Here is a 56,569-nt window from a genome sequence, read left to right as displayed (position 1 = left end):
ATGTGCTGGAACGCTTCAGGGTACTTGACGAAAATGAACTGTTCGAGGCGATCGGCAAAGGGCAGATCAACGAGCGTCAATTGGCCGCTGCGATTCAGGATCGCATCAAACCGCAACAAAAGAGTTTTGCCTCCAAGCCGCCTGTAATCCAGCCTCCCAAACAAGAAGCGGTTGCGGGCGATAAACCGGTGTATGTGGTCGGCGCATCGCAGTTGAGGACGCATTTGGCGCCCTGCTGCCAGCCGCAAAAAGGCGATGATATTGTCGGGTTCGTCACCCGCGGTCGCGGGATTACAGTGCATCGCAGCGATTGTCCGAATATTCTCAACTTGTCGCACGAAGATCTGCGTCGTTTGATTGAGGTTTCCTGGAGCTATGTCGAGCAGGAGCCGCAAGGCTTTACCGCGGAATTGTCTATCAGCGCCTTTGACCGCAAAGGTTTGCTGCGCGATGTGATGGGCGCTTTGACCGATATGGATATCAACCTGATCGATTCGCAAACCCATACCGATAGCCAGGAACGCACGGTCACGATGAAGCTGACGCTTGAAATCGAGTCGGGCACCCAACTGGGGGATGTATTGGATAATATCGAACGCATTCAGAATGTGGAGTCGGCGAGCATCACCAAAATCTAAGTTGAAAAACTCAACAGGCCACCCCTTTTGTCTTGATTTGCCGCGATGGCAGCATGTTATTCCGGCAGGCTCTCCTGGCTCAGAAGCACTGAGGTTTGTGCACCGTTGATCTCGCTGATCGGCAGGGTTTCGCCTGCCAGCCATTTTGTCACGGCCTGCCGTTTGCCCTTGCCGGTAATCAGTTTTAACAGGTGTCGGCAGTTGGAGAGACTTTCTGCAGAGAGGGTCACTCGTTCAGCCGGCGGTTTGGGCGAATTAAATTCACACTGCACCCAGCGTCCGGTAATCGCGTCTTTGGCTTCCTGACTGTGATCGTGACCGGGAAAGAGGCTGGCGGTATGGCCGTCCTCACCCATGCCGAGCAGGACCATGTCAAATTGCCTGTTTCTAACAAGCGGAGCATATTCCTTGGCCGCTTGCAGCGCCCCTTTCTCGGCCGCCATATAATGTATTTGTGGGTTCGGAATGGGGCTCTGATTAAGCCACGCCTCGGCAATCGCCAAACTGTTGCGCTCGGCATGCTCCGCAGGCAGGCAGCGTTCATCGCCCATATAAATGTGCCATTTATGCCAGTCGGTGGCGTGCTGCAGTGCGGCTAATTTTGTGTAGATGCTCATCGGTGTGGTACCGCCGGCTGTCACCAGATGAAAGGCATTGCGTTTTTGAATCGCCTCATTTGCGCAAGCGATCATTCGGGAAACAGCAAACTCCGCCACTTCGTCTGCGGTGGCGAAAAGCCGCCAATTCGCGGGTAAGGCAGCCGACTTACTCACAAGTGCCCTTCTTGACCGGTTCAATATGGTAGCGCCACCCTTGGCCGGGCTGGTCAAACAGCTTGTCGGAATCCTTGGGTCCCCAGGTGCCGGCAGCATAGGTTTCGATAAAACCGGTATTGGACGCCCAGGTTTGGATGACCGGATCCACCACATTCCACGCCGCTTTGACCTCGTCATAGCGCAAAAACAGCGAACGGTCGCCTTTGATGACGTCCAGCAACAGTTCTTCGTAGGCATCGTTGTGGAAACCGCCGCCGCTGTGACACAGGCTGGCGTCCAGACTGATCTGGCGGGTATTGATTTCGAGACCGGGCTGTTTGGCGGTCATTTCTACCTTGATGTGTTCTTCGGGCTGAATGCTGAAAACAATCCAGTTTGGCTCGATCTTCTTGACCTGAGTGGCTTTGAAAAACTGCTGCGGCGGATGTTTGAAACAAATGGAGATCAGGGTTTGCGTTTTCGGCATGTTTTTGCCGGTTTGCAGGTAAAACGGCACCCCTTCCCAACGCCAGTTGTCGATATAGAGTTTCAAGGCCGCATAGGTTTCGGTGACGCTGTCGGGCGCGACGCCGGGTTCGTCCAAATAGGCCTTAACCGTTTTGCCGTTGATTTCGCCTTCCGCATATTGGGCGCGGAAAGATTGAGCGCTGGCGTTCTTGCGGTTGATCGGGCGGATGGATTTTAGCAATTTGACCTTTTCGTCACGCAGTGCTTCGGCATCCATCGACGCCGGCGGCTCCATGGCGATCAGGGCCAAGAGCTGTAACAGATGGCTTTGAATCATGTCGCGCATCGCGCCGCTGTGGTCATAATAGCCGGCGCGGGTTCCCACCGCGCGGTCTTCGGCGTGGGTGATCTGGATGTGGTCAATGTAATTACGGTTCCACAGCGGTTCCATCAGAATATTCGCAAAACGGAACACCATCAGGTTCTGCACCATGCCTTTGCCCAGGTAGTGGTCGATGCGATAGGTCTGCTCTTCCTGCAGGTAACGGTTCAGCTGATGTTGCAAGGCCTTGGCGGACTCCATGTCGTAGCCGAAAGGTTTTTCCAGCACCACCCTTTTCCAGCCGTTGGATTCGTCCAAAAGCCGGGTGTCGCCGAGATTTTTGATGACCACGCCGAAATCAGAGGGGCTCATCGACAGATAAAAGGCGATGTTGTTTGAGAAGCCGTTGGTTTTAATGAAGTCATTTAAGGCTTCATAACTTTGGCTTTCTCCCGTGTCCATTTTGAAGTAGCGCATGCGTTCCGAAAAGCGAGCAAACGCACCGCCTTCCAGCCCGCCTCTGGCAGCTTTGCTGACCGATTCTTCGACCGTTTCCAGCCATTGCGCGTCGTCCCACTCACGGCGCCCGATCGCGATGATTTTCATCCCGGGAGCCAGGCGCCCTTCGGTTTCGAGGTGGTAAAAGGCCGGCATGAGTTTGGTGAGTGACAGGTTGCCCGTCGCGCCGAAAATCACATAGGTGCAAGCGGTAGTTTCGCTCATGACTTACACCTCGTAACTGGTGGAGCTGACGTTGCCGCCGGATTGAATCCAGTCGGTATGGAAACGATGGCCTCGGGGGGCGTCAATGCGTTCATAAGTGTGGGCACCAAAATAGTCGCGCTGTGCCTGAAGCATATTCGCTGAGCCGTTGGCACAGCGATAACCGTCGAAAAAGGCCAGTGCGGAACTGAGAGCCGGTGTCGGAATGCCTTGTTCGATGGCAAAAATAAGGGCTTTGCGCCAATTGGCTTCCGCCTGCTTGATGGCGTGTTCGAAGAAACTGTCCTGCAATAAATTGAGCAGGCCGGGTTGTTCGTCAAAGGCGCGTTTGATCTCTCCCAGAAAGGTGCTGCGGATAATACAGCCGCCGCGCCACATCAGCGCGATACCGCCGAAATTCAGCTGCCAGCCAAAGTTTTTAGCGGCTTCGCGCATCAGCATATAGCCTTGGGTGTAGGAGATGATCTTCGAGGCATATAAAGCGTCATGAATCGCCTGGAGCATCACGGCTTTGTTTGCGGTCATGGTATTGGGTTTGTGGGGGTAGATTTTCGCGGCCGCAATGCGCTCGTCTTTGAGTGCGGAAAGGCAGCGTGCATAGACCGATTCGGTAATCAGGGTCAGTGGAATACCCATTTCCAGAGAGCTGATCCCCGTCCATTTGCCCGTTCCCTTTTGACCGGCGGCATCGAGGATTTTGTCGATCAGCGGCTCGCCATCTTCATCTTTGAAAGTGAGGATGTCGGCCGTGATCTCGATCAGATAGGAGTCCAGTACGCCTTTGTTCCATTCTGCAAAGACCGCATGGCACTCATCGGCACTCAGGCCGAGGCCTTCACGCATCAGCTGATAGGCCTCGGAAATCAGTTGCATATCGCCGTATTCGATGCCATTGTGTACCATCTTGACATAATGACCGGCGCCTGCATCACCTACCCAGTCGCAACAAGGATCATTGCCGGCCTTGGCGGCAATCGACTGAAAGATCGGTTTAACGGCATGCCACGCCTCAGGATTACCGCCAGGCATAATCGACGGACCGTGGCGCGCGCCCTCCTCGCCACCGGAAACACCGGTGCCGATGAAGAGGAGGCCTTTTTCCTTGAGTTCTGCGGTTCTGCGGGTCGAGTCGGTATAAAGCGAGTTGCCCCCATCGATAATAATGTCGCCTGGCGACAGTAGCGGCACAAGCTGCTCGATAAAGGCGTCGACCACCTCTCCCGCCTTGACCATCAGCATTACTTTACGGGGTGTTTGCAGGCTGTTAACCAGTTCTTCCAACGAGTAGGTGGCGATAATGCTCTTGTTTGCGGCTTCGCCAGCGAGGAATTCGTCTGTTTTGTCGCGGCTGCGGTTGTAGACCGCTACGCTAAAACCGTGATCCGCCATATTGAGAACCAGGTTCTGCCCCATTACGGCCAGGCCGATCAAACCAATGTCTGCTTGTGCCATCTACATACTCCATTTTGAAGGGTTTTAAACCCACATTGTATCCAAGCAACTGCAAGTGGATGTTGCAATTGTGAGAAAGTTGCATGATATGGGTTAATTTTTTGAATGGAAAACTACGACGTTGTAGGTAGGGAAACGCGTTGCGTTGGGATTTAGTGTAGCAGTGAGCAAATTGAAAGGCTAGAAATAAAAAAGCCCACAATAAAGTGGGCTTTTAAGTATGGCGTCCCGTAGGGGAGTCGAACCCCTGTTACAGCCGTGAAAGGGCCGTGTCCTAGGCCTCTAGACGAACGGGACAAATTTTGAACGCATTTCGAATGCTTTTTCTTAATCTCTGCGTTGTCGTTCGGTCGTGTATAACCTATACACTTCCTCTCTCCGCCTTGACCTTAAGAAAAATCAAATCGAAACCGGTTTTAAATTTGGTGTTGGTGCCAAATTTAAAAAATTAAACGACAGAATTTGCATATAAGCGTTCTTGTCATTCAATAGGAATTTGGAGCGGGAAACGAGACTCGAACTCGCGACCCCAACCTTGGCAAGGTTGTGCTCTACCAACTGAGCTATTCCCGCAATGGCGTCCCGTAGGGGAGTCGAACCCCTGTTACAGCCGTGAAAGGGCCGTGTCCTAGGCCTCTAGACGAACGGGACAAATTTAAACCGGATTTTTTCCTAACCTTTGCGTTGTCACTCAGTCGTGTATTATTTATACACTCCATCGTTCCGCCTTAACCTTAGGAAAAATCCGATTAAATTTCGGATTGTAAAGTTAGCTGTTCACTAACTTGATTGAATGATTTAGAAGACTCAGATCATTCAATAGGAATTTGGAGCGGGAAACGAGACTCGAACTCGCGACCCCAACCTTGGCAAGGTTGTGCTCTACCAACTGAGCTATTCCCGCAATGGCGTCCCGTAGGGGAGTCGAACCCCTGTTACAGCCGTGAAAGGGCCGTGTCCTAGGCCTCTAGACGAACGGGACAAATTGTTGATTGATTTTCTCAATCCAAGCACGTTTTGTTGACTTTAAAACGGTACTTTTCAACTTTGGTGGAGCTAGGCGGGATCGAACCGCCGGCCTCTACAATGCCATTGTAGCGCTCTCCCAGCTGAGCTATAGCCCCCTCGAGTTGATGTGGCGTATTATATAGATAAAGCGGCTTTGGTCAAGCGTTTACAAGAAAAAATATGCGAGTTTTTTGATATTTTTTTGAGGGTTTGATGACGCCTTGCTTAACTTCTTGATTTGCCGTGCCTAAAAAAGTCAAAAGGCCGTTTAAAACGGCCTTTGTGTAACTTAATTGTCTATCGGAGAAAGGGCTTACTCCCCTTCTCCACGCGCCGCAATATAAGTCAAAGCCATTTGCAGGCGAGCGATACAACGCGGTTTGCCGATCAGTTCCGCCGTTGCGTCAATGGCCGGTGACTGTCCGCCTCCGGTAATGGCAACGCGTAAAGGCATTCCGACTTTGCCCATGCCGACGCCTAGCTCTTCTGCAGCGGCGTTGATGGCTGCGTGAATCGGTTCCGCCTGCCATTCCTGCACTGCTTCCAGTTTATTCAATAAGAGTTGCAGCGGTTCGGCCGCCACCAGACGCAAATGTTTTTTGGCGGCGCCTTCTTCAAAGCTCTCAAAGTCCTGATAGAAATAGACCGCCGCCTGGGCCATCTCCATAAAGGTTTTGGCACGGTCGCGCAACAGGTGGGCAACGTTCGCCAGATCCGGCCCTTGTGACAGATCGCAACCCAACTCTGCCATAAAGGGAGCCAGATGGCGTGACAGGTGTTCTTTTTTAGCCACTTTAAAATGCTGCTCGTTGATCCATAGCAGTTTGCCAGCGTTAAAAGTGGATGGCGCGCTGTTGACGTTGTTCAAGTCAAAATGCTCGATCATTTCGTCAATGCTGAAAATCTCCTGATCGCCATGCGACCAGCCCAAACGCACCAGATAGTTCAGCAAAGCTTCGGGCAAGAAGCCCTGCTCTTTATACTGCAGCACGCTGACCGCGCCGTGGCGCTTAGACAGACGGCTGCCGTCTTCGCCCAATACCATCGGAATATGGGCGAACTTAGGCAGCGGCGCGCCCATCGCTTTGTAAAGATTGATCTGGCGTGGCGTGTTGTTAAGGTGGTCATCCCCGCGGATAACGTGGGTCACGCCCATATCCCAATCGTCGACCACCACGGTCAGATTGTAGGTCGGAGTGCCGTCGGAACGCGCGATGACGAGGTCATCCAGCTCCTTGTTGGCAATCACCACACGGCCTTTGACCATGTCTTCAATCACGACTTCGCCGTCAGTCGGGTTTTTAAAGCGGATAACCGGTTGAACGCCTGCGGGTGGAGTGCCGTCAAAATTACGGAAACGCCCGTCGTAGCGCGGTTTTTCGCCTGCCGCTTTTTGCGCTTCGCGCATTTCGTCCAGCTCTTCCGGAGTGGCATAGCAATAATAGGCGTGGCCGTTGGCAAGAAGTTGATCAATCACCTCTTTATAACGCTCAAAACGGTGGGTTTGGTAAAAAGGACCCTGGTCGTAATCCAGCTCCAGCCAGCTCATGCCTTCCAGAATGGCATTTACCGACTCTTCGGTTGAGCGTTCCAGATCGGTGTCTTCGATTCTGAGAATGAATTCACCGCCAAGTTTTTTGGCGTACAACCATGAAAACAGTGCGGTTCTCACCCCTCCGATGTGGAGGTAACCTGTCGGGCTGGGGGCAAATCGAGTGCGGATCACAAGGCGTTCCTTTTTACGTAAAAATAGATAAAGGCGTATTATAAACGCTTGAGGGTTAAATCTCACACTTTCCGCAACGTTGCATGGCCTCTTTTTCAAATCCGATTTTTCACCGAAAATAAAACTCAACAGGCCGGGTAGCGGTTTTTTTAGCGCGCTTGCGTCATTCCTTTTTACTATAATGAATGGCTGTTTTTTCAATGTTCAAAAGACCCACGTATCAACCTAAAAAGGAAATCACATGAAGCGCGCAGAACTCCATTACACACTCGTTCCGCAGGATCCGGCGGGTCATTTGTATGAAGTGAGCCTGCGTATTGAAAAGCCTCAAACGCCTTGTGAGGTGGTGTATTTGCCCAACTGGATTCCGGGAAGTTATCTGATTCGGGATTTTTCGAAACATCTGATTGCGCCTCGTGCCGCCACGCTTAAGGGCGAGCCGGTTGAATTGCAGGCGTTGGACAAGTCGCGCTGGCAGTTCGCCTCCAGCGGCGAGGCGGTTGAAATCCGTTATCAGGTTTATGCGTGGGATTTGTCGGTACGCGGCGCGCACTTTGATGCGTCGCACGCCTTTTTCAACGGCACGTCGGTTTTTCTGGCGGTTCAGAGCCAACGTGATGCCGCCTGCACCTTTGATTTGCAGCACAGCGCACATAGTCTTAAGCAGCAGTGGCGCGTGGCCACCGGTATGCCGGCGTTGGCAGTGGATAAGGACGGTTTTGGCCGTTACGGTGCGCAAAGCTACGACGAGTTGATTGATTATCCCTTTGAGCTTGGCAATTTTCACGAGATTCGTTTCGAGGCGTGTGGCATCCCCCACAAGATGGTGTTGACCGGCCTGTTCGAATGCGATTTCGAGCGTCTGAAACAAGATCTGATCAAAATCTGCGAAACCGAAATTCGTCTGTTCGGCGAGCCGGCGGTGATTGAGCAATATGTTTTTCAGGTGATGGTGACCGGCAACGATTATGGCGGATTGGAGCATCGCAATTCCACGGCGTTGATGTGCAGTCGTGACGACCTCCCCTATCCCGGCATGCAGGAAGCGACCGACGCCTATCTGCAGTTTCTGGAACTCTGCAGCCACGAATATTTCCATCTCTGGAACGTCAAGCGCATTCAGCCAGCGGTGATTCAGCAATCCGACTTGTTGGAACCGGCCTTTACCAATCAGTTATGGTGGTTTGAAGGAGTGACCTCTTATTACGATGCCTTGATTCTGCTGCGCGCCGGTTTGATTGATCAAAACCGCTACCTCAAGTTGTTAGCCGAGCAGATGACACGCGTGTATCGCATGCCGGGGCGTTTCAAACAGTCGGTGGCGCAATCAAGCTGGCACAGTTGGACCAAGTTCTATCAGCAGGATGAAAACGCCCCGAATGCGATTATCAGCTATTACACCAAAGGCAGTCTGATTGCAGTGGCACTTGATTTGAAAATCCGCCAACAGACATTGGGCGCCAAGTCGCTGGATGATGTGCTGTTGCATCTATGGCAGCATTACGGTCAGACAGGGCGCGGATTGCAGGAGTTTGAGATTGAAAAGCTGTGTGCCCGGATCAGCGGCTTGAATTTAGACGATTTCTTTAATCGCTACCTCTACGGCACGGAAGATTTGCCGTTCGAGAGTTGGTTTGCGGAGGAAAATATCGATTTCAATTTAAGAGCGCCGGTATCGCTTGGCGATAAAGGCGGTTGTTCTGAAGCGGCCGCCTTAAGCCGCCATCTTGGCGTGAATGTGGTCGATACCGAGCATCAAACCGTAAAAATCACGCACGTCTGGCATGATCAGGCCGCCTATCTGGCGGGGCTTTCTGCCGGGGACGAGATTGTGGCCATTAACGGTTTGAAAATCGCCAGTGTCGCGTCGCTTGAAAACCGTCTGAAACGCAGCGGATTGCTGCAGCAGGAAGCGGTTTGGCGCTGCCACTATTTCCGTCGCGATGAGTTGCGTGAAACCTGCATCACGCTGTTGCCGCCGGTGGCGGATCGCGTGCAGCTGAGCCTGGCGGGCGAGTCGGCCTGGTTACAGGCACAGATGCCGCTTTAAAATTCATTCAACCAAAGAACGCATCCAATGAATACCGATATACAAGAACGTTTACAGCAGATTGAAATTGTCCAAGCCTTTCAGGACGACACCTTGGAGGCGCTACAGAAAACCGTGGCGCAGCAGCATCAGGAGATTCAAACCCTGCAGCGGCAGTTGAAATTGTTGTCCGAATATTTGAAAACCCTGCGCGAAGAATCGGTGCGTGATCCCAGTCAAGAGAGTCCGCCGCCGCATTATTAAAGTGCGACATGCTCTTTTAATCTGGCTTGGCGTGCCAGTTGGTCGGCCTGAAGGTTGCCGGCATGACGCGCATGGCCTTTAATCCAATGCACGTTAATCCGCATCTGTTGCGTCAGCAGCTCGAGTTTTTCCCATAGCAGACGCGACGCGACCGGCCTGCCGGAAAGATGAAGCCAGTTCTGTCGGCGATAGCGCGCAATCTTGCCGCCAAGGCCTTCGATCAGAATTTTGGAGTCGGTAAACAGATCGATCTGTTGCGGATAGGGAGTTTGTGCCAGCCATTCCAACGCTTTAACGGCGGCGGTCAGTTCCATCTCCAGGCTGGAAGTCTGGCTGGCATGCCCGTGCAGTGTGATTTGCTCAGCCGTCTGGTTGGTAAACACCACGCCCCACCCGCCTTTATCCTGCCGTGCTTCGTAGCCGCCGTCAGTGTAGATTTTCAAATAATCGCTTTGGGCGATGAAGTCTTGGTGATTCATTGTGGCGCATGACTGGCAAGATGGTGGGCAGTGTGGTAATTTTACTATGGTCTTGGTAAAAGTGAGTGTTGAAACACTCGTAAGTGATTTGGATATTGTATGAAAAAGCTGATTGTATTGTTAGTTGCAGCCTATTTTGCGTGGGATTTTTATTTAAAACCGGCGGATGTGGTTAAGCTTGAACCGGGCGTGGAAGCGGATGCTGTTCCGACGTTATCTCCAATCACTTACAGTGATGCCTTTACTTATAAAGAGCATGAATTGATCCCCAAAGCCGATTTAGACATGAGAGGTAAGGTACTTTCGCAGGAGCCTTATTATTTTGATCGTGGTTCCGACGTTTCGCCGGTGGATTTAGCAATGGGCTGGAAAATGATGTCGGATCAGGCGATTGTTGACAAATTCACGTTCAGACAGAATATGCGCTGGTTCTCGTGGCATAGTGAAGGTATGCCGGTTAAAAAACTCGAGGCTAGATTTAATATGGCCAATATCCATATTATTCCATCAACCGAAGAAATTACCATGCAGCTTAAATCGGTGCGCACCGGAGATATTATTCAGATCAATGGTCTTCTGGTCGATGTTAAAAGTAAAAAGGATGCTTGGTATTGGAAGACCTCTACCACCTTTATGGATAATGGCGATCACGCCGATGAAATTCTTTGGCTGGAAAATCTGGAAATTCTCAAAACCGAAGAAGCGTCTGTTGATGGGCAAAAGAATTAAGTGATTGCAAGCGCATTCTGAAAGACCCGGCCTGTTGGGTTTTTCAGAATGCCTTTTCTCTGATTTTGAAGGCGTTACTTGCCTTTAAAGTCGTTCAAATCGTGGATCGTACGCTTTTGCTTGCCGCTAATGGCGCGTTGTGCGTTGCGCGAGTTTTTCACCGGCCTCGTTTTTTCAGTGGTATGCGGACGCAGATCGGGACGCGCTTCCTCCGGTAAATCGACACGCTTAAGCAGCTGGTTGATCTGCTTCCACGTCAAAGATTCAGTCTTACCTTTACGCAGGTTGCGCGGCAACTGAAATTCGCCATAACGGATGCGCTGCAGACGGTTGACCTGCACGCCCTGCGATTCCCACATGCGACGCACCTCGCGGTTGCGCCCCTCTTTAATGACCACGCGGAACCAGCTGTTCATCGTTCCCTCTTCACCGGGCAGGCGGCTGATTTTATCGAATTTGGCCGGACCGTCTTCGAGCATAATGCCCTCTTTGAGTTGTTTGATGATGCTGTCGGGCACTTCGCCGAAAACACGCACCAGATATTCGCGCTCCACCTCGTAAGACGGGTGCATCAAACGGTTGGCGAGCTCGCCGTTATTGGTCAAAATCAACAGACCGCTGGTGTTGATGTCCAGGCGGCCGATGCTGACCCAGCGGCTGTTGATAATGCGCGGCAGCTGATCAAAAATGGTTTCACGGCCTTTTTCATCCTTGCGGGAACAGACCAAACCTTCGGGTTTGTTGTAAAGAATGACCTGTGTCGGCTGCTTGGCCAGACGCGTGGCTTTGACCGGCTGGTCGTTGACCTTGATCAGATCGTTCTCTGTGGCACGCTCGCCCAGCTGCGCCACGCGACCGTTGACCTTGACCTTGCCTTCGCTGATCAGGGTTTCAACCGCGCGGCGTGAACCGAAGCCGGCACGGGCCAGAATTTTTTGGAGTTTTTCTCCGGGAATGGTTTCCATCGTCTATCTCGTTTCTGTGTTGAGGCTTTAGAGCCCGATAAAATCGTAAATGAATTGTTGGAAGAAGCTGTACGGGCCGCTCAGAATGGGGCCGAGCAAGCCCAGCAGCAATAAGCCTAGAATAATAAAAAAGCCGAACGGGGCGATGCGGTTGTATTGCCACGCCAGTGCCGGCGGCAAAATGGCTGAAACCACATGGCTGCCGTCAAGCGGCGGGATCGGCAGTAAATTCAGCACCAGCAATATCAGGTTGATACTGATGCCGGCCAGACCGCTGTATATTAAAAATACGCCGATCTCCGGTTGGGATAGTTGCAACAGCATGCCGATTTTGGCAACCGCCGCCCAGAGAATCGCCATAATGAGATTGGAGCCGGGGCCGGCCATGGCCACCCATGCCATATCGCGGCGCGGATGTTTGAAATTGCGGGCGTCAACCGGTACCGCCTTGGCCCAGCCAAACACAAAACCGCCCAAAACCAACAGGACGACCGGAACAACAATGGTGCCCAACGGATCAATGTGTTTAATCGGATTGAGCGTCAAACGGCCGAGCATGCGTGCGGTTTGGTCGCCCAGTTTGGAGGCTGCCCAGCCGTGCGCCACTTCGTGGACGGTAATGGCAAAAATCACCGGCAAGGCCCATACTGCGATTTTCTGAATGAGCGTCAGTTCATTCATTCGCTAAAGACCCCCTGCCCTTGGCGAACCAGTATCGGTTCATCCTCGGTAAAGTCGATAATGGTCGTTGGTTCATGGCCGCTGTAGCCGCCATCCAACACCGCATCCAAGGCGTGATCCAGCTCTTCGCGAATGCTCCAGCCATCGGTCATCGGCAGCTCCTCTCCCGGCAAAATCAGGCTGGCGGTCAGCAGCGGTTTGTCCAGATAGGCCAATAGAGCGTTGGTGACCGTGTTGGGGGTGACGCGCAAGCCGATGGTTTTGCGTTTTGGGCTCTGCAGGCGTCTGGGGACTTCCCGGCTGGCCGGCAGTATAAAGGTGTAGGCGCCGGGCAGATGGCTTTTCAGGTAGCGGAACTGCGAGTTGCCGACCTTGGCGTATTCCGACAGATTGCTCAAATCGCGGCACATTAGCGTCAGCTCGTGGTTTTCATCCAAGCGGCGGATGGTGCGGATACGTTTGGCTCCCTCGGCATTGTCCAGCAGGCAGCCCAGGGCGTAACCCGATTCCGTCGGATAGGCGATAACGCCGTCCTGCTGCAGAATATCGACGACCTGTTGCAGTAAACGCGGTTGCGGGTTGTCGGGGTGTACGGAAATGTATTGACACTCTTTGCTCACGGTAAGGCCTTGGCTGAATTGTGAATAGAGGAAAAGCGTTGATTTGCCGGATATTATAACACTTGCCTGTTGCCGGTGTTGTATTGGCTTACAGGCAGAAACTGCGATTAGCCGTCAAGTGACGGATGACGGCAGACTCGGTTGCAGCGGCGTTTTGAATGCCTGCCAGACGGGTTCGCAGTGCGCCGGCAAGGGAGCCAGCCAACCCAGGCCGCGCCAGTGCTGTTCCGGTCTGTGGAAGTCGGAACCCAGCGAAGCCAGCAAACCGTAACGTTTGGCGCGTTCGGCCATGCCGGTAATATCGGCACTGTGGCGTGACTGATTGACAACCTCAATCCCCTGTCCGCCGGCTTCAATAAAACTTTCGATGAGGCGGTTGAGTTTACGGCTGGTAAAACCGTAAATGCCCGGGTGCGCGATCACCGCGACGCCGCCTGCTCCGGTAATCCATTCCACCACCTGTTGGAGTGCCGGCCATTGGCTTTTAACGTAACCGATGCGCCCTTTTTTAAGATATTTATCAAAGGCTTGTTGCGAGTTTTTAACGTAATGCTGTTCTATCAGTATTTGCGCAAAATGGCCGCGGCCGACCACGCCCTGCCCGACCTGTTGCTGTAACAGGTCGGGCAGGTCCAGATGGTTGAAGTTCGGTTTTTCAAGGAGCTTTTCCAAAATGGCCTGGGCGCGTTGCCAGCGCAGGTCACGGATGTGTTGCAGTCCCTGTTGCAGCGCGGCATTGTTGATGTCGAAATCGAGGCCGACAATGTGGATGCTGTGCCCTTCCCATTCGCAGGAGGCTTCTACGCCGCTAAAAAGCTGGATGCCCTGCGCACCCGCATAATCCAGTGCCTGTTCGTAACCGCGGGTGGTGTCGTGGTCGGTGATGGCAAGATGAGTCACGGCATACTGCTTGGCCAGGTCGATGAGCGCGCGAGGCGACAAGGCGCCATCGGAGGCCTGGGTGTGACAATGAAAATCGACTTTCATGAGAACTACTTTGGTTACAAGGCTTAAATTGCCGGATTTGCTTTCAATCCAAGGCAAACACCGCTAGAATTTGGCTTCATTATACGCGCAAAATCTTTAAGCCGAGTGATTGAGCAGGGATTTTGCCGAGAATACATTGACCTTTACCGTGTAACCCATTGATATGAAATTATTATTTGATCTTTTTCCCGTTGTACTGTTTTTCATTGCCTACAAGATGTACGACATCTATGTAGCGACCGCCGTGATTATTGTGGCGACCATTGCGCAAGTCGCCTATGTTTATGCGAAAGATAAACGTGTGGAGAAGATGCACATTATCACCCTGGCACTGATTCTGGTGCTGGGTGGGCTCACCCTGATATTGCAGGATGAGAATTTCATCAAATGGAAGCCGACCATTGTCAACTGGGGCTTTGCACTGGTGTTTTTGGGCAGTCATTTCATCGGCGAGAAGCCGATCATCGAGCGCATGATGGGCCAGGCAGTGCATTTGCCGCATCCCATCTGGACGCGTTTGAGCATGATGTGGATCGCCTTTTTTGTGCTGGCGGGGGTGCTGAACCTGTATGTGGCGTTTAATTACAGCACCGATATCTGGGTCGATTTCAAACTGTTTGGCCTGATGGGCTTAACAGTGGTGTTTATTATTCTGCAAGGTTTCTATATCAGCCGTTATATCCAGGAGTCGGATTCGGAAGCCGAGGGGGCTAAATTGGCCGACGGCGGCGAAGAGTTGCCGATGAATCCGGTGGAGCAAAAGAGCGTTTCTTCTCAAGAGCGCCCCTAACACAACAAGGACAGAATCATTATGTTGTATTCGATTTTTGCATTTGACGTTCCCAATAGTCTGCCATTGCGTGTCGAAGCGCGTCCGGCGCACATTGCCCGCTTAAAGGCGTTGGCCGATTCGGGCCGTTTGGTACTGGCGGGGCCTAATCCGGCGGTTGATTTGCTTGAACCCGGAGAGGCAGGTTTTAGCGGCAGCTTGATTGTAGCTGAGTTCAAATCGCTGGAATTGGCGCAAGAATGGGCCAATGCCGACCCTTATCTGGCCGCCGGCGTTTATGAAAAAGTCATTGTGAAACCCTTTAAAAAAGTGCTACCTTAATTGCTATCCGCAATCGCATCGAATTTCCCTGGAGGTGTTATGTCCAATGTCGCTTACCTGATTCCCACCCGCAATCAAAAACTGCAGCTGCATCCGACCGATATGCTGGAGTGGCTGGATGATGATTTAGTGGAGATTCCGCTGTTGGGCTGGACATCGGCCGGCGAGCCGATTCAGATGGAACTCGATTACGACACCGTGGCGATTCCTTCCGCCTACGTCAAAAAAGAGACCTTTGCGTTGCGTGTCAAAGGCAACTCGATGCTTGATGAGAATATTCAGGATGGCGATATTGTCATTATCGAGCGCCGTTCGTCGGCGGAAAACGGCGAATCGGTGGTGGTGCGCATCAATAATGAAGAGGTCACCATGAAGAAGTTCTACATCGAAAAAGGCGGCGTGCGTCTGCAACCGGCCAATCCGGAGATGGAGCCGATCATCCTGAAAAACGAACAGATTGAAATCCTCGGGATTGTCACCGGGGTGTTGCGTCGTCCTTAAATCCGCCGAGAGTGTGTCGAGTCTAGCTATGAGCGCCTTTGTTCCCCAACTACCCCGCGAAATCCAGCTGTTTATCACCGGCGGCACCCTTGATAAGGACTACGATGCGGTGAGTGGCGAGCTGGTCTTCCCGCCCTCCCATCTCGACGGTTTGCTGGCACAGGCGCGTTGCACGCTGCCAATTGAGCTGGATGTGCTGATGCAGAAGGACAGTCTGCATATGGATGACGCCGACCGTGCCGTAATCAACCAGGCCTGTCAGGATTCGCGCCACAGTCATATAGTGATTACCCACGGCACCGATACCATGGTGCAAAGCGCGCAGGTCTTGTTGGGCAACCCCAACCTCAAAGACAAAACCATTGTGTTTACCGGTGCCATGCGCCCATTCAAATTGGGAGAATCCGATGCGTCTTTTAATGTCGGGGCGGCACTCATGGCGGTGCAGCTCGCCAAACCGGGGGTTTATCTGTGCATGAACGGCCGCCTGTTTGCGGCGGATCAGGTGCAAAAAAACCGCCTGGCCGGACTGTTCGAAGCCGTTTAATTCCAGAGTTTCGATTACCTCGTTTTCTGTTCCTTGTTGGCGCCGTCCTGGCGCCGAATGTTTCTTACTCGAGTACCCGCAGATGAAAATAGCGCTGGCCTATCTGGGCATCGTGATGATTTGGGCGACCACCCCTTTGGCGGTCAAATGGAGCGGTGAATCCGACTGGTTGTTCGGCGTGGCGGCGCGAACCCTGTTGGGCGCGCTGCTGATTGTGCCGTTTGTATGGTGGCTCTCCAAACAGCGTTTTGATTGGCAATGGCCGGCCATCAAAGTCTATCTGGTCGCCAGTATCCCCATTTTGGGCGGGATGACGGCGATGTATTGGGCGGCACAATATCTGCCTTCCGGCTGGATTGGCATTCTGTTTGGCGTAACACCGGTGATGACGGGCATTATGGCGCACTACTGCCTGCCCAATAGCCGCTTGACCTTGCGCAAAAGCCTGGGGGTGTTGATTAGCCTGGCCGGCTTGGTGGTGATTTTTGCGCCGAATCTGCGCGAGCAGCACGCGCAGATGCAGCTTGCCGCCATTGCGATGGCGCTGTTGTCGGTGGTGTTTCACTCTTACGGCACGGTGCTGTTAAAGCGCGTGAACTCTGGGATTTCTTCGTTGCATCTGGTGGCGGCCGCTTTGTGGATTACCGTGATCGGCCATTTCCTGATGGCGCCGATGACGTTGCTCCATTGGCCGGAGCTGCAATTACATCAAACACTCGCCATTTTCTATGCCGCCAGTGTCGGCTCGGTGTTGGGATTTTTGCTGTACTTTTATCTGCTCAAGCATGTGGATGCGATCAAGGTCGCGTTGATACCGGTGATTACGCCTTTTTTTGCGTTGCTGATCGGTCATTGGTTCAATAACGAAGTCTTGAATGCGACGGTCTGGCTCGGCGCTGCGATGGTGGTAATGGGATTGGTGACCTTTGAATGGCGCTTTAAAAGCCTTGCAACGCCGCTAAAATGACCTCTAAAAACTCAACAGGCCGGGTAGAAAGTGTTTCTACCCGGCCTGTTGAGTTTTTTTAGCGCGGCATTTGGGTCTTTACCATTCCAAGCTGCGCAGGTACTTAAACAGCAGACGCGCCGATTTCGGCGGCTGTTCGGCGTCGCGCTCTTTGATTGCATTGCGGATCCATTGGCGCAACTGCTGGCGGTCGGCATGGCTGAATTGCTGCATGAACTCCTCCAAGGCTTCATCGCCGCCGTCAAGCAAACGGTCGCGCCACTGTTCCAAACGGTGGAAGTGGGCATTCTGCTGTTTGGCTTTGATCTCCTGCTCCATCAATTTGTCTTTGATGTCCACAATCCACTCTTCGTGTTTGCGCAGCAGTTTGCCGACAAACGCTTTCTGACGCTTGATGGCCGGACCCTTATCCATGTTTTTAAGCATCAACACGGCTTGCTGTAGCTCATCCGGCAGTTGCAGTTTCTTGATTTCATTGTCGGTCATCTGCGCCAGTTGTTCGCCCAAATCGGTCACGGCCTGCGCGGCCTTTTTGATCTGTGTGCGGCTACCGAACTCTTCCTGCTCCCAATCCGGAATTTCCATTGGTGCGGTGTGGCGGTTGACGTTACGTGGTCTAACCATTGTTTTCTCCCATCATTTCTAACCACTGTTGCTCGGAAAGCACAGGGATGCCCAAGGATTCTGCCTTGGTCAGTTTGGAGCCGGCTTTCTCGCCGGCGATGACATAATCGGTTTTGGCAGACACGCTGCCGGTGACCTTGGCACCTGCGGCCTCCAATAGCGCCTTGGCTTCATTGCGGTCGCGCTGTTGCAATGTGCCGGTCAGCACCACCACTTTGCCGGCAAACGGCGAATCCTCATCAACGGCTTGGACTTGCGGTGGCGGCCAGTGCACGCCCGCCTCCAGCAAACCGCGGATGACCTCCTCGTTATGCGGCTGTTTGAAAAAGGTCACGATATTCTCGGCGACCACTTCGCCGACATCCGGCACCGCCATCAATTGTTCGCTATCGGCCTGCATCAGAGCATCGAGTTCACGGAAGTGCTGCGCCAACTGCTTGGCGGTGACCTCCCCGACTTCGGGAATGCCCAAGGCAAAAATAAAGCGCGCCAGGGTGGTTTGCTTGGCGGCTTCAATCGCGTCTATGACGTTCTGCGCGGATTTTTCCGCCATGCGTTCCAGTCCGGCGAGCTGTTGCAACGTCAGGTGGAACAGGTCGTCGGGGTGTTTGACCCAGTCGCGTTCTGCCAGCTGATCGATTAGTTTATCGCCAAGTCCTTGAATATCAAAGGCTTTGCGGGAAACAAAATGTTGTAGGGCGCGCTTGCGTTGCGCCGGACAGAACAAGCCGCCGCTGCAGCGGTAGACCGCTTTGTCATGCTCTTTGATGACTTCCGAGCCGCATTCAGGGCAGTGTGTCGGCATCGTGAAAAGGCGCGTGCTGCCAGGACGTCGGCTCAGTACCGGCCCCACCACTTCCGGAATCACATCGCCGGCACGGCGCACGATGACGGTATCGCCGATCTGCACATCCTTGCGGCGGATTTCATCCATATTATGCAGGGTGGCATTGGAAACGACCACACCGCCGACGGCGACCGGCTGCAGACGCGCCACCGGGGTCAAGGCGCCGGTGCGCCCGACTTGGATGTCGATATCCAGCAATTCGGTCCAGACCTCTTCGGCCGGGAATTTGCGCGCAATCGCCCAGCGCGGGAATTTGGAGGTGAAGCCAAGCTGGCGATGCAGCGCAATGCGATTCACTTTGTAAACGATGCCGTCGATCTCATACGGCAGTTCGCTGCGTTTTTGCAAAAGCGTGTCGTAATAGGCCTGCATACCGGCCTGACCGGTCACCACTTGCGCTTCGGGATTGGTCGGCAGCCCCCACTCTTTCAAATGCGCAATCACCTGGTCATAGTGTTCGGGCAATGCCCAATCGTCGCTGATCTGCCCCCAGCCGTAAACGTAAAAGCTCAAATGACGTTGCGCGGTGATTTTTGGGTCCAATTGACGCAAGGTGCCGGCGGCGGCATTGCGCGGGTTGGCAAACACCTTGTCGCCCTTTGCCAACTGGTTTTGATTAAGTTGCTCGAAAGTCTTCTTGGACATAAAGACTTCGCCGCGCACTTCCAGAATCTGCGGCCAGTCCTTCCCGAGCAGTTTCAGCGGAATGGATTGGATGGTACGCACATTATGCGTGACCTCTTCGCCGGTGGTGCCGTCGCCGCGGGTGGTCGCCTGCTTGAGCACGCCATTTTCATAACGCAAATTAATCGCCAGTCCATCCATTTTAGGTTCGGCGGCATAGTCGATGGTTTTGACGGTGACGCGCTCCAGGATGCGCGTTTCAAAGTTCTGCAAATCCTCGTGGCTAAAGGCGTTCTCAAGCGAGAACATCGGCACGGCGTGGGTCACCGACTGGAAACCTGCCTGTATCTGATCGCCGACGCGTTGCGTGGGTGAATCGGGGGTGACGCATTCAGGGTGCGCCTTTTCCAGCGCGAGCAGTTGGCGGTAGAGCGCATCATATTGCGCATCGCTGATGACCGGATTGTCGAGCACGTAATAGGCGTAATTGTGCTTGGCGATTTCTTCGCGTAATTGGGAAACTCGCTGTTCAACGGATAGCTGTTGGGGATTCATAATGGGTTTTACAAAAGAGAATTCAATTAGAGATTCAATGGCCTTGGTGGGCTTATGGGCCCGCCAAGTCCTTGTTGTATGCGTGTGTAGGGTATTTCTGCTGCGCGTTATTATAAGCGCTTACGGCCTCACAGCGGTACGGATTCGTATTCAACTGCAGCGTCACGCATGGCCTGCAGGTCAGACTCTTTAATGAGGTGGCGTTCCATGTTGTAGAGACGGCCATTGAGACGCTGCGAAATCTTTCTGGCCATCATAATCAAATCATGCATCGCCGCCGGCGCACGGATGCTGGTCGGCAACTGCAGGATCAGCGCAATGCCGGGAGTCGTATGGTTCTGCAGGTTTTCTGTCGGGAAAGTGCCGGGTTCCAGAATATTGGCAACACGGATAATCTCACGGCCCTTGCTGTCGGTGGTCACATAGATGTGGTTTTTGGAGAAACTCAACCCCACGCCGAGCAACGCCTGATTGACGGCTTCCATGCCGAACTCCTGGCCTGACCCGCCGGTGCTCAATACCAAGAGAGCGAAAATTTCGGGTTCGGTTTTGGCCCCCTGCGATTGACCAGGAGATTCGCCCTGCCGTTCCGGCGGAATGCCGAACTTGACTTTGCTGGACGAGGCGGATGGCGCATTGAGTTCTTCCAGGGTGTAAAGTTCTTCAACATGCAGAACGTGGTGTTTAGGGCCGTCGGCTGGGGCGCTTTCGTTGTCGCTGACGTTGGTTGGCTGCAGTTGGAACTCGTCATCAAACGGCAGCTTGGCCTGGTTTTCGGGAACCTGCGGCTCTTCACCCAGTTGCGGCTGGCTATCGTCGATGTGCAGGCGCGAAACCGTTTGTGGTGACAACCCGGGATGCTCTTCACCAAGGCCGTTTAAAGCGCGCGACGCCTGTTGTCTGGCGGCCGTTGTCGCTTGAGAGGTGTTGGCAGCGACATTCTCTGGGTTACTTTTGCTTTTTGCTTGTCTTTTCTTGCTTAGAAAGAATAAAACGCCAATCACGACAATGGCAAAAATCAGCAAAACTTGCTGTAACTCATTCATGTATACGGCTCCACACTCTGCGATGCAACGAAAGAATTGGGCATTTGGCCTAAGATCATTTTTTAGCGCAAAATTGCGCACAGCCAAATTGCAAAAAATAAACATGATTGTACCTTTTATAGCCACAGAATTTCCAGTGAAAGTCGGCTAAAATTCATACTCCCGCCGATAAGGCGTCGCGTTTACGCGCAGAATGTGTTTTTCAGCCCGGCCGGGAGGCTTTTGCGTGGGTATGGTCGTTCAGAATGGGAAAAAACGGTGGTTACAAACTCAATAGACAACGGCGCATTGATTTTAGGCATTGATGTCGGCACCAGCGGCATGCGAGCCTGTTTGGTCAATCCGCATGGGGACATCAAGTCGTTTTCGGCACCACGCATGGTACTGAGTGCCGGCGTGCCGATGGATTTGCCTGAGCGTGATGCCGCCACCGGCCGCAGCGAGCAGGCATGCACAGTCTGGAGTCGGGCGTTGGAAGCTTTGTTTGCCGCCTTGGCGCAACAGCCGGAATGGCCGGCATTGGCGCACCGCATCTCGCATATCGTGGCGGATGCTACCTCTTCCACGGTGGTGCTGTGTGATCAGCAGAGCGCAATCCCGCTTGGCAAGGCGCTGATGTATGACGATCGGCGGGCTGTCGAGCAGGCTGAGCTGATTGCAGAAGCGACTGCGCTACAGCGGGAACACAATACCGGGGCGCAAGGCGCCAACAGCACGCTGGCCAAAGTGTTGTGGGTTCTGCAGAACATTGCAGACAACAATCAGCCGGTCAACGGGTCTGTGCAGATTTGCCATCAGATTGACTGGATTAACCGTCTGTTGAGCGGAAAATGGTGTGCCACGGATGAAAACAATGCATTAAAACTCGGGTATGATGCCCGGCAACGTAGCTGGCCGGATTGGGTGAAAACGCTGCTGGCCGACTATGCCGCACGCAGCCGTTGCCACATCACCTTGCCGGAAGTGGTGGCGCCGGGCAGTCCGCTGGCCCCGGTAGCACCGGTCTGGTCCGAACGTTGGGGCATAAATCCAGCGGCGCTGGTCTGTGCGGGCACCACCGACAGTATCGCCGGCTTTTTGGCATCGGGCGCGGCCGAGTGCGGCGATGCGGTCAGCTCGCTAGGTTCGACCCTGGCGTTCAAGCAGATTTCCAAAACGCCTATTTTTGCGCCGCAATACGGGGTTTACAGCCACCGTCTCGGCGATTGGTGGCTGGTGGGCGGCGCTTCCAATAGCGGCGGCGCGGTGTTAATGCATTATTTTGATTTGCCGGAATTGCAAAACACGCTTCAGGCGCTGGAGGCGGATGCCGATGGCCTGTCGCTGACCCCGACCGAGCGTTTTTACCCGCTGCTGCACGCCGGAGAGCGCTTTCCCATCGCCGACCCGGCCTGGCCGCCGCGAATGCCGTCCGTGCCCGCAAAAAATGCGTCATTGGCTGAAAAAAAAGCGTTTTTATTGGCGTTGTTGCACGGCTTGAGTCATATAGAACGTCTCGGATATGAGCGCCTGCGGGCGTTGGGCGCCGATCCGCTAAAACGGCTTTATACGGTCGGCGGCGGCAGCCAAAATGCCATTTGGCAGCGTCTGCGCCAGACTTATCTGGATGCGGAGTTTGCAACGGCGCAATCCAGGGATGCGGCCTACGGGGTGACCCGCCTGGTCAGCGAATTTAGTAGTCAAAATAAAGAATCAAAAGATTGTAGATAAGAGAAAAAGGAGTAAACCGTGACGGGATTAAATACACAACAGTTGATTGCGGCGTTGAATGCGGACGTGGTGGATTTCAGCCAAACGATTCAGACGATCGAGCAGGAGTACGATTTTACGCCGACGCGTTTTGTGAATGGTGAAACCGTGAACGAGGCCGGCACTAATAACGGTTCGTGCAAGATTTTTGCGTTTGCCAAGTTGCACGGGCTTTCCGAGCAGGCGACCTTGAATGCCTTTGGCGACTATTATCGCGTGGATGTCTTGCAGCATCCGGACAAAGAAGATCACCAGAATATCCGCAACTTTATGCGTTTTGGCTGGCAAGGCGTGCAGTTTGATGGCGAAGCCTTGCAGCCTAAATAAGGCAGGAATCCAAGTCTTTTAAACTGAACAGGCCGGGTAAGGAGGCATCCCTACCCGGCCTGTTGAGTTTTTAATTGATTATAAAAATCAATTAATTAGCGTGGACTTTTTTCACCAGTTCCAAGTCAAGGTAGTCGTGACCGTGGTGGTTGCCCGCCAATACGTTGAACGCCTGACCCGGTTCGCCCATGTGATCCAGTACCAGATGCGCCGCTGAGAAGTCGTCTTCGGCGGTGTAGTCGTTGATGGTGATAATGGTTTTCACATCGGCCGCGCTGGATGACAGGATGCCGTTGGAGGAGTCTTCAAAGGCGATCGCCTCTGCCGCCGTCAGGCCCATCTGTTCCAACGCCCAGTGGTAGATGTCCGGCGCCGGTTTTTTGGCCGGAACGATATCGCCCGCCGCAATCACTTCAAACCAGCTTTCAGAATCCGGCCCCAGGGTGCTTTCCAGCAAAGCGGTGACATTGGCCGGCGTGGTGGTGGTGACCACCGCCATGCGCATGCCCTGCTCGCGCGCTTCGTTAATCAGGCGTTCAACGCCCGGACGCAACGGAATCAAACCGTCGGCCAGCAGCTGCGTGTAGAAATCGGTTTTGGACTCATGCAAGCCTTTGACAAACGCATCGAAGTTGTCCGGTTTGACAAACTCGGTATTGAACTGGTCCAGATAGAAACGGATGCGCTCTTTGCCGCCGGTGACGGCCAGCAGTTCGCCGTAAAGGGCTTCGTCCCAGTTCCAGTCGAGGCCGGCTTTTTCAAATGCCAGGTTAAACGCCACGCGGTGACCGTCTTTTTCGGTATCGGCCAAAGTGCCGTCTACGTCAAACAGAAGTGCTTGTAAGTTTGCCATGTGTCATGGTCCTCATAGTACTTGATTAAATTGGTAAAGAATTCTGCTTTATATAGGAATAAATAGCAAGATTTACAAGGTGATGGCCATGGATTTCGATGATTTTCCGGCAGGATTTAAGGGGGAATGCGTAGGTTTTTGCGTGCATGTCCACAGTGGGATTGCGGAAAATTTTTAGGGAAATGTAAAAAAAATCTGCTTGTTGCCTCCTTTAAAACCTGCTATAAAATGCGGTTAAGTCACATCGGATAATGCCGCGGAGTCGTTTGTTTAACGGCTTTGCGGTGAAATGAAGGGTCTGATTATAAAACGCCTGACGACAGGCAACATAAATAGACCAAATACAGTAGGAGAAGAAAATGGATATCCAAACGGACTTTATTGAGGACTACCCTCCATACGTTCCTGAAAAAGGTGAAGAATACATGAGCCCGCGCATGCTGGAGCACTTCCGCAATAAGTTGTTGGCATGGAAACAGCAGCTGTTGAACGAAGCCAGCTCAACGGTGAATCATTTGCAGCGTGATTCGGAAACGCCTGCCGACCCTAACGACCGCGCCTCGCAGGAAGAGGAATTTGCATTGGAACTGCGCACCCGTGACCGCGAGCGCAAATTGATCTCCAAAATCGACAAATCGCTGAAAGACATTGAAAGCGGTGAGTACGGCTACTGCAAAATGAGCGGCGAAGAGATCGGTCTGGCGCGTATGGAAGCCCGTCCTACGGCAACGTTGACCGTGGAAATGAAACGCAAGCAAGAGATTCGTGAAAAGCAAGGAGTGGCTTAATGCCCCTTGCCACGCATCCTGTTTGCGTAACGGGGTGACAGCCCCTGGAAAAGCCAAGTTTTTATGACTTGGCTTTTTTATTTGGCTCGCGCTCACGCTATTTGATTTCAAATCTACTTATTTAAAAGTTACTTAACACTTATCGATTGTGAATTTAGACACGCTCATTGACCAGCTCTGCCTGCCGGCAACCTACCCTCACCCGGTTGAAGTGATTACCACCATCGAAACCCACATTTCAGTGGTGTTCCTCACCGGCGAGTATGCCTATAAACTCAAAAAGCCGGTGGATTTCGGCTTTCTGGATTTTACGGCTTTGGCCTCTCGCCAACATTTTTGCCAACAGGAACTCCGACTTAACCGGCGCACGGCCCCCAATCTCTACCTTGCGGTGGTACCACTGTATTTGACGGTCGGACAACGGCTGACCTTTGATTCTCAACAGGCCGGGTCGGCCGAGCCGGTTGAATATCTTTTGAAAATGCGCCAGTTCGATCCTAACAATGTGTTGGGTCGCTATCTTGACGGCAATCGTGTCAGCGAGGTACAAGAACAGCGTCTTGCCGAGCGCATTGCCGACCTGCATCTGCAGGCGGCGCAGGTCGCCAGTGCATCGCATCTGGGCGAGCCGGAAACGCTCCTGCAACCGATGCTCGATAATTTTCCGACGCTGTTTGAAAACTGTTCCGGGGAGTATCTGCCGCGCTTGCAGCGTCTGCTCGACTGGACGCACGGCAGGTTTGCTGAATTGCGCCCGATACTGGTGCAGCGCAAGGCGGACGGCTTTGTGCGCGAATGTCACGGCGATTTGCATCTGGATAATATCGCCCTGATTGATGATGAGCCGACATTGTTCGATGGCATCGAGTTCAATGATGAATTCCGCTGGATCGATGTGATCAGCGACCTGGCGTTTTTATTGATCGACCTGGATTACCGCCAGCAACAGGCGATGGGACGGCGCATCCTTAACCGCTATTTGGGGTTAACCGGTGATTACGCTGCCCTGCAGTTGCTGGTGTTTTATCAGGTGTATCGAGCCTTGGTACGCGCCAAGATTTCCGCCTTGCGTTTATTGCAGCTGGATAAAAATACGCTGGAATTTCAGCATTATAGGGAAAAGACCTTGCGCTATATCGAACAGTCGGAAGGCTATGCCTTTGCAACTGATGCGCCCTCTCTGATTCTGTTGCAGGGAGTGTCCGGTTGCGGCAAGAGCTATTTTGCGCATCAGTTGCTGAGGCTTAACGACGCGGTGATTATCAGTTCGGATATTGAGCGCAAGCGCCTATTCGGCATCGCCCAGACCCATCGGGTATCCGACGCCGAAAAGTCGGCGCTCTATTCCGCTGAAATGAATCAGCGCACTTATGCGCGTTTGCTGGCTCTGGCGCAAAGCCTGCTGACCATGCGACGCCATGTGATTGTGGATGCGACCTTTTTGAAAGCCGAACATCGTGCCGCTTTCTATCAAATGGCGAACAGACTGCAGCTGTCCGCCTATCTGATTTATCTGCAAATCGATGAAAACCAGGCCGCCGCCGCCATCAACCGGCGTATGCAGCTGGATAATAATCCGTCGGATGCGGATGTGGTCGTGATGCAGCGCCAGTTGGCCTATCTGGAACCTCCCGCAGCAGATGAACCGGCGCTGTGTCTGCAGGCGGCAGATTTAAGGCAGCAATTTCCGGCCAGTTTACTTCAGGAATTCCTGCACTGGCCGATAACCGATATAACCTGACCATAACCGATATAACTTCATTTATATCGATAATGCCGACTTATTGGAAGCCCATGAAAACGTTCACCTTCTTCAATCTCCTGAGTGTTTTTGGCCCGCTGCGTTTAGCCATCTGCGGCCTGCTGCTGATACCTGCCGCCGTCTTTGCGGCGGACGATCAGGAAACGTCCGGTAAAACAGTTGATTTGGCTCAGGTGAGTGTTTTGGGCATCAAATTGATGGAAACAGAAGTCAAACAGGTGCGCGACCATTTATGGGCGATCGGCGGCTTTACCCAGGCGAGATCGACCTTGCAGCAGGTCAATGTCGACCGCTTCTTCAGCCGTTCGCGCTGGCGCGACAGCTATTATGTGGAGTTCCGCTATAACTCGGTTGGCAAGATCATGTCCGTCAAACGGCTTTACCGCCCCTACTCGACCGAGACGGTTAACCGCCGCAGTGCACTCACTACGCGCGAAATTGCGCTGCAGCTGGTTAAGGAATTGGGACAGCCCGCTGCGGTGGTTTCGCGCGGCTGGGGCGGCTCGCTACGTTATCCCAGTTATCGTTGGGAAGATGATAAAATGGAAGTGATTCTGGATCGCGAAGGCGGCGAGAAACTGGGCAATATTTTTGTGGAATACCGCGTTAAACCGCAAACGCCCGAGCAGTCGCCCTATTATGTCGAAGCCCAGCCGCCGGCCGGGCAGCGGCGCATTTAATTTTGAGGTAGTCGTTATGCAGGTTAACATGCAAATCAGTGCCGGTCACTACGCCACAACGGGAATTCAGCAGGGATTTGAGCGTCTGGCGGACAATACCCAGAAAATCATCCATCCCCAAAGCGCTCAACAAACCGAAGCCTTGATCGACAATACCCAGGTTGCCAAACAGGTGGAGTCTTCTGCCAAAGCGCTGAAAACCTATGATGAAATGATCGGCACCCTGCTCGATGTAATGGCTTAAGAGTGGGGCTTAAAAGTGGGGCTTAAAAAGGGCTGAAAAACGGGCCCAAAAAAGTCAACAGGCCGGGTTGGCAAGTTGGTTAAAGCCGGCAAATCCATTCTTGAATGGTTTGCCACGACTCCTCTAAATGCACAAACGTGTGATCTCCGCCTTCAAATAGCACGGTCTGCTGGTTGGCATGGCCTGTTTGATAAAGCTCAAAGGCCTGTTCATAGTTGATAATCTCATCGCCTTTGTCCAGCAGCAGCAGCCCTTTTGTATCCGCTTGCGGCCTGGTGTAATAGGCGCTCAACTGCTGCCGGTAAGCTGCATCGACCGTGAACTCTTCTTGAGTATAGGGATTTCGGTGCTGCCCCAGATAGTCCTCCAACAAAGCGACCGGATCCAGCGCCGGATTAATCAGCAGATAAGGCAGTCGATAGCGAAGGCCGAGGTATTGCGCATAAAATCCGCCCAGCGAAGAGCCGATTAAAAAAACGGGGTTCTCCTGCTTATCCAACCCGTTGCGGTGCATGAAGTTCTGCAGATAAGCGACGCTGCTGTCGGGGGTGGTTTGCGGGTAGCTCGGGGTCAGCAATTCAATTTGGCGAGTGCCGGCTTCACAGACCAAAGGATGGCTGAAACGGCGTTCAAACCAGCGGCTTTTTTGGCTCTGGGCATTGCTTAAAAAGCCGTGTAGATAGACGCACTGCATGGTTTGCATTCTGATAAAATCCCCCGCATGATTAAAGCACCCAAAATCGTTCAACGCCCCTTCTCTTCCGACGTTTATGCGGCCAGCAAAGCCCTCGGCCTGTCCGATTTGCAGGCGCGTCTGGTCGCGCAGCGCAAGCACTCGACCGAGCAATTGGCAGAAACGATTTTCCCGAAATTAAAACATATCCAGCATCCCGATGCCCTGAAAAATTCCCGTGAAGCGGCACGCCTGATTGCCGATGCGATTCTTTCCGATGGCGTGATTGTGTTGGCCACCGATTACGATACCGATGGCGTCACCTCCGCCTGGGTGGCGGTGACCGCGCTGGTGGAGTATTTTAAGGTGCCGAAAGAGCGTGTGGTCCATCTGATTGGTGAACGCAAAACCGGTTACGGCATTACCGAAGAGGTTTGCGAGCGCATTCTGGCGATTCAACAACCGGTGTCGCTGGTGATTTCCGCCGACCAGGGCTCCAGCGACGAGCCGCGCATTAAGCGTCTTAAAGAAGCCGGTATCGCGGTGTGCGTGACCGACCACCACCAGATGCCGGTGGAAGGCGCACCCGAAAGTGCCGCGTGCACGGTCAACCCACAGCAGCAAGGTTGCGAATACGACAAGACCGTGGCCGGTTGTTTTGTGATTTTTCTGGTGATGACGCAGGTTCGCCAGGAGCTGGTGCAGCGCGGTTATCTTCCACCGGACAGTCCTTCTTTGAAGGCGCTGGCACTCAATGTCTCTCTGGGTACGATTGCCGACAGCGTGAGTTTGCAAAGTCCGAACAACCGCGCCATCGTGCACGCCGGACTGCAGCTGATCAATCAGTTCGAGCAACCCGCCTGGCAGGCAATGTTGCGTCTTAACGACAATCAGGGTGAGCCTTTTAATGCAGAATACCTGGCATTTCAGGTTGCAACCCGCATCAACGCGGCAAGCCGTGTCAGCGATGTGACGACGGCGTTTAACTTTCTGACCGCAGCTACTGTCGATGAGGCGCATAGCCATCTTATCCAATTGGATGAGGACAATCAGGAGCGTCGCGCACAGCAGCAAGGTATGTTGCAGATGGCGCTAAATGAAGCCAAAAACCTGTACCACCCGCAAAAATACAGTCTGGCGGTGGCGTTGCAAGGCAATGCCGGGATTCAGGGGATTATCGCCACGCGCATCGGCGAAAAATTCGGCCTGCCGACGGTGATTTTGACCGATCTCAAAGACGGATTTCTGGCCGGCAGCGGCCGGGGCATTGTGCCGCAGGTGGATCTGCGCGAGGCGTTTCAATGGATGTCGGAGCAGGATTCCGAGCTGTTCCGTTCTATGGGCGGGCATAAAGGGGCCGCCGGCTGCATGATTCCATTGGAAAAATACGCCGTATTTGCCGAGTTGTTTGAAACCGCAATCCGTGAACAGTTGGGCGACACGCCGCCTGTTCCGTTGCTGGAAAGCGACGGTCAGCTGGATGACAGTTATCTGTTGCCCGAGCTGATTCCCCATTTGAATGCGTTGGAGCCCTATGGACGCGAATGGCCGCAGGCGACCTTTGACGGCCATTTTGAGTTATTGCAGCTTAAACCGGTCGGCGAGCATAAAACCCATCTTTCCTGCAAGCTGCGCACCGCACAGGGCAAGATTTTATCCGCCATCTATTTCAATGCGCGGGAAGATGCGGCGCAATCGCTGGCCTTTAATGAAGGGGACAGCGTGCATTGCGTCTATCAGCCCAGTCTTAACCGCTTTGCCGGCCGCACCCAGTTGCAGTTAAAACTGCTTTGGATGCAGCCGGCTTAATTGCATTAATGTTCGCCGCTTTTGCTTAATTTTTCTAATGCTCTGCCATCAGTAATTTTTAGCAAAAAGTCATTTTAAAGTCATGTTTACAGCGGCAAGCCTTTCTATAATAAACATCTGTTTTGTTGCGCAGTTTATTGCGGTTAAAGATGTTATTCAAGGAAGGGATTATGGAAAATTCAGGTTCAAAACTGGCCAGGTTGCAATATTTTCCGGCGAGTTTTTTCGGCATGATCATGGGCATGACCGGTTTGAACATCGCATTGGCCAAAAGCGAAAAGGCGTTTGGTTGGAGCATGTTGCCGAGTCAGATTTTACTGACTGTTGTGGTGAGTTTGTTTGCCGTGTTAGTTCTGGCTTATCTCTACAAAATGGTCAAGTTCAAAGCGGCATTTATGGAGGAAGCGCGCCATCCCGTCAAAATGAATTTTTTGCCGGCCATCTCCATCAGTATGTTGTTGCTCAGCATCGCTTTCTGGCAGTTCGGCGAGGTCAAAACCTCTTTTAATTTTTGGGTAACCGGTGCCTCGTTACAACTCATTTTGACGTTGTGGGTGCTCTATAACTGGATCTATCACGATTTCTTCAAGATCGAACATTCCAATCCCGCCTGGTTTATTCCGATCGTGGGGAATATCATCGTGCCGATTGGCGGCGTTGAACACGTTCCAGCCGATATCAACTGGTTCTTTTTTGCCATCGGCATTACCTTTTGGCCGATTTTGAAGGCGGTATTGTTCTACCGTCTGATTTTCCACTCCCCTATGCCGGAGCGTCTGATGCCGACCCTGTTTATCTTTATCGCCCCGCCGGCGGTGGGCTTTATCTCCTATATGGCACTGAATCAGGGGCAAATCGATAACTTCGCGAAGATTCTCTATTTCTTTGCGCTGTTCTTTACCTTGTTCCTGCTGTTTTCAATCAGCCGTTTCCGCCGCTTGCAGTTTGCGCTCTCCTGGTGGGCATATACCTTCCCGTTGGCCGCGATGTCGATCGCGTCCTTCCAGATGGCGCATGCGGCCCATAGCGGCTTTTACAATTATGTAGGGATGGCGGTTATGATTGCGTTGTGTTTCATGATTGCGCTATTTTTCTACAGAACAACAATGGCTGCGGCGAAAGGGAAAATCTGCACGGCGGATCATTAAAACCGATATTACGAATTCTTTATAAAATAAAGCCCGGCATGCCGGGTTTTATTGTTTTTGCAGGTTACAAACGGTTTTTCCAGCGCCAGAAGCGTTTGAGGTGTTGTGGTTTGATGTGGTAGCGGTAGCCGTCGCCCAGCTCCAGCAATAACGAGTGGATGCGTTTGGCACGCAGATCGTCCAGCAAGGGCGAAAACCAATTTTGTTCAAGCCATAGCAGTGTTTCCAGCCACTGCGTTTCGGTCATATGCGGGAGTGCCGCATAGAGCGCGTCCGGAAGCAGCAAACTGTGCGTGATGTCTGGCGAACGCGTATTCATCCACTCGGCATGGCTTGCCGGAAAAGGCCGTTGCTGGCTCGAAGCCAGCATTGCCAAGCCTTGTAAATAGGCCGATTCGGAGCGTATCTCGGCGTGGGGGCGTGATTGAATAGCGGCCGTTTCCAATTGCCCTTCCCCCCAAAGCCAGAGGGCGTTGATCTCCCCTTCCCCGCGTTCACGCCGCGCTTCGTTCACCGGATGGTTATAGAACAACATCGACGCCTCATTCAACAGCTGCCGCCAATATTGCGCCGCGTGGCCTTGCAGAGTGTCACCAGTCAAGGGGTGATAAGCCACCTGATCAATGCTACGGCTGCGAACGTCAATCGGTTGCTTGATGCGCAGCAGCCAATCGGTGGCAGACGCAAATTCAATGGCCACGCCGTCCACGGCGAAATGCTGGTTGAAGGCGCCGATCAATGCATGCGCTTCATCATCTGTGATAGCCAAATCCTGCGGGGGGAAAAGCACCAAAGTATCGCGATCCGGCACCAGTTGTACCGGATCGAGTTTGAGCCAGAAACAGCTGCCATCAAAATCCTTGAGCAAGGCGCGTGCGATGGTAGCCGCTACCGGTAGCGCGCGCGCCTGATGAAACAGCATGCTGGCGGTGTGGTAGAAGTCATTGCCTTGCGCTGTACCTGTGACGGGAAAACGGTCTGCTTTTTGCAGCAGGGTACGCAATCCGGGTAGTTTGAGTTCGGCCAGGTTGGCACGCGCTTCTTGCAAACGGCCTGCAGCCAGCAGTTCAGGAAACCAGAAAGTAACAGCGTAAGACATGGCGTTTTCCGTTAAATTAAAAAACCGGGCGAACCCGGTTTAATGAGTTGGATCTTCAAGGGAATCGTTATCCTAAGAAGTTCAAAATTTCCTGTTCGATTTCAGTTTTGTCGATCACCGTGGATTGCGTTTGCGGCTTGTCAAACAAGGCCGCAATCGGTGCCGGGATCGGCAATTTGGCTTTTTCCGAAATCACTTTCAAGGCTTCAATGTCGTTCAGGCCGCTCTGGTTGGCGATCGATTCAGCAATGACCGGCGAGAACTTGGTCCATTCCGCCGTGGAATAGACGATGGTTTTCAGTGCCGGATTTTTGCGGCAGGTTTCGTATGCCTTGAAGCAGGTCGCGGTGTGCGGGTCCATCAAGTAACCTTCGGCGAAGGTCTGCTTGATATAGGCTTCGCCCTCTGCATCATTGCAGAAATCGGCGGCAAACACGGCTTGCAGCTGCGCCAATTCTGCGCTGTTTAAGGCGTAATGCTTGTCTTTATCCAGCGCCAGCATCAACTCTTTGGTACGTTGTGCACCAAACATGTCGAACAGAATACGTTCGATATTGGAGGATTTCAGGATGTCCATCGCCGGCGAGGTGGTCGGAATCACACGCAAGTCGCGCAGGTCGTAAACACCGGTATTGATGAAGGTCGTCAACACATTATTGTTGTTGGAGGCGATCAGAATCTGTTCGACCGGCAAGCCCATCTTCATCGCATAGTAACCGCCCAGCGCGTTACCGAAGTTGCCGCTTGGTACGTTCAAGTAAACCTTGTCACCCATTGTGATTGCGCCCTGACGGATCAGTTCAAGGTAGCTGTGAACATGGTAAATCGTCTGGAAAATGATACGACCGAAGTTGACCGAGTTGGCCGCAGACAAGGAGATATGCTGCTCCTGCAGTTTGGCCTTGAACGAGTCGGAGGTCAACAGCGTTTTCAGGGCGCTTTGCGCATCGTCGAAATCGCCCTTGATACCGATGACCTTCAGGTTGGCCGCATCTTCAGTGACCATCTGCAGGCGCTGCACGTCCGAGGTGCCGCCTTCAGGATAGAGGCAGGCGACCTGCACGTTGTCTTTATTGCGGAAAGTGTCCAGCGCCGCCGGGCCGGTGTCACCGCTGGTGGCCGCCAGAATCAGGTATTTCTCGTTACGTGCCTGGGCAATCGCCGACAATACCGTACCAAACGGCTGCAATGCCATATCTTTGAAAGCGCGTGTCGGGCCATGATAAAGCTCGCTGACGTAGAGATCCTCTTTCACTTTGACCACTGGAACAGGATTTTTAGGGTCGTCAAATTGGTCGTACAGGCTCAGTGCCGCGTTGATGATCGCGTCGTCAATATCGACCTCAAACGCGTCCAGAATCGCTTTGGCCAAGGTTTTATAGTGTGAGTTCAGGTGTTGCTCTAAAAAATCCTGACCCAGTTGCGGCAGCGTTTTAGGCGAATACAAACCGCCAAAGGAAGACATGGGGCTTAAGATAGCCTGAGAAAAAGTGATTTCCTTGGGAAAGTGGCCGTCATTGCCGCGCGTTTCAATAAAGTTCATAAGAGTTCCAACACAATAAATTTAGTGGGCAAATTATACAAAAGTTCGCTTTGCTCAGTGTGAAAAAGCCAGGTAAGACCTGGCCTGTTCAGTTTTGGGAGACGCTTTTTTGCGATTAAGCGCCAAGGCTATCCACGCGGATACGCATGATATCGCCGTCGATTTCATCCATCGCCTGCAATGCCGCCAGCGCCCGGTTCATATCCGACTCCTTAACCACATTGGTGATCATGACCAGGGTGGCGTCTTCACGGTTGCTGGCGCAAGGCTCCTGTATCAGATGCTCGATACTGATATGGTGGTCGCCAAACACTTTGGTGACTTTGGCCAGCACACCGGCATGATCCTTGGCGAAACAGCGCAGGTAGTAAGCCGATTCGATTGCCTCAATGCCGACCACCGGGGCTTGCTGCAGCTGATCCAATTGGAAGCCAAGCGCCGGCAAACGCTCTGCCTGCGGCTGGTTGACGGCACGAATCACATCGATAATGTCGGCCACCACCGCGCTGGCGGTAGGGCCGGCACCGGCGCCCGGGCCGTAATACATCGTCGGGCCGACGTGATTGCCGTAGGCCATCACCGCATTCATCACGCCAAACACATTCGCAATCAAAACCGATTTAGGCACCATGGTTGGATGCACTCGCAACGAGAAGCCCTCTTCCGTGCGGCGCGCCAGGCCAAGATGCTTGATCTCGTAACCGAGTTTCTCGGCAAAACGGATGTCGTCCGCGCTGATTTTGCTGATGCCTTCGGTGTAAACCTTGTTGAACTGCAACTCGATGCCGAAGGCGATGGAAGCCAGAATGGTCAACTTATGCGCCGCATCGATCCCTTCCACGTCAAAGGTCGGGTCGGCTTCCGCATAACCCAGTTCCTGCGCCACTTTCAGCACTTGGGCAAAATCGGCGCCCGGCTTTTTCATTTCGGTCAGAATGTAGTTGCCGGTACCATTGATGATTCCCGCCACCCATTCGATGCGGTTCGCCGCCATGCCTTCGCGCAATGCCTTGATGACCGGGATGCCGCCTGCAACGGCAGCTTCATAGGCAATGACCACATTGTGCTTTTGCGCCAAGGTAAACAGTTCGTTGCCGAATTCGGCGATCAACGCTTTGTTGGCGGTAACAACATGCTTGCCGTTTTGGATAGCTGTTTCCAACAAGGTTTTCGCCAGGCCGGTGCCGCCCATCAGTTCGACGACAATGTCCACATCAGGATGGTTAACCACGTCCATAGGCTGGTCTGTCAGTTGGATACCATTCGTATCGACACTGCGCGGACGGTTCAAGTCACGCACGGCAATAATGGAAATTTCAATCGATTGGCCCAGACGGCGTTGGATTTCAGTCAGGGTGTTTTGCAGAATCGTTACGGTTCCGCCTCCGACTGTACCCAACCCCAATAGACCAATTTTGACTGTTTTCATGTGTTTTCCCTGTTTAACGTTGCAGTGCGTGTGTTTTGTAATGGATTAAAAGACGACTTAGTCGTGCGCGTCCACTTTAATCAAGCCGTCCTTGCGGAACATCTCGCGGATACCGCGGATCGCCTGACGGGTGCGGTGTTCGTTCTCAATCAAACCGAAACGGACATGATCGTCACCGTAATCGCCGAAACCGATACCCGGCGATACCGCTACCTTGGCTTCCGTCAGCAGTTTTTTCGAGAATTCGATAGAGCCCATCGCTTTGTATTCTTCCGGAATCGGAGCCCAGACGAACATGGTCGCTTTAGGCGGTGTCACCTTCCAGCCGATCGAGTTCAGGCCCTGGCAAAGCACGTCGCGGCGTGATTTGTACATGTCGGCGATTTCCTGGACGCATTCCTGCGGGCCCTCCAACGCGGTGATGGCGGCCACCTGAATCGGCGTGAAGGTGCCGTAGTCCAGATAGGATTTCATGCGTTTCAACGCATAAACCAGGGTTGGATTGCCGACCATAAAGCCCACGCGCCAACCCGGCATGTTGTAGCTTTTTGACAGCGTATAGAATTCAACGGCGATGTCCTTGGCGCCTTCCACCTGCAGCACCGAAGGCGCTTTGTAGCCGTCGAATACGATGTCGGCATAGGCCAAATCGTGAATCAACCAGATGCTGTGCTCTTTACAGATGGCAACGACTTTTTCGAAGAACTCCAGTTCCACCGTCTGCGTGGTCGGGTTGCCGGGGAAGTTCAAGACCAGCATTTTCGGCTTGGGCCAGGATTCCTTGATGGCCTTGTCCAGCTCTTCAAAGAAATCCACGTCCGGCGTCATGCGAACATGGCGGATGTCGGCACCGGCAATCACGAAACCGTACGGGTGAATCGGATAGGCCGGGTTAGGTACCAGTACCGTATCGCCCTTGTCGACACAGGCCATGGCCAAGTGCGCCAGCCCCTCTTTGGAACCGATGGTCACGACCGCTTCGGTATCCGCATCCAGGTCAACGTCGTAGTTGCGTTTGTACCAGTTGCAGATCGCCTTGCGCAGACGCGGAATCCCTTGCGAGACTGAATAACGGTGCGTGCCTTCACGCTGCACGACTTCGATCAGTTTGTCGACAATATGCTTGGGGGTATCTTGGTCCGGATTCCCCATCCCAAAATCGATAATGTCCTCTCCGCGACGACGCGCTTCGGCTTTCAATTCGCCAACAATGTTAAACACATAAGGAGGAAGTCTTTTAATTCTTTGAAAATCTTCGATCACGAAAGTCAGCCTTCTGTAAGCCCCGCAAAAATCGCGTAAAATAGAATTTTTTAATAAACGAATAATGATACAGAAACATTTTGTTTCGTCAATTGAAAAACGTTATTAAATCCGCTTTAATAGCGCGTTTTCGGAGGATTGCGCAGCCTCTGTTAACCTATTGAAATAAGGGGTCGAATTATGAAATTTACCGAGCACCGCGATTCGAATGTCTATGTGGTCAAGCATTACGAGCCAGGCGAGGTCAAAATCAATGATCGCCGCCTGCAAAAAAGCTGTTTTTTAAATCAAAAAACGCTGGTGGAAAATTGGCCGTGCGCGCATATCGACGCGCTGACTACCGACCATCTGGACGCCCTTCTTGCGCTCAAACCGGAAGTGATTCTGTTGGGAACCGGCGAAACCCAGGTATTCCCTGCGCCGCAGCTGTTTGCCTACTGCTCCGCCAAGGGCGTCGGTTTGGAAGTGATGCATAATTTGGCGGCGTGTCGCACTTACAATGTGCTGACTACCGAAGACCGCGAAGTGGTGCTGGCGTTGATTATGGATGCAGATGGGGCAAGCGCCGCAAGCTAACCCTGTATTTGCCGCGTTATTGCGGCTTTAGCAGGGTTTTGACATCGACTTTGCGTCCGCGGTAACGCGCTTCCAGATAGAGCTTGGGCTTTGGGGTAATGCCGCTGGCGCCTAACAGTGCAATCGGCGTACCGTTTTTGACCTGTTGCCCTTCCCTGACCAGAACGCGGCTGTTATGTGCATAGATGCTGATATAGCCGCTTGGGTGCTTGATCATCACCAGCCAGCCGTAATGCGTGATGCCGTTGCCGGCATAAACGACCTCTCCTTCCTCCACCGCTTTGACTTCCTGTCCGGGCGGACCGTAAATCTCCAGGGCATTGAGACCGCTGTTATCCCTTACATAGGCATAGGGAAGTGTGTTTGCCATTGGCCAATGCCAGCTGGCCGTTGCCTTGGTTTCGGGCTGTTTCTCGAGTGGCTGGCGCGCGGCCTGAGCGCTGCCGGGCAGGGTCAGTTTTTGTCCGGCACGCAAAAAATACGGCGGCTGTAGATGGTTGGCATAAGCCAATTGATCCATATTGACGTTGCATTTGACGGCGATTTCACTGAGGGTATCACCGGGCGCCACGCGGTAGGGATTGCGACATGAAGAGCGGTTCTGCCCGGAACGGGTGACATACTGGTGGCCTGTATCGTCACCGTTATCGAGAATCAGACGGTCTGATGAGCGTGACGCAGAACCTGAGCAACCGCTTAGCACGCTGGCGCCCAGAATCAACAGACAGCCGAAATGCAGGTGATTTTTAAGCAACGGAAATCGTGAATTCAACAAAGGTCGCTTATAAAAGGGCATGTTTTTCCTGTGAAATAATCTGTGAGAGGTTCTTATTTCAGAAGTTTAACCCCGATATAAAGTGCAATCAACCCAACAGCCAGCCATCCCAGCCAATCGATCCACTGACGGATTTTGGGTTCATAGCGCTCGCCGCCGATTTTCATTAACCAGGCTACTAAAAAGAAACGAGCACCGCGCCCTACCAATGAGGCGATAATAAACGGCAGCAGCGCCATAGAGGTCGCCCCGGCGGTCAGAGTAAAGAGTTTATACGGGATAGGGCTGAAGCCGGCCACAAACACGATCCAGGCGCCGTATTCGTGGAAAAAGCCTTCAACCTGATGGTAGCGGGCTTCGTAGCCGACCGATTGAATCAAAGGCCAGATGCTCTCAATCAGCCAGAAACCGATCGCATAACCCAACAGGCCGCCCAGCAAGGAAAACAAGGTGGTGATCCAGGCGTAATAAAAGGCTTTTTCAGGTCTCGCCAATGCCATCGGCATCAGCATGACATCCGGCGGCACCGGAAAAAAAGAGGATTCGGCAAAGCTCATGCCGCCCAAATACCACGGCGCTTTGGGATGTTGCGCCCACATCAGGGTTCGGTCATACAATTTGGAAAACAGACTCACACTTCCACTCCCTGTTTCATGGGTACAAACAACACTTCACCCAGACAGGTCTCTTTGACGCCGGTGCTGGTTTTGATATAGCCGTACAGCAATTGTTCCTGTTGCCCTATCGGCATCACCAGGCGGCCGCCCTCTTTAAGCTGGCCAAGCAGTTCTTCCGGCAATTTGTCCGGTGCGGCCGCCGAGATAATGCCGTCAAACGGCGCACGGCTTGACCAGCCCCAATGGCCGTCATTCAGATTGAATTCGATATTATGCAAATCCAGTTTTTGCAGCGCCGCCTGCGCCTTAAAGAGTAACGGGGCGATACGCTCCACGCTGAAAAGCTGTTTCACCAGCAGAGCCAAAACAGCGGTCTGGTAACCGGAACCCGTGCCGATTTCCAAAACACGCTGCATGGGGTGTTGTTCGCGGTCGGCCAGCAGCCACTGCGTCATCGTGGCCACAACAATCGGTTGGGAGATGGTTTGCCCGTAACCGATCGGCAGGGCCGTGTCTTCATAAGCACGAGACCCCATGGCTTCGTCCAGAAAGGCGTGCCGAGGTACCACGCGCATGGCTTGCAAAACGGTTTCGTCTGTTATGCCCAAATCGATCAGGCGGCGTATCAGACGGTCGCGGGTACGCTGTGAGGTCATGCCCAACCCCTGCTGGGCTTTGAAGGCTTCGTTTGGATAAAGCGGCGGCTGGTCAAAAAAGTCGAAACTCGGACGGTGCAAACCTATACTTCCTACAGTCTTACAGTCGATTGTTTTCTGCCCAGGCGTGCAACGCCGGCAGCATCTCGTAATGGGTTAAATCGATTTTCAAAGGGGTGATCGAGGCATAGCCGTTCTCAACGGCATGGAAGTCGGTGCCCTCTCCTGCATCGGCAGCGGCGCCTGCCGGGCCTATCCAGTAAATCGGCTTGCCGCGCGGATCGCACTGCCCGACAACCGGTTCGGAGCAGTGGCGTTTGCCCAAACGCGTGACTTTAATCCCCTTGAGTTCAGATAATGGAATATCGGGCACATTGATATTCAAAATGGTATTGGAGGTTACCGACGGTATCTCCTTTAACACGTTCAGCAGCACCTGTGCGGCGGTTTCAAAATGGGTCGCGCCGCATAACGAAACGGCGATGGAGGGCTTGCCGAGAAAACGCCCTTCCGTCGCGGCGGCAACGGTGCCGGAATAGAGCACGTCATCGCCCATATTGGCGCCGTCGTTAATGCCGGAGATGACAATGTCCGGCTGAAAATCCAAAGCGCCGTTGATGGCCAGATGCACACAGTCGGTCGGTGTGCCGTTAAGGCTGTAGATGCGGCAGTTTTTCGGCAAGTCTTTCTCTAAATGCGCCTGAATGCGCAAGGGTTCCATCAGCGTCAGCGAGTTGCTGGCGGCACTGCGATTGCGGTCAGGGGCAAGCATGACCAATTCGGAATACGGAATATGTTGCGAAAGCGCCTGCAGTAACAGGCGGATGCCGGGGGCTAAATAGCCATCGTCATTGGAGAGAAGGATTTTCATGGGGTAAAATAGCGCAAAAATGCAAGTTAAATTCAAATTAAGCAGATTATATAGTGTCTAAACTGTCAGAAGAAGAAAAATCCCTGTTTGCCAGCGCGGTCAGCGATGTGACGCCACTCAAACCCAGCAAAAAAACTCAACAGGCCGGGGTGGATACCCAGGCGCGTTATCGGCAAACGTTAAAAAAACTCCGCCAGAAAAATCGTCTTCCTGAAGCACTTTCCCCTGCGATGCAAGCGGCTGCGGATATGGATGCGGTCGCCGATGTCGGCGCCTTTGAAAGCCTGCTGTATCACCGCAAAGGCTTGCGTTTGCAGGATTTGAGCCGTTTGAAAAAAGGCGAGTTTGCGATTGAAGCCGAACTCGATTTGCACGGTTTGACCGAAGAGCAGGCCGACAGTGCCCTGCTCGCCTTTATTGAACGTTGCCATCAGGCCAAGAAGCGTTGTGTGTTGGTCATCCACGGTAAAGGCTACAATTCGGAAGTACAGGCACCGGTTTTGAAAAACCTGACGAATCGCCGTTTAAGACAGATGAAAGCAGTAATCGCCTTTTGCAGCACGCAACCCAAAGATGGCGGTACCGGTAGCCTCTATGTGCTACTGAAAGCGCATTGAATGGAAAAAGTTTGAAATGCGGTTTAAAAAGTCAACAGGCCAGGTAGAAACGCAGATGTCAGTCGGTTTCTGAGGTGGCTTCGGAAGATGTGGAAGGCGTTGTAGCGGAAGTGATGGACGGTGCGACGGGATTTTTAAGTTCAATCACTTCCACAAACACCTCATCTTGACCAATCATCCCCAAAGTTTGGCGGGCAATGGTTTCAATGGCGCTGTTTTGCGACTGTAGATCTTGAACTTGCTGTGACAGCTCGGCGTTTTCACGCTCCTGCTGTTGCAGCTGGGTTTCCAGTTCGGAAAGCTGGTTCTGTAAACTAAAAAGCTCGCCAAGCCCTCCATGAGAGGAGAGCAGGCGAGCTAATAGCACAACAATAATCAGGCTGAGGATAAGCGCGATTTTTTTCATTTATCCTCTGCCCTGGCGATTATTTTTTCAGGTTGTAGAAAGCGGCTTTACCTGGGTAAACCGCTGCTGCACCCAAGGCTTCTTCAATACGGATCAGCTGGTTGTACTTGGCGATACGGTCAGTACGTGACAAAGAACCGGTTTTGATTTGACCTGCACCGGTTGCCACGGCGATGTCGGCAATCACGGTATCTTCAGTTTCACCTGAACGGTGTGAAACCACCGCCGTGTAACCCGCTTTCTTCGCCATCGCGATCGCTTCGAAGGTTTCAGTCAAAGTACCGATCTGGTTGATTTTGATCAGGATAGCGTTACCAATGCCTTTCTCGATGCCTTCTTTCAAGATTTTCGGGTTGGTTACGAACAGGTCGTCGCCCACGATTTGCAGACGGTCGCCGAATTTCTCGGTTTGCAGTTTGAAGCCGTCCCAGTCAGACTCGTCCAAACCGTCTTCGATAGAGATGATTGGGTATTTGTTGACCCACTCACCCAGGAAATCGACCATTTCGGCAGACGTCAAGGTCTTGTCTTCAGAAGCCAGGTAGTAAGTACCGGTTTCTTTGTTGTACAGCTCGGAAGACGCCGCATCCATCGCGATCATGATGTCTTCGCCCGCTTTGTAGCCGGCTTTTTCGATCGCTTCCAAAATCACGGTAATCGCTTCTTCGTTTGATTTCAAATCCGGTGCAAAACCGCCTTCATCACCGACTGCCGTGTTGTACCCTTTGTCGTGCAATACTTTTTTCAGCATGTGGAAGACTTCAGCGCCGTAACGGATCGCTTCAGACATAGAAGGCGCGCCAACCGGCATGATCATGAACTCTTGGAAGTCGACCGAGTTATCGGCATGCTCGCCACCGTTGATGATGTTCATCATCGGTACCGGCATTTTGTAGTCATCGGTTTTCAGGTAAGCGTACAAAGGCAGGTTTTTAGACGCTGCGGCAGCTTGTGCCGTTGCGATTGAAACGGCCAAAATCGCGTTGGCACCCAAGCGTGCTTTGTTGTCGGTACCGTCCAGAGCGATCATGGCGTTGTCCACCGCGGCCTGGTCGGTCGCGTCCATACCGATCAATCGCGCTTTGATTTCGGTATTGATGTTGTTAACCGCTTTCAAAACCCCTTTGCCGCCGAATTTGCTCTTGTCGCCGTCACGCAATTCGATGGCTTCGCGAGAACCGGTAGAGGCACCTGAAGGAGAAATGCCGCGACCGAAAGAACCGTCTTCCAGGAAAACTTCGGCTTCGACAGTCGGGTTGCCGCGTGAATCGATCACCTGGCGCGCTTTGATATCTTTAATCAATGATGACATTGTGACTTCCTATTTCTTTGATATTTAAACTTTAAAATTTTTAGCGTATTTTGAGTAGCTTAGCGCCGGTTTGTAACAAATAGATGAAACCTGCGCTGAAATCTTGTTTACAACCCGAGGCTTAAACCGTCTGCTCGATAAAACCATGTTTTTTGGTGACTTGATCGAGTTCAATCAGCGTCTCCAGCAAAGGCTTCAGATTGCCCAACGGCCACATGTTCGGCCCGTCGCTCAGGGCTTTTTCAGGATTCGGATGGGTCTCCATAAACAGGCCGGCAATCCCCACTGCGGTCGCCGCGCGCGCCAATACCGGCACCATTTCGCGCTGCCCGCCCGAGGTGCTGCCCTGCCCGCCTGGCTGTTGTACCGAATGGGTGGCATCAAATACCACCGGACAGCCGGTGCGGCGCATGGTCGACAGACCACGCATATCGGAAATCAGGGTGTTGTAGCCAAAGGAAGTACCGCGGTCGCACACCATAATCTGATCGTTGCCGACTTCGCGTGCTTTGGCGACCACCTGGTCCATATCCCAAGGCGCCTGGAACTGGCCTTTTTTGATATTGACCGGCAAGCCCTGGCGGCAGACGTTTTGAATGAAGTTGGTCTGGCGTACCAGAAAAGCAGGTGTCTGCAATACGTCCACGACCGAAGCTACCTCTTCTAACGGGGTGTCTTCATGCACGTCGGTGAGTACCGGTACACCAATCTGATCTTTGACTTTTTGCAGAATGCGCAGACCTTCATCAATACCCAAACCACGGAAGCTTGAGGTAGAGGTACGGTTGGCTTTGTCGTAGGACGATTTGTAGATGAAGTGCATGCCCAAAGAATCGGTCAACTCTTTAAGCTGGCCTGCGGTATCCAATGCCATCTGTTCAGACTCAATCACACAGGGACCGGCAATCAGGAATAGTGGTTGATCGATTCCGGCTTCAAAATGGCAAAGCTTCATAATTCGTCCTTTGATTATGCTTTTTTATTGGCAATGGCCGCTTTCACAAATGCGGCGAACAGCGGATGGCCGTTGCGTGGCGTGGAGGTGAATTCCGGATGGAATTGGCAGGCCACAAACCACGGATGTTCAGGAATTTCGATGGTTTCCACCAGGGTGCCGTCTTCAGAGCGGCCGGCAAATACCAACCCGGCCTCTTCCAGACGATTGATATAACCATCGTTGACTTCATAGCGGTGACGGTGACGTTCGCTGATCAGGGTATCGCCGTAAATGTCGGCGATTTTAGAACCCGGCGTCAGACGGCAGTTTTGTGCGCCCAAGCGCATGGTGCCGCCCAAGTCGGTATTCTCGTTACGTTCGATTTTCGCACCGTTTTCATCGGTCCATTCGGTAATAAGCGCCACCACCGGATGCGGCGTTTTCGGGTTCAATTCGCTGCTGTGGGCGTTTTCCAAGCCGGCGACATGACGGGCATATTCCACCACCGCCATCTGCATACCCAAACAGATGCCCAGATAAGGCACTTTGTGGGTACGCGCGAATTCAATCGCCTTGATTTTACCTTCCACGCCGCGCTCACCGAAACCGCCCGGCACCAGAATCGCGTCCATCTGTTCGATGCTGCCGATACCGCTCTTTTCAATTTCTTCGGAGTCGATATAGTGGATATTGACTTTGGTTTTGGTGTGAATGCCGGCGTGGATCAGCGCTTCGATCAACGATTTGTAAGCTTCGGTCAGGTCGACATATTTGCCGACCATAGCGATCTCAACCGATTTCTCTGGGTTGAGTTGCGCGGCAACAACCGCATCCCAATCTGAAAGATCGGCGGCTGGTAGGTCGAGGCGGAAACGGTTAACGACCAAGTCATCCAGGCCTTGTTCGTGCAGCATGCGCGGCACTTCATAAATCGTGCGGGCATCCAACGAGTTGATAACCGCTTTTTCCTCGACATTGGTAAACAACGCGATTTTGCGTTTTTCGTTCTCGGCCAACGGGATTTCCGAACGGCAGATCAGGATGTCCGGTTGAATGCCGATTGAGCGCAACTCTTTGACGGAGTGCTGGGTCGGCTTGGTTTTAACCTCACCGGCCACGGCGATGTATGGCAGCAATGTCAGGTGCATGAACAATGAACGGTCACGCCCTACTTCGATGCTCAGTTGGCGAATGGCCTCCAAAAATGGCAGCGATTCGATATCGCCGACCGTGCCGCCGACTTCCACCAACGCCACGTCGTAACCTTCCGCGGCGGCCAAAATCCGGTGCTTGATTTCATCTGTGATGTGCGGGATGACCTGAACCGTACCGCCCAAGTAGTCGCCGCGGCGCTCTTTGCGGATGACGCGTTCGTAAACCTGTCCGCTGGAGAAGCTGTTGCGCTTGGTGAAATGGCGCTGTACAAAGCGCTCATAGTGGCCCAAGTCCAAATCTGTTTCCGCTCCATCGTCGGTGACAAAGACTTCGCCGTGTTGAAACGGGCTCATGGTGCCGGGGTCAACGTTGATATAGGGATCCATTTTCAGCATGCTGACCTTAAGACCACGTGCCTCTAACAAGGCGCCCAATGAAGCAGCAGCAATACCTTTCCCCAATGAGGAAACGACCCCACCCGTCACAAAAATAAATTTCGTCATTTATTCACACTTTTTTGAAAGATTGGAAATCAAGATTTTGAATTTTCAGAATGGAACGGCATTATAGCTTAAAACCCCGGTGTCAGCAATGTCATCTCGTCTTTATTTGGGGGTTGACGCATTGTAGAGCAGTGCCGGGTTGCGCTATATCAGCCGGCCGTTTTATGCGTACAAAGTGCTAAAATCTGCGATTCCGTTAGGCTTAAATGGATCAGTGCAGGCCGGTCGCTAGACACCCGACTGAATTCATGCCCGGATGCATGCTCGAACTTATCGATTTGTGATGGTGGCTGGTAAGCCAATCCCCAAATTGCAATCAGCTCGTTGTTGCACATAAGCACCGGCCAATAAGGCCTTAACCAGGCGGGTACCCCGGCCTGTTGAAAATATTCTTTGAGGTGTTTGCGATGCGCTTTTGCGACACTGTCCATACTGCACAGCCGTAGACAGTGCCGGTTTGCTTCCAGCCAGGATTGAGGCAATGACTGGGTGAAAACGGGTTCGTGCGGAGTCTCTCGAAGAGCACTGTACTGCCAAACGTCAACTAATTTAAAATCAAATTCTTCTAATTTATCAGTTAGATAAAACAGCTTTCCTTTAAATAGCTTTAAGCATCCCTGCGAGAGCCGGTAATCGGCCTGGAGCGCGGTGGCGGGTTGCGTGTAGTGTTGAATCCAGTTCAATTCCGCCGCGTTTAATTGCAGTCCGGCATGGTGTCTGGCCCAGTAACGCAGCAGGTTTTTTTGGGCGATCCAGTCAAGATGCTGATAGGCATTGAGGTCGATGGAGACGTTTGAATAGTGTCCGGTTTCATTAAGCTGTTGCCGCGCCATGCGCTCCAACAGGTTCTGCGCCTCTCCCATATGTTCGGCGCAGAGTGCAATCTGCGCGGTGCTGCGCTCCCTGATCCGTTCCAGTTCCGGCAGGATGCAATGGCGAATCCGGTTGCGGGTATGCTTTACACTGGCGTTACTCGGGTCGTCTACCCACGCAAGAGAGTGATCAGCGGCATAGTGCTGCAAATGCGCATAACCGACGGATAACAGCGGCCGGCCGTGCATTGCGCTCCCTCCCGAGATCAAGCTGACCGGCTTTTCGTAAGGCATGCCGGCCAGCCCGAGCACCCCGGCTCCGCGGGTTAAATTCAGCAGAAGCGTTTCGGCCTGATCGCGCTGATGGTGGGCGGTTAACAGCCAGTCGCCGGCGTGCAGTTGCGCAAAAAGCGCCTCGTAGCGTGCTTTGCGGGCGATGGCCTCCAGTCCTTTGCGGCGGGTGTTTGGCAGCTGCAGGTCGATTTGGGTGTACGCAACCGTGATTGTTTGGCAGAAAGCCCGGCAGTGTGCGGCCCAAGCGGCCGCATCGGGATGAATCTGATGATTGATGTGAACGGCTTGTAGACGGGTTTTCAGCGTGGGGTCTTGGGCGAGCAGATGCAGCAGCACGGTGGAGTCCAGCCCGCCGCTGAATGCGACAACCAGGCGTGCTTCCGTTTGAGCAACGAGGCTTTTGAAATGCGCTACTGCCGAAAGCAGGATACTGTGACTATGGGACACGGCGATTAAATTTTAGAGCGGTTTAAAACCAAACAGGCCGGGTTGACCCGGCCTGTTGAGATTTTGAAATCAGGCAACTTCAAAATTGCCATAACCCATATAACGGTTATAGCGTTTATCCAACAGGTCATTGATCGGGGTTTTTCTGACCTCCGCCAACTGCATTTTCAACGCCTGTTTGAGATTGGCCGCCATCGCCTTAGGATCGCGATGTGCGCCGCCCAGCGGCTCAGGAATAATGTGGTCAATCAGGCCGAGCGATTTCAGGCGCGTAGCGGTGATCCCCAGCGCCTCGGCGGCATCTTTGGCATTAGCAGCATTTTTCCAGAGGATCGAAGCACAACCTTCAGGCGAAATCACCGAATAGGTGCTGTACTGCAACATCATGGTGACATCACCCACACCGATGGCCAGCGCGCCGCCGGAACCGCCCTCGCCGATAACCGTACAGATAATCGGTACACGCAATTCGGCCATTTCGATCAGATTGCGGGCGATTGCCTCGCTCTGGCCGCGCTCTTCCGCGTCAATTCCGGGATAAGCGCCCGGGGTGTCGATAAAGGTCACGATCGGCAGGTTGAAGCGTTCCGCCATTTTCATCAAACGCAGGGCTTTACGGTAGCCTTCTGGGCGTGGCATGCCGAAGTTGCGACGGATTTTCTCTTTGGTGTCGCGGCCTTTTTCCTGGCCGATAACCATGACGGATTGGCCGTCAAGACGCGCCAGACCGGCCACAATCGCCTTGTCGTCGGCAAAGGCGCGGTCGCCGTGCAGCTCTTTAAAATCGGTGAAGATGGTCTTGATGTAATCCAATGTATAAGGACGTTGCGAGTGTCTGGCCAACTGGGAAATTTGCACGTCAGTCAGATTGCGGAAGATCGATTCGGTCAGATTTTTGCTTTTGGTTTCCAGTGCCGCGATCTCTTGCAAAAGATCCATCCCGCCGCCGTCTAGATGTCTTAGTTCGTCGATTTTGGCTTCCAGTTCGGCAATCGGTTGTTCAAAATCCAAAAAATCTAATTTCATGCGTGCAATTCCGTCATCGGTTATCTAAATAGTCTGCGCATTTTACCAAAGTTATGGCGTAAATGTGTATAGCCCCGCTTTTTTTCTACTTAAGTACTTCGGGGCCATAATCCGGTCGGCTCTGCTATAATGCGCAACTTTATTGAGATGCCTTGAAACGACAATCGGGAGGAAAACAGATGAAATTGAATACACCTATTTGGGGCGCGGCTGTCCTGGCGCTTACCGTCAGCGGCGCGGCGATGGCGAGTGATAAGACTTCTGAAAACGGTCTGAAAGGATCGGGTGAACTGGGCTATGCCAACACCACCGGCAATACCGACAGCACCGCGATTTACGGCGCGCTTAAAATCGATTACATCCAGCAGGTCTATGAATTCAAGTCGGCATTTGAAATCAACAATAAGTCCGAAGACGGCCAGCAAACGCAGGAGCGTTATGTGGGCGAGTTGCAATACAACCGTTTTTACGCGGCCGACAAGAACTATTACAGCTTTGTGCAAACACGTTTTGAACGCGACCATTTTGCCGACCTGGAACTCGACAGTTTGGCGACGCTGGGTCTGGGTAAGACGTTTTTAAAAGACGATAAGATGACACTGAAAGCCGAAGCCGGTCTGGGTTATCAGGCCACCGATTATGTTAGCGCCGATGACACGGATCAGGTGATTGCGCGTCTTAAAGGCGATTTTAGCTACTTGTTCAACGAACATGTGAAATTCATGCAGGACGCGATTGTCTACTCGGGGAGCGAGCAGACCAAACTGGAAACCAATACCGGTTTGAAAGTCAAAATGAACGGTAATTTGAGCCTGAAACTGGCTTATCAATACCGCAGCAACAGCGATCCTGCACCGGGCGTAAAAAAGGTCGATACGCAGACGCTGGCCACACTGATGTATGATTTCTAATCAGTAAGGATTCGTCCATAAAAAACCGCCAAAGGCGGTTTTTTATTATCCGCGTTTTATAACATTGCTCAGATAACTTAGCGCAACCCGGCCTGTTTGGTTTGCTGGGTGCGCTGGTAAATGGTTAGAAGCGCCTGATGGCGTTGTGACTGTTTAAAGATATCCAACCCTAAAGGTGCGCCCCAGAAGCATTCATCCCCCGCGATATTGGCCATCACCTGATTGGCAACGGCGTCGCCGAAGAGTTGTTTCAAGGCGCTTTCACACACGTCCCCTTCCAGCGTCATTTGCAAGGCGTACTCAAACGCCTTATAAGTCACACCCCATTGGCTTAACGGGTCGATAAAATACAAAGACTCCTGCACGGCATCCAGCGCCGCTTCGTAATCCCGGGCGCTCAGCGCCAGCCAGAAGCGCAAGTCACTGACTTTCATTTGCGCCCAGAAACTGCTGGGGTCAGGCATCAAGCCGATTAAAGAGGCAACCCCCTGATGTTCGCTCAGGCCCAGGCTGTCGATTTCATCCAATACCGACATGAAATCGCAGTTTGCATGGACCTCCAGCAAAAGCTCGCGCAGCACGCGGCCGACATTCTGGTTGCTGTCAACGAGTTCGCTGCAGGGATAAATTTCGGACATGCCCGGCACCACAATACGGCAGGCCGGAAAACCGTAGTGTTCATGCTCTGCAACATACACCTCGCAGCCCTGCTGATGCACCAGGCTGACCAGCTGTTGCCATTGCGATTCGGTGCTGCCGGAATAATCCCAGGGGGTAAATTCGAAATCGGCCTCCTGAGAGATGAAGCGAGCGTGTATCAGACCGCTGGAATCGATGAAGTGGTTTTCGATATTTTCGTCTTCCGCGACCAGTTCGGCATCGAATACCGGGGTCTGGAAGCCGTCCAGATTGCCGAGCTGGCGGCCCTGCAGTGATTCCGTCAGGGTGCGTTCCAAAGCCACCTCGAAAATGGGATGGGCGCCAAACGAAGCAAAGCAACGCCCGCTCTTCTGTTCAAACAAGGTGACATTCACCACGGGGAAATGGCCGCCAAGCGACGCATCGCGGATAGAAACCTCAATTCCTTCCTGTTGCAACGCTTCACGCGCCTCGAGCACCGCATGGAAGGAGGCGATCGCCTCTTCGGGAATTTCCGGCAAGCAGAGGTTTTCGCGCATGATTTTATTTTTGACCCAGCGTTCAAACACTTCAGACAAGCCCTGAACCTGCGCTTCCAAAAGCGTATTACCCGCCGACAATCCATTGCTGGCGTAAATGTTACTGAAGAGGTTGGCCGGAAAATAGGCGGTCTCGCCGTTGCCGGCGCCTTTAAGCGGCAAGGTGCGAATCAGTCTGCTGGAGTCGTTCAGGCTCAGCAGGTCTTCCGCCTGATATTCATCGGCCGGGTCATAAAACTGCCAAAGCGCCTCATTCAGACAGTTGCGGTAGTCCGCCAGCGGGATGGCTTTTTCATCGGGATAGTATAGCCAGTCGCCCGCCTTGAGCGATTTTGGCTCGGCTTCCAGCCAGTAATCGGAAAAGAAATAGTTGGTCGACAGACGTTCCAGAAACTCACCCAGAGCACTTGCCAGCGTCGCTTTGCGGCTGGTTCCTTTGCCGTTGGTAAAAAGCCCCGGGCAGTGTCGGTCGTGAATATGCAATGAGTAAACATGATTGACCGGGTTGAACCAGGAGGCTTCGACAATATCGAATCCGGCCTGCTTCAACAGGGTCTGCATACGTTCAATCGAGGTTTCCAAACAGGCATCCTTGCCTTTAATAAACGTTAATTCGCTCATTTTTCCGTTCTCTTGGATGATTCAACCACTCTTTACATGGTCTATAAAAATTATTGTTTTTCAAGCAACTAAATTAAATGGGACTTATAAAAACAACTCTGTAAAATGAACTTGAGTTTGGCTCATTACATTGGAGGTTATGATGAATCGCTCAGTCAATTTATCTGCAGTTGCTACTTATGCCGGTTTAATGTTTATGTCGGGCAATGTTTTTGCCGAGCCCCATCCGGGCAAGGTTTTACATGATAAAGCCCAGTGCATGAGTTGTCATACCGCCAAGCCGTATAATCCGCAAAAAACCAATAGTTACCCCAAATTAGTCAAGGCGGTACAGTTCTGTAACGACAATCTCAATGCCGGCATGTGGGAAGAAGAAGTGGAGCAATTGGCGGATTATCTGAATCAGGAATATTATCACTTTAACAAATAGTTATCGCACGTTTTTAAAGCGGGTGCCGGTCTTATTTAAAACAGGCACCGCTTTCCCCTTTAGCGCTTCAGCTTTTCCAGATTCTTTTGCAGATTAGCCAAAATCTGAGGGTCCGCGTTCTCTGCGCCCTCTTCATACAGCTGGCTTCTTGCGTCCGCCACAATCTTATCGATGGCATCCACCAGAAAATAGTCGCGGCTCGACTGACTGATTATCTGCCAGTCGCGCGGGTTGGCACGCCACAGCTTATTGAGTTGCGCGTCTTTGCCAAGCAGCGCCAGAGCCGCTTCAACGGCTGTATTGAGCGGTGCGATCGTTTCGAATGTATAAAGCGGACGGGCGTTCTCGCCATAGAAGCTCTGGCGGTGCAGCTTGGCCAGTTCGAGGGCAGGAATCATGTCGTCCAGACCGGCGTTTTTGGCTTCGCGTTCGGCACGTTCGAGGCGCTCGACGGTCAACATCGGCGCATCCGACTTCCAGCGGCCAAACACAATATAGAGATTGTTGCGTTCGATGAAGAAGTGTTTGCCTTCGTCAAGTTTCATAACGGATTTTTTAGGCACGACATATTCCAAACGTTGCTTATCCAGTTTGGTGGTGTCCTGCCACAAGTGCCAGCCTTCGCCAAGTCCCTGGTCTTGGGTGTGTTTGCTGATCGGCACGCAGGAGGAACCGTAATCATGTCCTTCGACATAGTCTTCGACCGCAAGCTGGTAATTGCCTTGCGGGGTGATGCGAGTGACCTTGCCGACAATAAAGGCGTCATCTTTGACATTGCCGGCGGGAAAGGCGACAAACACGGTCTCACCGACTTGAAAAGATTGAGCGTAACTCCAGGTGCTGACGAGTAATAACAAAGCGGCGCCAAACAGTTTGCGTAGTGGTTTGCATACAACGGGTAGCATACGTTTTCCTTGCGTTAATCCAATTTGATGGCCAAAACATCGCACTTGGCATGATGAATGACGTTATCGGTCGTTGATCCCAGCAGACGTTTCCAGCCGCTCAAACCGTATTTTCCCATGACAATCAGGTCGGCGTGAATGGCTTGCGCATAGGACACGATTTCATCACCGGCCAATCCTTGGGTGATCTTGAGGTGATCTTGCGGGATAGCCAGGCTTGCCCCCAGCGCGGCCAGTTTTTTGTTGGCCTCCTCCATCATCACGCCGCTGAGCTCGGTATCCCATACGCCCGGCATACCGGTGACGGCGACATCCTCAAGCACCGGATAGGTGGGGATATCGACCACATGCAACACCTGCAAGCGTGCGTGGTAGATTTGCGCCAGTTGTACAGCGCGTGCCAAAGCCTGTTCGCTGTGCGCGGAAAAGTCCACCGCGGCCAAAATGATTTGATAATGGTGCATATCGCCTCCTTTATCCGACGACAAGCCCGATTTGGCGGGCTTTAGGGGTTGTGTACAACACGGCTTTATTCACAAATACTGTGGATAAAATTGTGCGTAAGGAATGTTCAAATCCAAAAAATCCAATAATCTCTTAAACTTCTGCAATTCTGCTTATTTTATAGGCACAACCCGGCCTGTTGAGTTTTTTTGCGTGCTTTCAAAGCGTTTTGGCGCGACGCTGCTCAATGGTTTCGGCCACCTGATTACGCAAATACACCGGTAAGGGCACGGTTTCAGCGAGCGGTTTGCCTGACAGCTGTTTGATTCTGGCCAAATGGGCGACCGCTTCGGCGGATGGCAGCACATGCGTCCAATCGGTAAAACGGGCGCTGACTTCTGGATATGCCAAATCGATGTCGCCAAACGCTACGGGAACCTGTGCCGCGAGCAATTCATCCAACACGGCATTGAGATGCGGCATATCCAGCAACTGGGCGGAATCGGCCTGCCAGAGCGCCTGTGTTGCATTGTAATATCCATACTGCAGATAGATTTCCCCCATGCGCGCATCCAGCAGCGCCAGCCAGGTTTGCTCACCCGCATGTGTACTTTGTTGCAGCCCGCTATACGCTGTCGCTTCCAGCGAGGAGATGCCCTGAACCGGCTTGTTCCACCCCAGCGCCAACCCCTGCACCACACCGGCGGCAATGCGGATACCGGTAAAAGCCCCCGGCCCTTCGCCGAATGCCAGCAGATCAATCTGCTCGGGTTGAATGCCGGCTTGCGCAAGCACCTCATCCACCATCGGCAATACGCGAATGGCGTGCTTCTGTGGCTGCATTTCAAACACGCTGAAACACTCCTTACCGTGCAGCAAAGCAACGGAGCAGGCTGCGGTGGAAGTTTCAATGGCAAGTACGGTTTTCATCTGTATTCCGTCGGTTGGTAATGTTGAGATTATTATGAATGTTTTTGCGGCGGTTGCGAGGTTAATTTGTCGATCGCGGCCTGCGGTTCATACACCCAGGGGAATGCCGGAAGGCTCTCGCGTATCGCGGCGCCGTAACCTTTATTGCTTAATCTTGGATCGCACAGCATCAGCACGCCGTAATCCTCCAAATCACGGATCAGGCGCCCGGCCCCCTGCTTCATGGCAATGACCGCTTCGGGCAACTGAAAATGCGCGAAGGCATTGAGCCCCTTTTGTTTGAGATAGGCTTCACGCGCCTGCACAATCGGGTCGTCCGGCGGCGCAAACGGAATGCGGTCGATAATCACCAGCTTCAAGGCATCGCCTTTCACATCCACACCCTCCCAAAAACTGCTGGTTCCCAGCAGAATCACGCGTTCGCTGTTTTTGAATTGATTGAGCAGCACCAGTTTGGGCGATTCGCCCTGCACCAACAGTTTGCCGTCCCAATGCGGTTTGAGCAGTGCATAGGCTTCTTGCATAGCACGGTGGCTGGTGAACAGCATAAAGGCGCGGCCTTCACTCGCTTTCAATAATGGCCAGGCAGCCCGCAAACAGATTTTGATATAGTTGGGATCCCTTGGATCGGGCAGCCCGATAGGATGATAAATCACCCCTTGGGTCGCATAATCGAAAGGGCTCGGCCAGCGCACCGATTTGGCTTCGCCAAGCCCTAGTCGGTTGGCAAAATAATCAAATTGATTGCGTACACTGAGCGTCGCAGAGGTAAACAGCCAGGCGCCGCCAATCGCTTCGCGCTGACGGCTAAATGCCGCGGACACCGAAAGCGGTGTCAGATTGAGTTTGAAACGCGCCTGCGAAGATTCAATCCAGCGGATCTGGTTTTCGGAGTGCGTGCTGAACCACTCTTGCAATTGCTCCTGAAACTCTTTGGCGCGTTTGTAAACCGCCGTGAGCTGCTTGCCGCGTTCGGTGATGGTTTTGAGGCTGTCGGCCATGAATTCCAGCTGATTGCGCAGGCGTTTGCTGGCCTCCATAAAAGCCGCTTCGCGTTCCAGTTGCTCCCATGTCCAGCGCTTTTCCCATTTGCCGAGCGTTTCGTTGAATTGCTTGACCTGCTCCTCAAAACGTTGCGCCAGATCGGCGATATCCTTGCTGTCCGGCGCCTCGATCTTTTGAGCGTGGCGAATGTCGCGCACCAGCTCTTCCAACTGCCCGCGGGTAATGGAGAAACCCAAAAATTGCGCGGCAATGTCCGGCAGTTGATGGGCTTCGTCAAAGATATAGACATCGGCTTCCGGCAGCAGTTCGCCAAAACCTTGTTCACGCAACGACAGGTCGGCACAGAACAGGTGGTGATTGACCACTAATACTTGTGCGTCGCTAGCGAGTTCTTTGACATGCGGATAAAAACAGCCCTTGTCGCTTTGGCATTCGGCCGCCTGGCAAAACTCCAGCCGCGCGCAGACCTTGCGCCAGATGGGATCGTTTTCGGCCACTTCCGAAAGTTCGGCACGGTCACCCAGGCGGGTTTTCTCCGACCAGTCGCGGATAATGGCGAGTTTTTTCCAGTCCTCGCGGCTGTGCTGTTCGGTGGTTTCGGTCAGTTCCAGACGCTGCGGACATAGATAGTTATCGCGACCTTTGAGTAAACGGGCCTTGCCGTTGGTTTGCGTGGCTTTCAGTAACAGCGGCAGGTCTTTTTGAATCAGCTGTTCTTGCAGGGTTTTGGTGGCGGTGGAGATAATGATTTTCTTACCGCTGAGCAGCGCCGGCACCAAATAGGCGAAGGTTTTACCGGTGCCTGTCCCCGCCTCAGCCAAAAGTGTGGATTGGGTTTCAATCAGCTCAGCGACTTCCTGTGCCATATCCAGTTGGGATTGACGCGGTTTATAGCCCTTTACCGATTCGGCCAGGGTACCCTCTTCTCCCATAACGGATTCGATTGTGAGTGGAGTCTGCTGTTTTTTTGCCATGCGCCGAGCCGATGAGGTGCCAAAATTCATTAAAGCTTGAGATTATACTGAATCAGACTCGGCCTGTTGAGTTTTAAAACCCGGCTCAGAAAGTTCTTGGCTTGGCAACTCTTCCCGAAAAAGTGGGTTCAGCGAATGCCAAATAGGCGCAAAGGTCTTTATTTTTAAGGTTTTTTAGCTGGAGGGCTGGACAAAACGCCCTTGAACCAGTAATATACGGCGCTTCAAATTTGAGCTAAAAGTGAATGGTTTTTACTCTTTGCTTTTGAATATAGACCATAATTATGGAAATAAAATAATGAAAATCCTATCATCATTGAAATCAGCTAAAACGCGTCATAAAGACTGTCAGGTTGTTAAGCGTCGCGGTAAAGTGTACGTAATTAACAAAACCAACCCTAAGTTCAAAGCACGTCAGCGTTAATCTGACCGCTTCTTAGGAAGAAAAAAGGCGCCCTGATCAGGCGCCTTTTTTATTTCCTTTTTTTATTTTGGGGCTTCTGCCAGAATGTCACAGAAAGCCCCTCTCCGCTTGTGCTTATGCGTTTGCTTGGCTGCCAAACAGCTTCTCGTCAATTTGCCCAACCACATCCAGAATCAGATCGGTGTCGACCTTGCCGATAAAATAGTCCGCTCCCATGCTTAAGACTTCGCGACTGTTGTTTTCGCTGGTCATGGAGGTGTGAACCACAATCGGCAAATGGCGCGTAGCACGATTGGACTTGAGCTCTTTAATAACCGTATGGCCGGAAGCCACCGGCATTTCCAGGTCGGTGAAGACGATCGCAACCGAATCGAGATTGTCGAGGGAGTTGATGTAGTCAATCAGCAGACGGCCATTATCGAAGGCTTTGTGCTTCAGTTGCAGCTGGTCAAAAACCATGCCCATATATTTTTGAATGGCCTGACTGTCTTCGGCGAACAGAATGGTTTTCTCATGCATCTGCGGATGGAATTTGAACGCATTGTTCTGGATGGCTTTGGCGGATGAAAAGATTTTTTCTGCCATAGCGGGCATGGCTTCGATCAGCAATTTCTCAATGTCCAGAATAAAGCACAGAGTTTCGCTGTTATCCAGATAGGTATGGTTAACAACCTGGTTGGTGTTCACGTCCACCTTGTAGTTGGCGGCCGGGTGAATGTCCGTCCAGTTCTTCTCTTCCACGCCGTGAATGTGCGCCACACGCAGGCCGACAAAGTTATGGCTGAAATCGGAAACGATGATAATCGATTTGTCGCGCTCTTCGGGGGTCATTTCAAACCCCATCCATTTGGGCAGATCGATGACGGGCAGGTAAACGCCGCGCAGCTCGATCATGCCTTCCACGAGCGGATTTGAATCGGGTATCGGCGAGATTTCATAAGCGCGCGCTTCCAGCACTTCGCGGACTTTGAAAACATTCAGGCCGTAATAGGCCGGTGCTTTAGTGCCTTTGGGAAATTGAACCTGAAATATCATCAGGCTCATCTGATTGTTTTTGCTTAACTGGGCTGTTTTTTCAACCTGTTCTAAAGTCGTGCTCATGCGGTTAACCTTTGTAAAAGCGGGATGTCGCTATCGGTACTATGATTTCTTGAAAATATACTGTGAGTTGCGCTATCAAGCAAAAAAAATTTGCATTGCTCAGCCGCTCAAGGCATCCTGACAAAGTGCTTTAATCGGCTTGAAAGACTTACGGTAACCGGCAATCAAACCGTGTTTTTGTATAGCCGCAAGGTGCTGTTCGGTCGGATAGCCTTTGTGTTGCGCGAAGCCGTAGTGCGGATACAAGGTATCCAGTTCTAACATTTGCGCGTCGCGATGCACTTTGGCGAGGATGGAGGCCGCGCTGATAGCGGGAATCTTGGCATCCCCTTTGACAATCGCCTGGCAACGGTGCGGCAGTTGCGGGCAGCGATTACCGTCAACCAAGACTTCGGCAACATCCCCCACCTGCCGTACAACCTCGTCCACCGCTCTGCGCATGGCCAGAAGCGTGGCGTTTAAAATATTGAGCCGGTCGATCTCTTCGGGCGTGGCTACCGCCACCGCATAAGCGATTGCCTGTGCTTTAATCTGCTCGTTCAACACACTGCGCTTGCTTTCGGAGAGCTTCTTGGAATCCATTAACGGCAGTTGGCAATCCTCTGCA

General features: G+C 52.6%; 57 protein-coding genes and 6 tRNA genes (2 of these 63 running past the window's edge). 22 read left to right on the top strand and 41 right to left on the bottom strand.

Going from position 1 to position 56,569, the window contains the following annotated elements:
* Positions 1-638: the end of a RelA/SpoT family protein gene (locus tag HZ297_RS07750; protein WP_178862420.1), read on the top strand. 1,516 nt of this gene lie to the left of the window's left edge; only the last 638 of its 2,154 coding nucleotides appear in the window; its start codon lies off the left edge, out of view; the stop codon is at positions 636-638.
* Positions 639-694: 56 nt separating this feature from the next.
* Here the strand turns inward: HZ297_RS07750 and pgl are convergent, their stop codons facing one another.
* The 10 genes from pgl to gltX form a co-directional block, all read right to left on the bottom strand.
* The gene (gene pgl, locus HZ297_RS07745; protein ID WP_343034782.1) at positions 695-1,411 is read right to left on the bottom strand and encodes a 6-phosphogluconolactonase; all 717 of its coding nucleotides are present in this window, start codon (positions 1,409-1,411) and stop codon (positions 695-697) included.
* A complete protein-coding gene (gene zwf / locus HZ297_RS07740; protein ID WP_178862418.1) occupies positions 1,404-2,906 on the bottom strand; it encodes a glucose-6-phosphate dehydrogenase in 1,503 nt (500 codons plus the stop codon). The genes pgl and zwf overlap by 8 nt, the downstream gene beginning before the upstream one ends.
* 3 nt (positions 2,907-2,909) lie before the next feature.
* Complete coding sequence (gnd, locus tag HZ297_RS07735) at positions 2,910-4,358, bottom strand: decarboxylating NADP(+)-dependent phosphogluconate dehydrogenase (protein WP_178862417.1); 1,449 nt, start codon at positions 4,356-4,358, stop codon at positions 2,910-2,912.
* A 221-nt stretch (positions 4,359-4,579) separates the two neighbouring features.
* Positions 4,580-4,655, bottom strand: a tRNA-Glu gene (locus HZ297_RS07730).
* Between the two features lie 200 nt (positions 4,656-4,855).
* A tRNA-Gly gene (locus tag HZ297_RS07725) sits at positions 4,856-4,931 on the bottom strand.
* A 2-nt stretch (positions 4,932-4,933) separates the two neighbouring features.
* A tRNA-Glu gene (locus HZ297_RS07720) sits at positions 4,934-5,009 on the bottom strand.
* A gap of 177 nt (positions 5,010-5,186) precedes the next feature.
* A tRNA-Gly gene (locus tag HZ297_RS07715) sits at positions 5,187-5,262 on the bottom strand.
* Between the two features lie 2 nt (positions 5,263-5,264).
* Positions 5,265-5,340: transfer RNA gene (locus HZ297_RS07710), tRNA-Glu, on the bottom strand.
* 66 nt (positions 5,341-5,406) lie between these two features.
* Positions 5,407-5,482 (bottom strand) — tRNA-Ala (locus tag HZ297_RS07705).
* Between the two features lie 197 nt (positions 5,483-5,679).
* Positions 5,680-7,092 carry a glutamate--tRNA ligase gene (gene gltX / locus HZ297_RS07700; protein ID WP_178862416.1) on the bottom strand — a complete coding sequence of 471 codons (1,413 nt, stop codon included), beginning with the start codon at positions 7,090-7,092 and terminating at the stop codon, positions 5,680-5,682.
* Positions 7,093-7,333: 241 nt separating this feature from the next.
* Between gltX and HZ297_RS07695 the strand changes: the two genes are divergently transcribed.
* Positions 7,334-9,142, top strand: a complete 1,809-nt coding sequence (locus HZ297_RS07695) for a M61 family metallopeptidase (protein ID WP_178862415.1) — start codon at positions 7,334-7,336, stop codon at positions 9,140-9,142.
* A 27-nt stretch (positions 9,143-9,169) separates the two neighbouring features.
* A complete protein-coding gene (locus tag HZ297_RS07690; RefSeq protein ID WP_178862414.1) occupies positions 9,170-9,385 on the top strand; it encodes a SlyX family protein in 216 nt (71 codons plus the stop codon).
* Here HZ297_RS07690 and HZ297_RS07685 read toward each other — a convergent pair.
* Positions 9,382-9,864: a ribonuclease H family protein gene (locus HZ297_RS07685; protein ID WP_178862413.1), complete on the bottom strand. Its 483-nt coding sequence runs from the start codon at positions 9,862-9,864 to the stop codon at positions 9,382-9,384. The genes HZ297_RS07690 and HZ297_RS07685 overlap by 4 nt on opposite strands.
* A 99-nt stretch (positions 9,865-9,963) precedes the next feature.
* Between HZ297_RS07685 and HZ297_RS07680 the strand changes: the two genes are divergently transcribed.
* Positions 9,964-10,593: a hypothetical protein gene (locus HZ297_RS07680; RefSeq protein ID WP_178862412.1), complete on the top strand. Its 630-nt coding sequence runs from the start codon at positions 9,964-9,966 to the stop codon at positions 10,591-10,593.
* Between the two features lie 74 nt (positions 10,594-10,667).
* Here HZ297_RS07680 and rluB read toward each other — a convergent pair whose 3' ends face one another.
* The 4 genes from rluB to HZ297_RS07660 form a co-directional block, all read right to left on the bottom strand.
* A complete protein-coding gene (rluB, locus tag HZ297_RS07675; RefSeq protein WP_178862411.1) occupies positions 10,668-11,558 on the bottom strand; it encodes a 23S rRNA pseudouridine(2605) synthase RluB in 891 nt (296 codons plus the stop codon).
* Between the two features lie 27 nt (positions 11,559-11,585).
* Positions 11,586-12,239: a site-2 protease family protein gene (locus tag HZ297_RS07670; protein ID WP_178862410.1), complete on the bottom strand. Its 654-nt coding sequence runs from the start codon at positions 12,237-12,239 to the stop codon at positions 11,586-11,588.
* On the bottom strand, positions 12,236-12,859 hold the full coding sequence (locus HZ297_RS07665; protein ID WP_178862409.1) for an L-threonylcarbamoyladenylate synthase: 624 nt from the start codon (positions 12,857-12,859) through the stop codon (positions 12,236-12,238). The genes HZ297_RS07670 and HZ297_RS07665 overlap by 4 nt, the downstream gene beginning before the upstream one ends.
* A 114-nt stretch (positions 12,860-12,973) precedes the next feature.
* The gene (locus HZ297_RS07660) at positions 12,974-13,846 is read right to left on the bottom strand and encodes a PHP domain-containing protein (protein ID WP_178862408.1); all 873 of its coding nucleotides are present in this window, start codon (positions 13,844-13,846) and stop codon (positions 12,974-12,976) included.
* A 163-nt stretch (positions 13,847-14,009) separates the two neighbouring features.
* Between HZ297_RS07660 and HZ297_RS07655 the strand changes: the two genes are divergently transcribed.
* The 5 genes from HZ297_RS07655 to HZ297_RS07635 all read left to right on the top strand — a co-directional run bounded on the left by HZ297_RS07655 (position 14,010) and on the right by HZ297_RS07635 (position 16,972).
* Positions 14,010-14,636, top strand: coding sequence for a septation protein A (locus HZ297_RS07655; RefSeq protein ID WP_178862407.1), 627 nt, complete (start codon positions 14,010-14,012; stop codon positions 14,634-14,636).
* A gap of 21 nt (positions 14,637-14,657) precedes the next feature.
* Positions 14,658-14,957: a YciI family protein gene (locus HZ297_RS07650; RefSeq protein WP_178862406.1), complete on the top strand. Its 300-nt coding sequence runs from the start codon at positions 14,658-14,660 to the stop codon at positions 14,955-14,957.
* 39 nt (positions 14,958-14,996) lie between these two features.
* Positions 14,997-15,458 carry a transcriptional repressor LexA gene (gene lexA / locus HZ297_RS07645; protein WP_178862405.1) on the top strand — a complete coding sequence of 154 codons (462 nt, stop codon included), beginning with the start codon at positions 14,997-14,999 and terminating at the stop codon, positions 15,456-15,458.
* 28 nt (positions 15,459-15,486) lie between these two features.
* Positions 15,487-16,005 (top strand): asparaginase domain-containing protein, encoded by a 519-nt coding sequence (locus HZ297_RS07640; protein ID WP_178862404.1) that lies wholly within the window; start codon positions 15,487-15,489, stop codon positions 16,003-16,005.
* Between the two features lie 82 nt (positions 16,006-16,087).
* Complete coding sequence (locus tag HZ297_RS07635; protein WP_178862403.1) at positions 16,088-16,972, top strand: DMT family transporter; 885 nt, start codon at positions 16,088-16,090, stop codon at positions 16,970-16,972.
* Positions 16,973-17,050: 78 nt separating this feature from the next.
* Here HZ297_RS07635 and yjgA read toward each other — a convergent pair whose 3' ends face one another.
* From yjgA to HZ297_RS07620, 3 genes are all read right to left on the bottom strand, one after another.
* The gene (gene yjgA, locus HZ297_RS07630; protein ID WP_178862402.1) at positions 17,051-17,596 is read right to left on the bottom strand and encodes a ribosome biogenesis factor YjgA; all 546 of its coding nucleotides are present in this window, start codon (positions 17,594-17,596) and stop codon (positions 17,051-17,053) included.
* Positions 17,589-19,622: an NAD-dependent DNA ligase LigA gene (gene ligA / locus HZ297_RS07625; RefSeq protein ID WP_178862401.1), complete on the bottom strand. Its 2,034-nt coding sequence runs from the start codon at positions 19,620-19,622 to the stop codon at positions 17,589-17,591. The genes yjgA and ligA overlap by 8 nt, the downstream gene beginning before the upstream one ends.
* Before the next feature lie 128 nt (positions 19,623-19,750).
* Complete coding sequence (locus HZ297_RS07620) at positions 19,751-20,668, bottom strand: cell division protein ZipA (RefSeq protein ID WP_178862400.1); 918 nt, start codon at positions 20,666-20,668, stop codon at positions 19,751-19,753.
* 258 nt (positions 20,669-20,926) lie between these two features.
* Here HZ297_RS07620 and HZ297_RS07615 point away from each other — a divergent pair, with 258 nt between their 5' ends.
* Together HZ297_RS07615 and HZ297_RS07610 are read left to right on the top strand one after the other, a co-directional pair.
* Complete coding sequence (locus HZ297_RS07615) at positions 20,927-22,378, top strand: FGGY family carbohydrate kinase (RefSeq protein ID WP_178862399.1); 1,452 nt, start codon at positions 20,927-20,929, stop codon at positions 22,376-22,378.
* Between the two features lie 18 nt (positions 22,379-22,396).
* Complete coding sequence (locus HZ297_RS07610) at positions 22,397-22,744, top strand: HopJ type III effector protein (protein ID WP_178862398.1); 348 nt, start codon at positions 22,397-22,399, stop codon at positions 22,742-22,744.
* Between the two features lie 91 nt (positions 22,745-22,835).
* Here the strand turns inward: HZ297_RS07610 and HZ297_RS07605 are convergent, their stop codons facing one another.
* Positions 22,836-23,597: an HAD family hydrolase gene (locus tag HZ297_RS07605; RefSeq protein ID WP_178862397.1), complete on the bottom strand. Its 762-nt coding sequence runs from the start codon at positions 23,595-23,597 to the stop codon at positions 22,836-22,838.
* Positions 23,598-23,956: 359 nt separating this feature from the next.
* Between HZ297_RS07605 and dksA the strand changes: the two genes are divergently transcribed.
* The 4 genes from dksA to HZ297_RS07585 all read left to right on the top strand — a co-directional run bounded on the left by dksA (position 23,957) and on the right by HZ297_RS07585 (position 27,071).
* A complete protein-coding gene (dksA, locus tag HZ297_RS07600) occupies positions 23,957-24,385 on the top strand; it encodes an RNA polymerase-binding protein DksA (protein ID WP_178862396.1) in 429 nt (142 codons plus the stop codon).
* Between the two features lie 148 nt (positions 24,386-24,533).
* Positions 24,534-26,126, top strand: a complete 1,593-nt coding sequence (locus HZ297_RS07595) for an AAA family ATPase (protein WP_178862395.1) — start codon at positions 24,534-24,536, stop codon at positions 26,124-26,126.
* A 53-nt stretch (positions 26,127-26,179) separates the two neighbouring features.
* On the top strand, positions 26,180-26,827 hold the full coding sequence (locus tag HZ297_RS07590; protein WP_178862394.1) for a hypothetical protein: 648 nt from the start codon (positions 26,180-26,182) through the stop codon (positions 26,825-26,827).
* A gap of 16 nt (positions 26,828-26,843) precedes the next feature.
* A complete protein-coding gene (locus HZ297_RS07585; protein WP_246261736.1) occupies positions 26,844-27,071 on the top strand; it encodes a hypothetical protein in 228 nt (75 codons plus the stop codon).
* A gap of 79 nt (positions 27,072-27,150) precedes the next feature.
* Here the strand turns inward: HZ297_RS07585 and HZ297_RS07580 are convergent, their stop codons facing one another.
* Entirely contained in the window at positions 27,151-27,774 is a 624-nt protein-coding gene (locus HZ297_RS07580) for a YqiA/YcfP family alpha/beta fold hydrolase (protein WP_178862393.1), read from the bottom strand.
* Between the two features lie 18 nt (positions 27,775-27,792).
* Between HZ297_RS07580 and HZ297_RS07575 the strand changes: the two genes are divergently transcribed.
* Positions 27,793-29,553, top strand: a complete 1,761-nt coding sequence (locus tag HZ297_RS07575; RefSeq protein ID WP_178862392.1) for a single-stranded-DNA-specific exonuclease RecJ — start codon at positions 27,793-27,795, stop codon at positions 29,551-29,553.
* Positions 29,554-29,723: 170 nt separating this feature from the next.
* On the top strand, positions 29,724-30,701 hold the full coding sequence (locus HZ297_RS07570; RefSeq protein WP_178862391.1) for an SLAC1 anion channel family protein: 978 nt from the start codon (positions 29,724-29,726) through the stop codon (positions 30,699-30,701).
* Between the two features lie 64 nt (positions 30,702-30,765).
* On the opposite strand, the gene HZ297_RS07565 is transcribed toward HZ297_RS07570, so the two are convergent.
* The 4 genes from HZ297_RS07565 to alaC all read right to left on the bottom strand — a co-directional run bounded on the left by HZ297_RS07565 (position 30,766) and on the right by alaC (position 36,035).
* The gene (locus HZ297_RS07565; protein WP_178862390.1) at positions 30,766-31,800 is read right to left on the bottom strand and encodes a hypothetical protein; all 1,035 of its coding nucleotides are present in this window, start codon (positions 31,798-31,800) and stop codon (positions 30,766-30,768) included.
* A 67-nt stretch (positions 31,801-31,867) separates the two neighbouring features.
* Positions 31,868-33,343 (bottom strand): threonine synthase, encoded by a 1,476-nt coding sequence (gene thrC / locus HZ297_RS07560; RefSeq protein WP_178862389.1) that lies wholly within the window; start codon positions 33,341-33,343, stop codon positions 31,868-31,870.
* 115 nt (positions 33,344-33,458) lie between these two features.
* Positions 33,459-34,772, bottom strand: coding sequence for a homoserine dehydrogenase (locus HZ297_RS07555; RefSeq protein WP_178862388.1), 1,314 nt, complete (start codon positions 34,770-34,772; stop codon positions 33,459-33,461).
* A gap of 57 nt (positions 34,773-34,829) precedes the next feature.
* The gene (gene alaC, locus HZ297_RS07550) at positions 34,830-36,035 is read right to left on the bottom strand and encodes an alanine transaminase (RefSeq protein ID WP_178862387.1); all 1,206 of its coding nucleotides are present in this window, start codon (positions 36,033-36,035) and stop codon (positions 34,830-34,832) included.
* 180 nt (positions 36,036-36,215) lie between these two features.
* On the opposite strand from alaC, the gene HZ297_RS07545 reads away from it, so the two are divergent.
* Positions 36,216-36,611 carry an Mth938-like domain-containing protein gene (locus HZ297_RS07545; RefSeq protein ID WP_178862386.1) on the top strand — a complete coding sequence of 132 codons (396 nt, stop codon included), beginning with the start codon at positions 36,216-36,218 and terminating at the stop codon, positions 36,609-36,611.
* A gap of 16 nt (positions 36,612-36,627) precedes the next feature.
* Here the strand turns inward: HZ297_RS07545 and HZ297_RS07540 are convergent, their stop codons facing one another.
* Genes HZ297_RS07540 through surE form a run of 4 tightly spaced genes read right to left on the bottom strand, consistent with a single transcriptional unit; the run spans position 36,628 to position 39,530 of the window.
* On the bottom strand, positions 36,628-37,407 hold the full coding sequence (locus tag HZ297_RS07540; protein WP_178862385.1) for a M23 family metallopeptidase: 780 nt from the start codon (positions 37,405-37,407) through the stop codon (positions 36,628-36,630).
* A gap of 32 nt (positions 37,408-37,439) precedes the next feature.
* Positions 37,440-38,021: a VTT domain-containing protein gene (locus HZ297_RS07535; RefSeq protein WP_178862384.1), complete on the bottom strand. Its 582-nt coding sequence runs from the start codon at positions 38,019-38,021 to the stop codon at positions 37,440-37,442.
* On the bottom strand, positions 38,018-38,740 hold the full coding sequence (locus HZ297_RS07530) for a protein-L-isoaspartate(D-aspartate) O-methyltransferase (protein ID WP_246261734.1): 723 nt from the start codon (positions 38,738-38,740) through the stop codon (positions 38,018-38,020). Before HZ297_RS07530 ends, HZ297_RS07535 begins: the two co-directional genes overlap by 4 nt.
* A gap of 19 nt (positions 38,741-38,759) precedes the next feature.
* A complete protein-coding gene (gene surE / locus HZ297_RS07525) occupies positions 38,760-39,530 on the bottom strand; it encodes a 5'/3'-nucleotidase SurE (protein ID WP_178862383.1) in 771 nt (256 codons plus the stop codon).
* 53 nt (positions 39,531-39,583) lie between these two features.
* On the opposite strand from surE, the gene HZ297_RS07520 reads away from it, so the two are divergent.
* Entirely contained in the window at positions 39,584-40,147 is a 564-nt protein-coding gene (locus HZ297_RS07520) for a Smr/MutS family protein (RefSeq protein WP_178862382.1), read from the top strand.
* Positions 40,148-40,205: 58 nt separating this feature from the next.
* Here the strand turns inward: HZ297_RS07520 and HZ297_RS07515 are convergent, their stop codons facing one another.
* From HZ297_RS07515 to HZ297_RS07490, 6 genes are all read right to left on the bottom strand, one after another.
* Positions 40,206-40,553 (bottom strand): FtsB family cell division protein, encoded by a 348-nt coding sequence (locus HZ297_RS07515; protein WP_178862381.1) that lies wholly within the window; start codon positions 40,551-40,553, stop codon positions 40,206-40,208.
* Positions 40,554-40,572: 19 nt separating this feature from the next.
* Positions 40,573-41,865, bottom strand: a complete 1,293-nt coding sequence (eno, locus tag HZ297_RS07510) for a phosphopyruvate hydratase (protein ID WP_178862380.1) — start codon at positions 41,863-41,865, stop codon at positions 40,573-40,575.
* 121 nt (positions 41,866-41,986) lie between these two features.
* A complete protein-coding gene (gene kdsA / locus HZ297_RS07505; RefSeq protein WP_178862379.1) occupies positions 41,987-42,820 on the bottom strand; it encodes a 3-deoxy-8-phosphooctulonate synthase in 834 nt (277 codons plus the stop codon).
* Between the two features lie 14 nt (positions 42,821-42,834).
* Positions 42,835-44,460, bottom strand: coding sequence for a CTP synthase (pyrG, locus tag HZ297_RS07500; RefSeq protein ID WP_178862378.1), 1,626 nt, complete (start codon positions 44,458-44,460; stop codon positions 42,835-42,837).
* 149 nt (positions 44,461-44,609) lie between these two features.
* Positions 44,610-46,013, bottom strand: coding sequence for a tRNA lysidine(34) synthetase TilS (tilS, locus tag HZ297_RS07495; protein ID WP_178862377.1), 1,404 nt, complete (start codon positions 46,011-46,013; stop codon positions 44,610-44,612).
* 69 nt (positions 46,014-46,082) lie between these two features.
* Complete coding sequence (locus HZ297_RS07490; protein WP_178862376.1) at positions 46,083-47,039, bottom strand: acetyl-CoA carboxylase carboxyltransferase subunit alpha; 957 nt, start codon at positions 47,037-47,039, stop codon at positions 46,083-46,085.
* Positions 47,040-47,218: 179 nt separating this feature from the next.
* Between HZ297_RS07490 and HZ297_RS07485 the strand changes: the two genes are divergently transcribed.
* Positions 47,219-47,950 carry a DUF481 domain-containing protein gene (locus HZ297_RS07485; RefSeq protein ID WP_178862375.1) on the top strand — a complete coding sequence of 244 codons (732 nt, stop codon included), beginning with the start codon at positions 47,219-47,221 and terminating at the stop codon, positions 47,948-47,950.
* Between the two features lie 77 nt (positions 47,951-48,027).
* Here the strand turns inward: HZ297_RS07485 and ycaO are convergent, their stop codons facing one another.
* Entirely contained in the window at positions 48,028-49,749 is a 1,722-nt protein-coding gene (gene ycaO / locus HZ297_RS07480; protein ID WP_178862374.1) for a 30S ribosomal protein S12 methylthiotransferase accessory factor YcaO, read from the bottom strand.
* 142 nt (positions 49,750-49,891) lie between these two features.
* Here ycaO and HZ297_RS07475 point away from each other — a divergent pair, with 142 nt between their 5' ends.
* A complete protein-coding gene (locus tag HZ297_RS07475) occupies positions 49,892-50,179 on the top strand; it encodes a hypothetical protein (RefSeq protein WP_178862373.1) in 288 nt (95 codons plus the stop codon).
* 59 nt (positions 50,180-50,238) lie between these two features.
* On the opposite strand, the gene HZ297_RS07470 is transcribed toward HZ297_RS07475, so the two are convergent.
* The 4 genes from HZ297_RS07470 to yoaA form a co-directional block, all read right to left on the bottom strand.
* Positions 50,239-51,084 (bottom strand): hypothetical protein, encoded by an 846-nt coding sequence (locus HZ297_RS07470; protein WP_178862372.1) that lies wholly within the window; start codon positions 51,082-51,084, stop codon positions 50,239-50,241.
* A gap of 14 nt (positions 51,085-51,098) precedes the next feature.
* Positions 51,099-51,548 (bottom strand): universal stress protein, encoded by a 450-nt coding sequence (locus HZ297_RS07465; RefSeq protein ID WP_178862371.1) that lies wholly within the window; start codon positions 51,546-51,548, stop codon positions 51,099-51,101.
* A 199-nt stretch (positions 51,549-51,747) separates the two neighbouring features.
* A complete protein-coding gene (tsaB, locus tag HZ297_RS07460; RefSeq protein ID WP_178862370.1) occupies positions 51,748-52,458 on the bottom strand; it encodes a tRNA (adenosine(37)-N6)-threonylcarbamoyltransferase complex dimerization subunit type 1 TsaB in 711 nt (236 codons plus the stop codon).
* 32 nt (positions 52,459-52,490) lie between these two features.
* Entirely contained in the window at positions 52,491-54,437 is a 1,947-nt protein-coding gene (gene yoaA / locus HZ297_RS07455; RefSeq protein ID WP_178862369.1) for a DNA repair helicase YoaA, read from the bottom strand.
* A 298-nt stretch (positions 54,438-54,735) separates the two neighbouring features.
* Here yoaA and ykgO point away from each other — a divergent pair, with 298 nt between their 5' ends.
* Positions 54,736-54,861: a type B 50S ribosomal protein L36 gene (gene ykgO, locus HZ297_RS07450; RefSeq protein ID WP_084205718.1), complete on the top strand. Its 126-nt coding sequence runs from the start codon at positions 54,736-54,738 to the stop codon at positions 54,859-54,861.
* 114 nt (positions 54,862-54,975) lie between these two features.
* Here ykgO and HZ297_RS07445 read toward each other — a convergent pair whose 3' ends face one another.
* Complete coding sequence (locus HZ297_RS07445) at positions 54,976-55,962, bottom strand: chemotaxis protein CheV (protein WP_178862368.1); 987 nt, start codon at positions 55,960-55,962, stop codon at positions 54,976-54,978.
* 99 nt (positions 55,963-56,061) lie between these two features.
* On the bottom strand, positions 56,062-56,569 hold the 3' portion of the coding sequence (gene rnhB / locus HZ297_RS07440) for a ribonuclease HII (protein WP_246261751.1). 83 nt of this gene lie beyond the right edge of the window; the window shows 508 of its 591 coding nt (coding positions 84-591); the start codon falls outside the window, past its right edge; the stop codon is at positions 56,062-56,064.

The organism is Thiomicrorhabdus cannonii (assembly GCF_013391695.1).
Lineage (GTDB): Bacteria > Pseudomonadota > Gammaproteobacteria > Thiomicrospirales > Thiomicrospiraceae > Thiomicrorhabdus > Thiomicrorhabdus cannonii.
This window is presented reverse-complemented; position numbering and strand designations above follow the sequence as displayed.

Bases quoted from the DNA above. Each gene is read 5' to 3' on its own strand.
- lexA (WP_178862405.1), top strand. From the start codon at position 14,997: ATGTCCAATGTCGCTTACCTGATTCCCACCCGCAATCAAAAACTGCAG.
- yjgA (WP_178862402.1), bottom strand. From the start codon at position 17,596: ATGGTTAGACCACGTAACGTCAACCGCCACACCGCACCAATGGAAATT.
- tsaB (WP_178862370.1), bottom strand. From the start codon at position 52,458: ATGAAAACCGTACTTGCCATTGAAACTTCCACCGCAGCCTGCTCCGTT.
- HZ297_RS07490 (WP_178862376.1), bottom strand. From the start codon at position 47,039: ATGAAATTAGATTTTTTGGATTTTGAACAACCGATTGCCGAACTGGAA.
- gnd (WP_178862417.1), bottom strand. From the start codon at position 4,358: ATGGCACAAGCAGACATTGGTTTGATCGGCCTGGCCGTAATGGGGCAG.
- eno (WP_178862380.1), bottom strand. From the start codon at position 41,865: ATGTCATCATTGATTAAAGATATCAAAGCGCGCCAGGTGATCGATTCA.
- ycaO (WP_178862374.1), bottom strand. From the start codon at position 49,749: ATGAGCGAATTAACGTTTATTAAAGGCAAGGATGCCTGTTTGGAAACC.
- HZ297_RS07485 (WP_178862375.1), top strand. From the start codon at position 47,219: ATGAAATTGAATACACCTATTTGGGGCGCGGCTGTCCTGGCGCTTACC.
- HZ297_RS07620 (WP_178862400.1), bottom strand. From the start codon at position 20,668: ATGAATGAGTTACAGCAAGTTTTGCTGATTTTTGCCATTGTCGTGATT.
- HZ297_RS07670 (WP_178862410.1), bottom strand. From the start codon at position 12,239: ATGAATGAACTGACGCTCATTCAGAAAATCGCAGTATGGGCCTTGCCG.
- HZ297_RS07685 (WP_178862413.1), bottom strand. From the start codon at position 9,864: ATGAATCACCAAGACTTCATCGCCCAAAGCGATTATTTGAAAATCTAC.
- HZ297_RS07540 (WP_178862385.1), bottom strand. From the start codon at position 37,407: ATGCCCTTTTATAAGCGACCTTTGTTGAATTCACGATTTCCGTTGCTT.
- HZ297_RS07515 (WP_178862381.1), bottom strand. From the start codon at position 40,553: ATGAAAAAAATCGCGCTTATCCTCAGCCTGATTATTGTTGTGCTATTA.
- HZ297_RS07445 (WP_178862368.1), bottom strand. From the start codon at position 55,962: ATGAGCACGACTTTAGAACAGGTTGAAAAAACAGCCCAGTTAAGCAAA.
- HZ297_RS07680 (WP_178862412.1), top strand. From the start codon at position 9,964: ATGAAAAAGCTGATTGTATTGTTAGTTGCAGCCTATTTTGCGTGGGAT.
- HZ297_RS07570 (WP_178862391.1), top strand. From the start codon at position 29,724: ATGGAAAATTCAGGTTCAAAACTGGCCAGGTTGCAATATTTTCCGGCG.
- surE (WP_178862383.1), bottom strand. From the start codon at position 39,530: ATGAAAATCCTTCTCTCCAATGACGATGGCTATTTAGCCCCCGGCATC.
- HZ297_RS07580 (WP_178862393.1), bottom strand. From the start codon at position 27,774: ATGCAAACCATGCAGTGCGTCTATCTACACGGCTTTTTAAGCAATGCC.
- thrC (WP_178862389.1), bottom strand. From the start codon at position 33,343: ATGAACTTTATTGAAACGCGCGGCAATGACGGCCACTTTCCCAAGGAA.
- HZ297_RS07545 (WP_178862386.1), top strand. From the start codon at position 36,216: ATGAAATTTACCGAGCACCGCGATTCGAATGTCTATGTGGTCAAGCAT.
- HZ297_RS07650 (WP_178862406.1), top strand. From the start codon at position 14,658: ATGTTGTATTCGATTTTTGCATTTGACGTTCCCAATAGTCTGCCATTG.
- HZ297_RS07690 (WP_178862414.1), top strand. From the start codon at position 9,170: ATGAATACCGATATACAAGAACGTTTACAGCAGATTGAAATTGTCCAA.
- dksA (WP_178862396.1), top strand. From the start codon at position 23,957: ATGGATATCCAAACGGACTTTATTGAGGACTACCCTCCATACGTTCCT.
- HZ297_RS07470 (WP_178862372.1), bottom strand. From the start codon at position 51,084: ATGCTACCCGTTGTATGCAAACCACTACGCAAACTGTTTGGCGCCGCT.
- HZ297_RS07555 (WP_178862388.1), bottom strand. From the start codon at position 34,772: ATGAAAACAGTCAAAATTGGTCTATTGGGGTTGGGTACAGTCGGAGGC.
- HZ297_RS07575 (WP_178862392.1), top strand. From the start codon at position 27,793: ATGATTAAAGCACCCAAAATCGTTCAACGCCCCTTCTCTTCCGACGTT.
- HZ297_RS07655 (WP_178862407.1), top strand. From the start codon at position 14,010: ATGAAATTATTATTTGATCTTTTTCCCGTTGTACTGTTTTTCATTGCC.
- HZ297_RS07475 (WP_178862373.1), top strand. From the start codon at position 49,892: ATGAATCGCTCAGTCAATTTATCTGCAGTTGCTACTTATGCCGGTTTA.
- HZ297_RS07465 (WP_178862371.1), bottom strand. From the start codon at position 51,548: ATGCACCATTATCAAATCATTTTGGCCGCGGTGGACTTTTCCGCGCAC.
- kdsA (WP_178862379.1), bottom strand. From the start codon at position 42,820: ATGAAGCTTTGCCATTTTGAAGCCGGAATCGATCAACCACTATTCCTG.
- zwf (WP_178862418.1), bottom strand. From the start codon at position 2,906: ATGAGCGAAACTACCGCTTGCACCTATGTGATTTTCGGCGCGACGGGC.
- HZ297_RS07695 (WP_178862415.1), top strand. From the start codon at position 7,334: ATGAAGCGCGCAGAACTCCATTACACACTCGTTCCGCAGGATCCGGCG.
- rluB (WP_178862411.1), bottom strand. From the start codon at position 11,558: ATGGAAACCATTCCCGGAGAAAAACTCCAAAAAATTCTGGCCCGTGCC.
- HZ297_RS07635 (WP_178862403.1), top strand. From the start codon at position 16,088: ATGAAAATAGCGCTGGCCTATCTGGGCATCGTGATGATTTGGGCGACC.
- HZ297_RS07585 (WP_246261736.1), top strand. From the start codon at position 26,844: ATGCAGGTTAACATGCAAATCAGTGCCGGTCACTACGCCACAACGGGA.
- pyrG (WP_178862378.1), bottom strand. From the start codon at position 44,460: ATGACGAAATTTATTTTTGTGACGGGTGGGGTCGTTTCCTCATTGGGG.
- ligA (WP_178862401.1), bottom strand. From the start codon at position 19,622: ATGAATCCCCAACAGCTATCCGTTGAACAGCGAGTTTCCCAATTACGC.
- HZ297_RS07590 (WP_178862394.1), top strand. From the start codon at position 26,180: ATGAAAACGTTCACCTTCTTCAATCTCCTGAGTGTTTTTGGCCCGCTG.
- HZ297_RS07660 (WP_178862408.1), bottom strand. From the start codon at position 13,846: ATGAAAGTCGATTTTCATTGTCACACCCAGGCCTCCGATGGCGCCTTG.
- HZ297_RS07605 (WP_178862397.1), bottom strand. From the start codon at position 23,597: ATGGCAAACTTACAAGCACTTCTGTTTGACGTAGACGGCACTTTGGCC.
- HZ297_RS07640 (WP_178862404.1), top strand. From the start codon at position 15,487: ATGAGCGCCTTTGTTCCCCAACTACCCCGCGAAATCCAGCTGTTTATC.
- ykgO (WP_084205718.1), top strand. From the start codon at position 54,736: ATGAAAATCCTATCATCATTGAAATCAGCTAAAACGCGTCATAAAGAC.
- yoaA (WP_178862369.1), bottom strand. From the start codon at position 54,437: ATGGCAAAAAAACAGCAGACTCCACTCACAATCGAATCCGTTATGGGA.
- HZ297_RS07565 (WP_178862390.1), bottom strand. From the start codon at position 31,800: ATGTCTTACGCTGTTACTTTCTGGTTTCCTGAACTGCTGGCTGCAGGC.